General features: G+C 65.6%; 66 protein-coding genes (2 of these 66 only partly in view). 32 read left to right on the top strand and 34 right to left on the bottom strand.

The window, feature by feature from the left end:
* Nucleotides 1-153, top strand: the 3' portion of a protein-coding gene (locus ACJ8FR_RS13050; protein ID WP_407829068.1) for a phytoene desaturase family protein. Its footprint begins 1,431 nt before the window's first position; the window shows 153 of its 1,584 coding nt (coding positions 1,432-1,584); its start codon lies off the left edge, out of view; its stop codon occupies nt 151-153.
* Nucleotides 150-1,346, top strand: coding sequence for a CaiB/BaiF CoA transferase family protein (locus tag ACJ8FR_RS13045; protein WP_407829067.1), 1,197 nt, complete (start codon nt 150-152; stop codon nt 1,344-1,346). Before ACJ8FR_RS13050 ends, ACJ8FR_RS13045 begins: the two co-directional genes overlap by 4 nt.
* A 1-nt stretch (nt 1,347) precedes the next feature.
* On the opposite strand, the gene ACJ8FR_RS13040 is transcribed toward ACJ8FR_RS13045, so the two are convergent.
* The 5 genes from ACJ8FR_RS13040 to ACJ8FR_RS13020 form a co-directional block, all read right to left on the bottom strand.
* A complete protein-coding gene (locus ACJ8FR_RS13040; RefSeq protein WP_407829066.1) occupies nt 1,348-2,028 on the bottom strand; it encodes a hypothetical protein in 681 nt (226 codons plus the stop codon).
* A gap of 160 nt (nt 2,029-2,188) precedes the next feature.
* Nucleotides 2,189-4,099 carry a hypothetical protein gene (locus ACJ8FR_RS13035; RefSeq protein WP_407829065.1) on the bottom strand — a complete coding sequence of 637 codons (1,911 nt, stop codon included), beginning with the start codon at nt 4,097-4,099 and terminating at the stop codon, nt 2,189-2,191.
* Nucleotides 4,100-4,177: 78 nt separating this feature from the next.
* Nucleotides 4,178-4,930, bottom strand: a complete 753-nt coding sequence (locus tag ACJ8FR_RS13030; RefSeq protein ID WP_407829064.1) for a hypothetical protein — start codon at nt 4,928-4,930, stop codon at nt 4,178-4,180.
* On the bottom strand, nt 4,927-6,126 hold the full coding sequence (locus tag ACJ8FR_RS13025) for a toxic anion resistance protein (RefSeq protein ID WP_407829063.1): 1,200 nt from the start codon (nt 6,124-6,126) through the stop codon (nt 4,927-4,929). Before ACJ8FR_RS13025 ends, ACJ8FR_RS13030 begins: the two co-directional genes overlap by 4 nt.
* A 296-nt stretch (nt 6,127-6,422) precedes the next feature.
* Nucleotides 6,423-7,169, bottom strand: coding sequence for a hypothetical protein (locus ACJ8FR_RS13020; RefSeq protein ID WP_407829062.1), 747 nt, complete (start codon nt 7,167-7,169; stop codon nt 6,423-6,425).
* A gap of 213 nt (nt 7,170-7,382) precedes the next feature.
* Between ACJ8FR_RS13020 and ACJ8FR_RS13015 the strand changes: the two genes are divergently transcribed.
* Genes ACJ8FR_RS13015 through ACJ8FR_RS13005 form a run of 3 tightly spaced genes read left to right on the top strand, consistent with a single transcriptional unit; the run spans nt 7,383 to nt 9,762 of the window.
* The gene (locus ACJ8FR_RS13015) at nt 7,383-8,777 is read left to right on the top strand and encodes a pilus assembly protein TadG-related protein (RefSeq protein ID WP_407829061.1); all 1,395 of its coding nucleotides are present in this window, start codon (nt 7,383-7,385) and stop codon (nt 8,775-8,777) included.
* Complete coding sequence (locus ACJ8FR_RS13010; protein ID WP_407829060.1) at nt 8,774-9,313, top strand: TadE/TadG family type IV pilus assembly protein; 540 nt, start codon at nt 8,774-8,776, stop codon at nt 9,311-9,313. Before ACJ8FR_RS13015 ends, ACJ8FR_RS13010 begins: the two co-directional genes overlap by 4 nt.
* Before the next feature lie 2 nt (nt 9,314-9,315).
* Entirely contained in the window at nt 9,316-9,762 is a 447-nt protein-coding gene (locus ACJ8FR_RS13005) for a TadE/TadG family type IV pilus assembly protein (RefSeq protein WP_407829059.1), read from the top strand.
* Here ACJ8FR_RS13005 and ACJ8FR_RS13000 read toward each other — a convergent pair.
* Nucleotides 9,759-10,520: an enoyl-CoA hydratase-related protein gene (locus tag ACJ8FR_RS13000; protein WP_407829058.1), complete on the bottom strand. Its 762-nt coding sequence runs from the start codon at nt 10,518-10,520 to the stop codon at nt 9,759-9,761. The two genes, ACJ8FR_RS13005 and ACJ8FR_RS13000, sit on opposite strands and share 4 nt — an antisense overlap.
* 89 nt (nt 10,521-10,609) lie before the next feature.
* Here ACJ8FR_RS13000 and fsa point away from each other — a divergent pair, with 89 nt between their 5' ends.
* A complete protein-coding gene (gene fsa, locus ACJ8FR_RS12995; protein WP_407829057.1) occupies nt 10,610-11,263 on the top strand; it encodes a fructose-6-phosphate aldolase in 654 nt (217 codons plus the stop codon).
* Nucleotides 11,264-11,416: 153 nt separating this feature from the next.
* Nucleotides 11,417-11,584, top strand: a complete 168-nt coding sequence (locus tag ACJ8FR_RS12990; protein WP_407829056.1) for a Flp family type IVb pilin — start codon at nt 11,417-11,419, stop codon at nt 11,582-11,584.
* A gap of 72 nt (nt 11,585-11,656) precedes the next feature.
* Here the strand turns inward: ACJ8FR_RS12990 and ACJ8FR_RS12985 are convergent, their stop codons facing one another.
* Nucleotides 11,657-12,301, bottom strand: a complete 645-nt coding sequence (locus ACJ8FR_RS12985) for an energy transducer TonB (protein ID WP_407829055.1) — start codon at nt 12,299-12,301, stop codon at nt 11,657-11,659.
* Between the two features lie 92 nt (nt 12,302-12,393).
* Here ACJ8FR_RS12985 and ACJ8FR_RS12980 point away from each other — a divergent pair, with 92 nt between their 5' ends.
* Both ACJ8FR_RS12980 and ACJ8FR_RS12975 read left to right on the top strand, forming a co-directional pair.
* Nucleotides 12,394-12,963, top strand: coding sequence for a DUF484 family protein (locus tag ACJ8FR_RS12980; protein WP_407829054.1), 570 nt, complete (start codon nt 12,394-12,396; stop codon nt 12,961-12,963).
* A complete protein-coding gene (locus ACJ8FR_RS12975) occupies nt 12,939-13,868 on the top strand; it encodes a tyrosine recombinase XerC (protein ID WP_407829053.1) in 930 nt (309 codons plus the stop codon). The genes ACJ8FR_RS12980 and ACJ8FR_RS12975 overlap by 25 nt, the downstream gene beginning before the upstream one ends.
* Nucleotides 13,869-14,066: 198 nt before the next feature.
* Here the strand turns inward: ACJ8FR_RS12975 and gshB are convergent, their stop codons facing one another.
* The 3 genes from gshB to rsmI are packed head-to-tail and all read right to left on the bottom strand — an operon-like array spanning nt 14,067 to nt 16,232.
* Nucleotides 14,067-15,017, bottom strand: coding sequence for a glutathione synthase (gene gshB / locus ACJ8FR_RS12970; protein ID WP_407829052.1), 951 nt, complete (start codon nt 15,015-15,017; stop codon nt 14,067-14,069).
* A gap of 34 nt (nt 15,018-15,051) precedes the next feature.
* The gene (locus ACJ8FR_RS12965) at nt 15,052-15,402 is read right to left on the bottom strand and encodes a YraN family protein (RefSeq protein ID WP_407829051.1); all 351 of its coding nucleotides are present in this window, start codon (nt 15,400-15,402) and stop codon (nt 15,052-15,054) included.
* Nucleotides 15,399-16,232 carry a 16S rRNA (cytidine(1402)-2'-O)-methyltransferase gene (gene rsmI, locus ACJ8FR_RS12960; protein WP_407829050.1) on the bottom strand — a complete coding sequence of 278 codons (834 nt, stop codon included), beginning with the start codon at nt 16,230-16,232 and terminating at the stop codon, nt 15,399-15,401. The genes ACJ8FR_RS12965 and rsmI overlap by 4 nt, the downstream gene beginning before the upstream one ends.
* A 78-nt stretch (nt 16,233-16,310) precedes the next feature.
* On the opposite strand from rsmI, the gene ACJ8FR_RS12955 reads away from it, so the two are divergent.
* Nucleotides 16,311-16,715 (top strand): hypothetical protein, encoded by a 405-nt coding sequence (locus ACJ8FR_RS12955; RefSeq protein ID WP_407829049.1) that lies wholly within the window; start codon nt 16,311-16,313, stop codon nt 16,713-16,715.
* Here the strand turns inward: ACJ8FR_RS12955 and hemW are convergent.
* Genes hemW through rph form a run of 3 tightly spaced genes read right to left on the bottom strand, consistent with a single transcriptional unit; the run spans nt 16,693 to nt 19,180 of the window.
* Entirely contained in the window at nt 16,693-17,859 is a 1,167-nt protein-coding gene (gene hemW, locus ACJ8FR_RS12950; RefSeq protein WP_407829048.1) for a radical SAM family heme chaperone HemW, read from the bottom strand. The two genes, ACJ8FR_RS12955 and hemW, sit on opposite strands and share 23 nt — an antisense overlap.
* Nucleotides 17,856-18,467, bottom strand: coding sequence for an RdgB/HAM1 family non-canonical purine NTP pyrophosphatase (rdgB, locus tag ACJ8FR_RS12945; RefSeq protein ID WP_407829047.1), 612 nt, complete (start codon nt 18,465-18,467; stop codon nt 17,856-17,858). The genes hemW and rdgB overlap by 4 nt, the downstream gene beginning before the upstream one ends.
* The gene (gene rph, locus ACJ8FR_RS12940; RefSeq protein ID WP_407829046.1) at nt 18,464-19,180 is read right to left on the bottom strand and encodes a ribonuclease PH; all 717 of its coding nucleotides are present in this window, start codon (nt 19,178-19,180) and stop codon (nt 18,464-18,466) included. Before rph ends, rdgB begins: the two co-directional genes overlap by 4 nt.
* 73 nt (nt 19,181-19,253) lie before the next feature.
* Here rph and hrcA point away from each other — a divergent pair, with 73 nt between their 5' ends.
* Complete coding sequence (hrcA, locus tag ACJ8FR_RS12935) at nt 19,254-20,288, top strand: heat-inducible transcriptional repressor HrcA (RefSeq protein ID WP_407829045.1); 1,035 nt, start codon at nt 19,254-19,256, stop codon at nt 20,286-20,288.
* The gene (grpE, locus tag ACJ8FR_RS12930; RefSeq protein WP_407829044.1) at nt 20,285-20,836 is read left to right on the top strand and encodes a nucleotide exchange factor GrpE; all 552 of its coding nucleotides are present in this window, start codon (nt 20,285-20,287) and stop codon (nt 20,834-20,836) included. The genes hrcA and grpE overlap by 4 nt, the downstream gene beginning before the upstream one ends.
* On the opposite strand, the gene ACJ8FR_RS12925 is transcribed toward grpE, so the two are convergent.
* Together ACJ8FR_RS12925 and ACJ8FR_RS12920 are read right to left on the bottom strand one after the other, a co-directional pair.
* The gene (locus tag ACJ8FR_RS12925; protein ID WP_407829043.1) at nt 20,833-21,996 is read right to left on the bottom strand and encodes an FAD-dependent oxidoreductase; all 1,164 of its coding nucleotides are present in this window, start codon (nt 21,994-21,996) and stop codon (nt 20,833-20,835) included. The genes grpE and ACJ8FR_RS12925 overlap by 4 nt on opposite strands.
* A gap of 64 nt (nt 21,997-22,060) precedes the next feature.
* A complete protein-coding gene (locus ACJ8FR_RS12920) occupies nt 22,061-22,510 on the bottom strand; it encodes a vgr related protein (RefSeq protein WP_407829042.1) in 450 nt (149 codons plus the stop codon).
* 105 nt (nt 22,511-22,615) lie between these two features.
* On the opposite strand from ACJ8FR_RS12920, the gene ACJ8FR_RS12915 reads away from it, so the two are divergent.
* The 4 genes from ACJ8FR_RS12915 to ACJ8FR_RS12900 all read left to right on the top strand — a co-directional run bounded on the left by ACJ8FR_RS12915 (nt 22,616) and on the right by ACJ8FR_RS12900 (nt 25,531).
* Nucleotides 22,616-22,852 (top strand): acyl carrier protein, encoded by a 237-nt coding sequence (locus ACJ8FR_RS12915; RefSeq protein WP_187539954.1) that lies wholly within the window; start codon nt 22,616-22,618, stop codon nt 22,850-22,852.
* A gap of 134 nt (nt 22,853-22,986) precedes the next feature.
* The gene (gene fabF / locus ACJ8FR_RS12910; protein ID WP_407829041.1) at nt 22,987-24,246 is read left to right on the top strand and encodes a beta-ketoacyl-ACP synthase II; all 1,260 of its coding nucleotides are present in this window, start codon (nt 22,987-22,989) and stop codon (nt 24,244-24,246) included.
* Complete coding sequence (mltG, locus tag ACJ8FR_RS12905; protein WP_407829040.1) at nt 24,243-25,205, top strand: endolytic transglycosylase MltG; 963 nt, start codon at nt 24,243-24,245, stop codon at nt 25,203-25,205. The genes fabF and mltG overlap by 4 nt, the downstream gene beginning before the upstream one ends.
* Nucleotides 25,202-25,531: a hypothetical protein gene (locus tag ACJ8FR_RS12900; RefSeq protein ID WP_407829039.1), complete on the top strand. Its 330-nt coding sequence runs from the start codon at nt 25,202-25,204 to the stop codon at nt 25,529-25,531. Before mltG ends, ACJ8FR_RS12900 begins: the two co-directional genes overlap by 4 nt.
* Here the strand turns inward: ACJ8FR_RS12900 and ACJ8FR_RS12895 are convergent.
* The 4 genes from ACJ8FR_RS12895 to ACJ8FR_RS12880 form a co-directional block, all read right to left on the bottom strand.
* Nucleotides 25,528-25,740 (bottom strand): SH3 domain-containing protein, encoded by a 213-nt coding sequence (locus tag ACJ8FR_RS12895; protein ID WP_407829038.1) that lies wholly within the window; start codon nt 25,738-25,740, stop codon nt 25,528-25,530. The two genes, ACJ8FR_RS12900 and ACJ8FR_RS12895, sit on opposite strands and share 4 nt — an antisense overlap.
* A gap of 91 nt (nt 25,741-25,831) precedes the next feature.
* Nucleotides 25,832-26,185 carry a MarR family transcriptional regulator gene (locus tag ACJ8FR_RS12890; RefSeq protein WP_407829121.1) on the bottom strand — a complete coding sequence of 118 codons (354 nt, stop codon included), beginning with the start codon at nt 26,183-26,185 and terminating at the stop codon, nt 25,832-25,834.
* Between the two features lie 150 nt (nt 26,186-26,335).
* On the bottom strand, nt 26,336-27,730 hold the full coding sequence (locus ACJ8FR_RS12885; protein WP_407829037.1) for a leucyl aminopeptidase family protein: 1,395 nt from the start codon (nt 27,728-27,730) through the stop codon (nt 26,336-26,338).
* A 63-nt stretch (nt 27,731-27,793) separates the two neighbouring features.
* Complete coding sequence (locus ACJ8FR_RS12880; protein ID WP_407829036.1) at nt 27,794-28,351, bottom strand: hypothetical protein; 558 nt, start codon at nt 28,349-28,351, stop codon at nt 27,794-27,796.
* A gap of 290 nt (nt 28,352-28,641) precedes the next feature.
* On the opposite strand from ACJ8FR_RS12880, the gene ACJ8FR_RS12875 reads away from it, so the two are divergent.
* Together ACJ8FR_RS12875 and ACJ8FR_RS12870 are read left to right on the top strand one after the other, a co-directional pair.
* Entirely contained in the window at nt 28,642-29,952 is a 1,311-nt protein-coding gene (locus ACJ8FR_RS12875) for an epoxide hydrolase family protein (protein WP_407829035.1), read from the top strand.
* Between the two features lie 54 nt (nt 29,953-30,006).
* Nucleotides 30,007-30,489 (top strand): hypothetical protein, encoded by a 483-nt coding sequence (locus tag ACJ8FR_RS12870; RefSeq protein WP_407829034.1) that lies wholly within the window; start codon nt 30,007-30,009, stop codon nt 30,487-30,489.
* 96 nt (nt 30,490-30,585) lie between these two features.
* On the opposite strand, the gene ACJ8FR_RS12865 is transcribed toward ACJ8FR_RS12870, so the two are convergent.
* Entirely contained in the window at nt 30,586-31,164 is a 579-nt protein-coding gene (locus ACJ8FR_RS12865; RefSeq protein WP_407829033.1) for a hypothetical protein, read from the bottom strand.
* Between the two features lie 216 nt (nt 31,165-31,380).
* Between ACJ8FR_RS12865 and ACJ8FR_RS12860 the strand changes: the two genes are divergently transcribed.
* Entirely contained in the window at nt 31,381-31,890 is a 510-nt protein-coding gene (locus ACJ8FR_RS12860; protein WP_407829032.1) for a YybH family protein, read from the top strand.
* Between the two features lie 10 nt (nt 31,891-31,900).
* Here ACJ8FR_RS12860 and ACJ8FR_RS12855 read toward each other — a convergent pair whose 3' ends face one another.
* Nucleotides 31,901-32,179 (bottom strand): hypothetical protein, encoded by a 279-nt coding sequence (locus ACJ8FR_RS12855; RefSeq protein ID WP_407829123.1) that lies wholly within the window; start codon nt 32,177-32,179, stop codon nt 31,901-31,903.
* Here ACJ8FR_RS12855 and ACJ8FR_RS12850 point away from each other — a divergent pair.
* On the top strand, nt 32,132-32,305 hold the full coding sequence (locus ACJ8FR_RS12850; RefSeq protein WP_407829120.1) for a GlsB/YeaQ/YmgE family stress response membrane protein: 174 nt from the start codon (nt 32,132-32,134) through the stop codon (nt 32,303-32,305). The two genes, ACJ8FR_RS12855 and ACJ8FR_RS12850, sit on opposite strands and share 48 nt — an antisense overlap.
* A gap of 37 nt (nt 32,306-32,342) precedes the next feature.
* Here ACJ8FR_RS12850 and ACJ8FR_RS12845 read toward each other — a convergent pair whose 3' ends face one another.
* Nucleotides 32,343-33,047: an EI24 domain-containing protein gene (locus ACJ8FR_RS12845; RefSeq protein ID WP_407829031.1), complete on the bottom strand. Its 705-nt coding sequence runs from the start codon at nt 33,045-33,047 to the stop codon at nt 32,343-32,345.
* 287 nt (nt 33,048-33,334) lie between these two features.
* Between ACJ8FR_RS12845 and ACJ8FR_RS12840 the strand changes: the two genes are divergently transcribed.
* Nucleotides 33,335-35,104 (top strand): autotransporter domain-containing protein, encoded by a 1,770-nt coding sequence (locus ACJ8FR_RS12840; RefSeq protein WP_407829030.1) that lies wholly within the window; start codon nt 33,335-33,337, stop codon nt 35,102-35,104.
* A 21-nt stretch (nt 35,105-35,125) separates the two neighbouring features.
* On the opposite strand, the gene ACJ8FR_RS12835 is transcribed toward ACJ8FR_RS12840, so the two are convergent.
* From ACJ8FR_RS12835 to ACJ8FR_RS12825, 3 genes are all read right to left on the bottom strand, one after another.
* The gene (locus tag ACJ8FR_RS12835; protein ID WP_407829029.1) at nt 35,126-35,935 is read right to left on the bottom strand and encodes a L,D-transpeptidase family protein; all 810 of its coding nucleotides are present in this window, start codon (nt 35,933-35,935) and stop codon (nt 35,126-35,128) included.
* Nucleotides 35,936-36,041: 106 nt separating this feature from the next.
* The gene (gene rimO, locus ACJ8FR_RS12830; RefSeq protein WP_407829028.1) at nt 36,042-37,484 is read right to left on the bottom strand and encodes a 30S ribosomal protein S12 methylthiotransferase RimO; all 1,443 of its coding nucleotides are present in this window, start codon (nt 37,482-37,484) and stop codon (nt 36,042-36,044) included.
* A 46-nt stretch (nt 37,485-37,530) separates the two neighbouring features.
* Complete coding sequence (locus ACJ8FR_RS12825) at nt 37,531-38,103, bottom strand: cysteine hydrolase family protein (protein ID WP_407829027.1); 573 nt, start codon at nt 38,101-38,103, stop codon at nt 37,531-37,533.
* Between the two features lie 134 nt (nt 38,104-38,237).
* Here ACJ8FR_RS12825 and ACJ8FR_RS12820 point away from each other — a divergent pair, with 134 nt between their 5' ends.
* The 3 genes from ACJ8FR_RS12820 (at nt 38,238) to ACJ8FR_RS12810 (ending at nt 42,198) form a co-directional block, all read left to right on the top strand.
* Nucleotides 38,238-39,554, top strand: coding sequence for a UDP-glucose dehydrogenase family protein (locus ACJ8FR_RS12820; RefSeq protein ID WP_407829026.1), 1,317 nt, complete (start codon nt 38,238-38,240; stop codon nt 39,552-39,554).
* Nucleotides 39,555-39,623: 69 nt separating this feature from the next.
* Complete coding sequence (locus tag ACJ8FR_RS12815) at nt 39,624-40,892, top strand: nucleotide sugar dehydrogenase (protein ID WP_407829025.1); 1,269 nt, start codon at nt 39,624-39,626, stop codon at nt 40,890-40,892.
* A 34-nt stretch (nt 40,893-40,926) separates the two neighbouring features.
* Complete coding sequence (locus ACJ8FR_RS12810; protein WP_407829024.1) at nt 40,927-42,198, top strand: sugar transferase; 1,272 nt, start codon at nt 40,927-40,929, stop codon at nt 42,196-42,198.
* On the opposite strand, the gene ACJ8FR_RS12805 is transcribed toward ACJ8FR_RS12810, so the two are convergent.
* On the bottom strand, nt 42,195-42,797 hold the full coding sequence (locus ACJ8FR_RS12805; protein WP_407829023.1) for an acetate uptake transporter: 603 nt from the start codon (nt 42,795-42,797) through the stop codon (nt 42,195-42,197). The two genes, ACJ8FR_RS12810 and ACJ8FR_RS12805, sit on opposite strands and share 4 nt — an antisense overlap.
* Nucleotides 42,790-44,124, bottom strand: a complete 1,335-nt coding sequence (locus ACJ8FR_RS12800; RefSeq protein WP_407829022.1) for an MFS transporter — start codon at nt 44,122-44,124, stop codon at nt 42,790-42,792. Before ACJ8FR_RS12800 ends, ACJ8FR_RS12805 begins: the two co-directional genes overlap by 8 nt.
* Nucleotides 44,125-44,239: 115 nt before the next feature.
* Here ACJ8FR_RS12800 and ACJ8FR_RS12795 point away from each other — a divergent pair, with 115 nt between their 5' ends.
* Genes ACJ8FR_RS12795 through ACJ8FR_RS12780 form a run of 4 tightly spaced genes read left to right on the top strand, consistent with a single transcriptional unit; the run spans nt 44,240 to nt 44,857 of the window.
* Nucleotides 44,240-44,383, top strand: coding sequence for a hypothetical protein (locus ACJ8FR_RS12795; protein WP_407829021.1), 144 nt, complete (start codon nt 44,240-44,242; stop codon nt 44,381-44,383).
* The gene (locus tag ACJ8FR_RS12790) at nt 44,380-44,529 is read left to right on the top strand and encodes a hypothetical protein (protein WP_407829020.1); all 150 of its coding nucleotides are present in this window, start codon (nt 44,380-44,382) and stop codon (nt 44,527-44,529) included. The genes ACJ8FR_RS12795 and ACJ8FR_RS12790 overlap by 4 nt, the downstream gene beginning before the upstream one ends.
* Nucleotides 44,511-44,699, top strand: coding sequence for a hypothetical protein (locus ACJ8FR_RS12785; RefSeq protein ID WP_407829019.1), 189 nt, complete (start codon nt 44,511-44,513; stop codon nt 44,697-44,699). The genes ACJ8FR_RS12790 and ACJ8FR_RS12785 overlap by 19 nt, the downstream gene beginning before the upstream one ends.
* Entirely contained in the window at nt 44,696-44,857 is a 162-nt protein-coding gene (locus ACJ8FR_RS12780; protein WP_407829018.1) for a hypothetical protein, read from the top strand. Before ACJ8FR_RS12785 ends, ACJ8FR_RS12780 begins: the two co-directional genes overlap by 4 nt.
* Nucleotides 44,858-44,906: 49 nt before the next feature.
* On the opposite strand, the gene ACJ8FR_RS12775 is transcribed toward ACJ8FR_RS12780, so the two are convergent.
* Nucleotides 44,907-46,400 (bottom strand): PLP-dependent aminotransferase family protein, encoded by a 1,494-nt coding sequence (locus ACJ8FR_RS12775; protein ID WP_407829017.1) that lies wholly within the window; start codon nt 46,398-46,400, stop codon nt 44,907-44,909.
* A 123-nt stretch (nt 46,401-46,523) separates the two neighbouring features.
* On the opposite strand from ACJ8FR_RS12775, the gene ACJ8FR_RS12770 reads away from it, so the two are divergent.
* Entirely contained in the window at nt 46,524-47,069 is a 546-nt protein-coding gene (locus ACJ8FR_RS12770) for a hypothetical protein (protein WP_407829016.1), read from the top strand.
* A gap of 140 nt (nt 47,070-47,209) precedes the next feature.
* On the opposite strand, the gene ACJ8FR_RS12765 is transcribed toward ACJ8FR_RS12770, so the two are convergent.
* Nucleotides 47,210-47,512, bottom strand: coding sequence for a hypothetical protein (locus ACJ8FR_RS12765; protein WP_407829015.1), 303 nt, complete (start codon nt 47,510-47,512; stop codon nt 47,210-47,212).
* A 344-nt stretch (nt 47,513-47,856) separates the two neighbouring features.
* Here ACJ8FR_RS12765 and ACJ8FR_RS12760 point away from each other — a divergent pair, with 344 nt between their 5' ends.
* Nucleotides 47,857-48,111 carry a hypothetical protein gene (locus ACJ8FR_RS12760; protein ID WP_407829014.1) on the top strand — a complete coding sequence of 85 codons (255 nt, stop codon included), beginning with the start codon at nt 47,857-47,859 and terminating at the stop codon, nt 48,109-48,111.
* Nucleotides 48,108-48,332, top strand: a complete 225-nt coding sequence (locus tag ACJ8FR_RS12755) for a hypothetical protein (RefSeq protein ID WP_407829013.1) — start codon at nt 48,108-48,110, stop codon at nt 48,330-48,332. Before ACJ8FR_RS12760 ends, ACJ8FR_RS12755 begins: the two co-directional genes overlap by 4 nt.
* A gap of 60 nt (nt 48,333-48,392) precedes the next feature.
* On the opposite strand, the gene ACJ8FR_RS12750 is transcribed toward ACJ8FR_RS12755, so the two are convergent.
* Nucleotides 48,393-48,635 (bottom strand): hypothetical protein, encoded by a 243-nt coding sequence (locus ACJ8FR_RS12750; protein ID WP_407829012.1) that lies wholly within the window; start codon nt 48,633-48,635, stop codon nt 48,393-48,395.
* 139 nt (nt 48,636-48,774) lie between these two features.
* Here ACJ8FR_RS12750 and ACJ8FR_RS12745 point away from each other — a divergent pair, with 139 nt between their 5' ends.
* On the top strand, nt 48,775-49,503 hold the full coding sequence (locus ACJ8FR_RS12745; RefSeq protein ID WP_407829011.1) for a hypothetical protein: 729 nt from the start codon (nt 48,775-48,777) through the stop codon (nt 49,501-49,503).
* Here ACJ8FR_RS12745 and ACJ8FR_RS12740 read toward each other — a convergent pair.
* The 4 genes from ACJ8FR_RS12740 to ACJ8FR_RS12725 all read right to left on the bottom strand — a co-directional run.
* Nucleotides 49,500-50,414, bottom strand: a complete 915-nt coding sequence (locus ACJ8FR_RS12740; RefSeq protein ID WP_407829010.1) for a YncE family protein — start codon at nt 50,412-50,414, stop codon at nt 49,500-49,502. The two genes, ACJ8FR_RS12745 and ACJ8FR_RS12740, sit on opposite strands and share 4 nt — an antisense overlap.
* Before the next feature lie 113 nt (nt 50,415-50,527).
* On the bottom strand, nt 50,528-50,848 hold the full coding sequence (locus tag ACJ8FR_RS12735) for a hypothetical protein (RefSeq protein WP_407829009.1): 321 nt from the start codon (nt 50,846-50,848) through the stop codon (nt 50,528-50,530).
* 98 nt (nt 50,849-50,946) lie between these two features.
* On the bottom strand, nt 50,947-51,573 hold the full coding sequence (locus tag ACJ8FR_RS12730; RefSeq protein ID WP_407829008.1) for a hypothetical protein: 627 nt from the start codon (nt 51,571-51,573) through the stop codon (nt 50,947-50,949).
* Nucleotides 51,574-51,647: 74 nt separating this feature from the next.
* A protein-coding gene (locus ACJ8FR_RS12725) for a hypothetical protein (RefSeq protein ID WP_407829007.1) crosses the window boundary here: on the bottom strand, nt 51,648-51,684 show its 3' portion. Its footprint extends 290 nt past the window's final position; only the last 37 of its 327 coding nucleotides appear in the window; its start codon lies off the right edge, out of view; it ends in the stop codon at nt 51,648-51,650.

The raw sequence follows: 51,684 nt of genomic DNA, 5'->3' as shown, positions 1-51,684 counted from the left end.
ATGATCGGCGCGGCGGCCTACCGGATGCCGTTGAAGGGCCTCTATCTATGCGGTTCCGGCGCGCATCCGGGCGGCGGCGTCACCGGCGCGCCGGGACATAATGCGGCGCACGCGGTCCTTGCCGACCGCCGCTTCTGGAAGCGCCGACATTGAGGCCGCTACAAGGGATCAAGGTGCTCGACCTGAGCCGAGTCCTCGCGGGTCCGTGGTGTACGCAGTTGCTCGCCGACCTCGGCGCCGAGGTGATCAAGATCGAGCGCCCGGGCACGGGCGACGATACCCGCCACTGGGGCCCGCCGTGGCACGGCGAGGGCGACCGGCGGGTTGCGGCTTATTTCCTGAGCTGCAACCGGGGCAAGAAATCGGCCGCGATCGATTTCGCTAAGGCTGAGGGCGCCGCGCTGGTCCGCAAGCTTGCCGAACGAGCGGACGTCGTGGTCGAGAATTTCAAAGTCGGGGGCCTCGAAAAGTTCGCCCTCGACGCCGCGTCATTGCGCGCCGCCAATCCGCGGCTGGTTTATGCTTCGATCACCGGCTTCGGTCAGGACGGGCCATACGCCGACCGCGCCGGCTACGACTTCATCATCCAGGGCATGGGCGGGATGATGAGCGTCACCGGCCGGCCGGACGGTGTGCCGGGCGGCGGACCGATGCGTGCCGGCGTCGCTGTCGCCGACCTGTTCACCGGCATGTACACGTGCGTCGCGATCCTCGCCGCGCTCTACGGCCGCGAGAAGGGCGGCGAGGGCGCGCATATCGATATGGCGCTGCTCGACACCCAGCTGGCGATGCTCGCCAACCAGGCGGAAAATGCGTTGATCTCGGGCCGGGACCCGCCGCGGCAGGGGAACACGCACCCCAATATCGTGCCGTACCAGCCGTTCGACGCGGCCGATCAGCCGATCATCATCGCCGTCGGCAACGATCGCCAGTTCGCCAGGCTCGCCGATATCTGCGGCCATCCCGAATGGGTGAGCGACCAACGCTTCGCCACGAATGAAGCGCGCGTTGCCAACCGGGTTGAAATCGTTCGGCTGGTCAGCGAGACGATCCGCCAAGGAACCGCTGCCGTTTGGCTGGCTCAGCTGGAAGCGGCCGGCATTCCGGCGGGTCCGATCAATTCGGTCACTCAGGCATTGGGCGACGTCCAGGCGCAGCACCGGCAGATGGTCCGCACGATTGCCGGCGTGCCGCTCGTCGGCTCGCCCATCCGGGTCGACGGGCGCCGTGCGGACAGTGACATCCCACCGCCGGCGCTCGGCGAACATACGGCGGAGATACTCAACAGCCTTGGGCTCGACGCCGATGCCTTCGACCGCCTCAAAGCCGCAAGAATAGTCGGCTAATTTACTTTCCGGCCTTGCTCGCGCTCTCGACCAACAGGTCCAGTTGCTTCTGGCAGCCGTTCTCGATCAGCACCTGCGCCGCGCCAACCAGGTCCCCTGGGGTCCCGGGGACGGTGACGAAGTTGAGGCTGCTCTTCTCGCCCGTGTCCGGCCATTCGACCTGGTAGCTGGCGCCGGTCTTGACCGGCAGCGCGGCCGGCCAGGCGGTCAGCGAACTGCCGGCTGCCCAGCTCAGGTCCTGGCTCCTGCCGTCGTCCGAGCGGATCTGGACCGTCGCGGCGGTTTCGCTGTCGGGCCGCCACATCTTCAGCTTCGACGCGTCAGTGACGCAGATTTTCCCGCCCTGGCTGACGTCGATGTCCCAGATGCTCGGGTTGTGCGCGACCTCCGCCGCCCGAAGGGCACCGAAACGTCCGCGCTGTCCCGCAGCCGATGCCAAAGTGACCTGCTTGGCGTCGAAGCTGCCCGGACCGCGCAGGGTCTGGGCGCTCGCCGGTCCGAGCAAGGTCACAATGTCGCCGCCCTGAAGGCTGATCTTGGCGCTTTCAGGAAGCGTCTTACCCGGCGGATAGGATTTGGCTGACGGCCCTAGCGACTTGACGACGACGACATTGGCCAGTGCGGTCGTTGAACTCAGGGCGATCGCGATTGCTGCGCCCCACAGCATTGGCTTCGCATGCATCATCCAGCTCCTCGTTTGGCATTTGCCCCAAAAACCGAACTCCCGCAGCTCATCGAGCCAGCGGCCGAGTCGCACCTCAGTGTCGCTTTGAGACAGAATTATGCTCCCATTTGAACGGGGTCAATGAACGCAGTTCTAATCGCCCGGTCGGCGGGCCGGATCAGGCGGTCCGCGGACGCGGTCGCCCCGAGGCGACGGAAGCCCTCGACAAGAGCGATTCCAGCGCCTCGATGCGGCGGGCGTTATCGGCGATCAACTCGCCAACCTGGAGTTCGCGCGCCTCGCGCTTGATGACCGTGCGGATCGCGCGTGCGATCGACTCCTGCACTTCGGCGAGGGCCTTTTGTTCGTCTTTGCTGGGGATCGAGCCGTCCGGCCGGGGGCCCACGAGGAGGTAGCCGATCGGTTCTTCCTGATCGGAGCTCGGGACCAGCGGCACCCGGATCGGGAACAGCTTGTCGGTCGGTTCGCAAATGTCGCTTTTGTAGTCCTGGGCGAAGCGGCTGGTGCGCCAAGCCTCGACCTCGTCGACCGAGAGCCCGCGCGCGCGAAGCACGCAGCCGTTGACGATCGCCGAGCTGCGCACGGCGCGCACGCCGCGGTCGACGCGGGCGAGGATCTCGTCGAGCATTTCGCCGAGCGAGGCGGTCTCGCGCATGTCGCGCGCGACCTCGGGCAGATCGTCGCGCAACAGGAACAGGTTCTTCTGGAAGCGCCGTTCCGACCAGCGCTGCACGCGCTCCTGAATCGGATTGACGAGCACCGTCGATAGCGCGGCGGCGAAGATGATCGGCCCTTCGCTGCTGGTATTGCCGTAATAATTGTAGATGATCTGCTTGAGGCCGTCGGCGGTACCGGCAAACACCGCGGCGACGGCAAGCGTGATCAGCGCGACGTTGGCCGAGCGGCTGATCACGAACTCGGCGTCGTAGAGGCGGAAGCGGATGAGGGCGACCAGGAGCCCGACCTGCAGCACCAGCACCGCCAGGGCGAAGCTGATACCCGCGCCAATCTCAACCAGCAGCTGCTGTCCGAAACTGTGTGTCGACCATTTCAAATAATCGCCGATGATCGAGATGCAGCGAAGCACGGCATAGCCGGTGATCCCGAACAGCGCCCAATGGATCTGCTGCCGCTGCTCGGCCGACTCGGTCGACCGCAGGGTCCTCAGCAGCGACAGGACCGCAATGATCATGAAGCAGACGAAGAAGGTCTGGTAGAGCGTGCCCTGGAGCAACATCAGGACCGGAAGAGCCGCGATCAGCGCGACCCGCCGCCACGACAGGTTTCCGTGCGGGAAAAGCAGGATTCCGGTGAGCAGGAGCACGTTGCCAAGGTCGAACATCGCGACGTTGAGCCAGCGCGGGACCCCGACCGAGGCGAGGAACATCGACGCCGGCTGCTCGGCGGCGACGGTCAGCAGCACCGCCAGCGAAAGGATGGAGCTGACGGCATCGCGGGCGTTGCGGTGGTGGAGCAGCCACGCCGCCCACAGCAGGAACGGATAGGCGAGGACGTGCAGCAGGTCGATGAAGCTCAGCCACTTCGGCGAAATGCCGAGGGCACGGGCGCCATCGTCGATGTGGTTGTCACCGACGACGACAGTCACGTCGCGCACCCGCCCGTCCGGGTCGCGGACGGTGAGCGGAACCTCGGCGTTGTCGGTGCCGAACAGCAGATTGCCGAGCGCGATATAGGCCGGATCGTTGGCGTGTTCGGCCAGCGCCCGCTCGTTGACCGGCATGCTCGGCGGCAGCGCGAGGCCGTAGATGGCCGTAATATGATCGCCCGCGACGACGCCGGCGCGCTCCGCCTGCGGCCCGACGGTGAAGCGGACGATCGTCGCATCGCGCGGCGAAACGGCGAAGCCGGCGCGGCTGCCGAGCAGCAGCTGGCTGTTGTTGCCGCGCTCGTGATAGCGTTCGTAGAGCCCGGCAAGCGGCCCAACCAGCGCTAGAGCGAAAGCCACCATCCACAGCGCGGTGAACAAGCGATAGGTAAGCGTGTTGAACGGCGGCACGCACGGCGGCAGCCGCAACCCCCCTGTCGGCATCTGAGCAGCATTGGGCAAGGCAAGCTGCATCCCCGGTCAGCTCCAGCCGCAATTAATCCAGCATTATCATGGGCGGCGCTGGGCGCAGGCGCAAGCTTATGTGCTTGGCGCGTCCTCGCCGGCGACGCCTTGCTCGCCATAGCGCGACTGGATGAACCGTCCTTGCGTCTCGAGCGCGGCGACATCGGCGCGCGCAAGCTGCTCCGAGGTTTCGGCGAGCGCGGCGCGGCCGGCCGACAGCCCCTCGACCAGTCGCTGATCGACCGTCTTGCCTTCGCCGTCGCGCTCCCCGCGGTACGCCGGCGGGACCCGCTCGTAGCGCTCGATCAGCCCTGGCAAGTGGATCGACATCAGCCGGCGCGCATCCTGTGCCGCCGGGTCAAGCGTTTCGAGGCGCGACAGCGTCTGCTTGAGCGAGGGCAGGAGCTGGGCGATGGCATCGAGCTCGGCGCGTGCGGGCGCCGGCAGAGCCGCGCGCGTGCGATAGACATAGGAATCGAAGCGCTCGACCATCGCGCCGTTGGGCAGGTCCGCCGCGGGTGCCGGGGCCGAAACCGCCAAGCGGCCGCCGCTGGCGATCAGCACCGCCGCGACGACCCCGGTGACCAGCAACGCGGCAAGAAAGCCGAACATGCCGATCGGCATGACCAGGCCCAGGATGATCGTCGCGAGCCAGATCAGCGCCACCGCGACGGCGATGCGGACCACGGTGCGGCCGAGGCCGGCGTTCAGCCTCTGCCGTTCGCGCCGCGCGGCATCACGCGAGGGACTGTCGCGCTCGTCGATATTCCGGGCGACGCGCTCGAACCGGGCGATCGCCCGCTCGACCTTGTCGGTGACGTCGGTCATTTGCTCTCGATGGGGATGAGCGGCGACGTCGCGCCCTCGAGCTTGCCCTGGTTCACCCCCTCGGCACGCGCGATATAGCCCTTCGACTTCTCGACCTCGTTGCCAAGGGTGTCGACGGTCTGCTTCATGTTGGCGAGCGCCTGGAGCTTGAACTGGTCGATCTGGTCCATCGTGTCGTAGATGTTCTGGAAGGCGCGCTGCAGCGTCTCGAGCGGGATGGTCGAGCTCGCCGCCTGCTCGTGGATCGCGCCGGTCTGGGTGCGCAGCATCTCGCCGGTCGAATCGATCATCCCCGCCGTCGTCGTGTTGAGCGCGGTGATCTGCTCCAGCACCAGCTTCTGGTTGGTCATCGCCTGCGCGACGGTGACCGCGGTGCGCAGCGCGGAGACGGTCGTCGTCGAGGCGCGGTCGACGCCCTTCACCAGCTCGACATTGTTCTTCTTGACGAGGTCGAGCGCGAGATAGCCCTGAACCGTCACGGCCATTTGTGTCAGCAGGTCGGTCGTCCGCTGGCGCGTATAGAATAAAGCGGTCTCGCGGATCGCCTTGGCCTTGGCGGGTTCGGTCGCGTCGAGCTCGTTCGCCTTGTCCTCGAGCCGCTGGTCGAGCGTCTTCGAGATGTGGACCATCTGCTCAAGCTTGTGCATCGTCTTCCACAAGTTCGCCCGCTCGGTGTCGATCGCCGCATTGTCCATCAACAGCTCGTCCTTGCCGTCGCCGAGACTGCTGAGGATTTTCGAAATATGCGTTTGTGAGCTCCGGTATTTGTCGAAATAGCGGTCGACCCGGTTGCCGAACGGGATGATGCCCAGGATCTTGCGGGTCTTGGTGGCGCCTTTCGGATCCAGTGCTTCGACGGTGCGGCGGAGCTCGGTGAGGTCGGCGCCGATGCCGCTATCTTTGTCGATCGCCTTGACCGGGCGGTCGAGGAAGCGGTTCGAGGCACCGGCCGCCTCGGCGATCTCCTTGCGGCCCATCGCGGTCAGCTGGTCGACCTTCTTGCCGAACTCCGGACTGTTTGAATCGAGCTTGGCGAGCTCGTCGACGAACTGCCCGACGCGCTTGTCCAGTTCGGTCGTCTCCTCGGCCTTGAGCGGCACCAGGCCGGCGGCTTCGGCCGGCGGGACAGCCTGCAGTGCTTCCGGCGGATCAAGCTTGAGCTTGGTCGCGGTCTCCGTTCCCGGTTGGGTCGCCATCTTCCGTCCTTTCGAGTCTCTTGTGCGGCGCGGTGCCGGACCGGTCAACGCCACTATGATCGAACTGTATTATAGTTGTAAGACACGAGTGTTCAAGGCGACTTGGACGGCGCCGCAGCATTCCCGTCAGCGGGAAGCGGTTCCGGAAGTATCTTGGGGAGTTTGAGTATCGGTGGAACATGCGGAAGGTGCCGCACCTGATGCTCAACCGGCTGATGCACTCTTTCGCACGCTAGCCTTCTGCGGGTCGCCCGCTGACATTGCCTTAAGGAGGCGGTCGAAGCGTTCCTGCCAAGTCATACTGCCAGCCATGAGATCGGGCGCTCGTGAGGTGGCCAAACGTTGTCCACCTCTTCCCTATTTAGCATCAGGTTCGTCAAATGTCGCCGCACCGCCCCGTCCGGTGGCGGCAGATAATTCAGCGATGAGTCTTCATGGAGAAGCTGGGCGATCTTCAGGATTTTCTCGGGTATCGGGTCGAACCTGTATTGGCCCTGATCGGCCCACATGTGCAGCCCATTCAAAACGATGCCGCGCATGATTTCCATGCTAACCTCGTCCATATATGTCCTCCAAGCCGCGCCTCTCGGGGGCATTGGCCCTTTCTTTGCATAAATTCGCTTCGCCAGTTCATCCATAGGCATGTCTGGTCGCGGTGCTGGTTTCTGGGGCGGTTCCGGTTTGGCGGTTTCCCCGCCCAATCTCGCAGCGGCTGGCTTGATCGCTGCCTCTTCGATCTGCGGCATTGCTGATGTTTTTTGGACTTGTGGCAACGCTGATCGCCGAAGTCCGAGATACGCAACTGCGGTTAGCACGAACCAGGAGACGGGATGCGTTGCAACCGTTGTTAGACCTGTGGAGACATCAGGAAAGCTGTTCCACAACGGTTTCACAAGAAATCCCGCGAGGGCAAAAACAACCGCCAACACGCCAAAGGCGACTCTGCGCCAGCCCTCGGCCTTTATGCAGTCAAGCAGGGCGACCAACGCCGCCGCCCAAAAGAGGCCAGCAACTGTGAGTTGCTGTGAGGTCATCGCCGCCATTGGCTAATCCTGCCCTTTCAAAGCTCCGCTGTGGAGTCCTTGAACTGGCGGAATCCCTAGCGAACATCGTTACATGTCCCAACGGGATAAGCGCTCGTTCAAGGCGAAGGGGGAAGGGGGGATTGGTTATCGGCCCTTAACCATAGCGTTGAACGCTTCGCTTACCCCGCTGACGCTACACCCCCATCCAAAGCGCATCAGGGATAAGCACGGATGATCGGCTTCATCACGAGACTATTGAAGAATCGTCGCGGGAATGTGCTGGCGATCGCAGCCGCTGCTTTGCCTCTCGTGGTTGGAGCGGCGGGCCTCGCCACCGACACGATCCAATGGACCTTGTGGAGACGTCAGCTGCAGCGCGCCGCAGACTCGGCCGCGTTCGCCGGCGTCTATGACCGGGCGGGCGCGAACGGCCTAACGACCAACACGCCGACCGCCGTTTGCAATGATTTGGGCGTCAATCTGCACACGTGGATGAACCTGGCCGGGACGTCGCCGTGCACGGGAGCCCGTGGCAGTTACACGACGCTCACTTATCCCGTGGACGCACCATTCGTAACCAATCAGGTCAGGGTGACGTTGAGAGTTCAGCAGTCGCTTCCGTTCAGCTCGCTGTTCATGTCCGCGGCTCCGGTGATCACGGCATCTGCAACCGCGGGAAGCGTCGGAGCTGGCGGACCCCCGTGCATGCTGGCGCTCAATTCGAGCGGCACCGCGATCAACAATAGCGGCAACACGACGGTCAGTGCGCCGACGTGCATCTTTTATTCCGATTCAGGCAACGCGAACTCGGCTGCCGCCGGCGGTTCCTCGCTCGTCACGGCCAAGGCGATCGCCGGGGTCGGCGGCATCGCGAGCTCCAACAACTGGGTCGTGGACCAGTATCTTCCCTATTCGCCGCCCTTGCCGGACCCGTTCGCGCCGCCTTCTCCAACCGCGGTCACTCCCGATCCGGCCGACATGCATTGCGCGGGACACTGGACCGCGGCCCATGGTTCGAACCCGGCAACCTGGGTCTACGATGACCTGACCGATAGCACGGACATGGCCGCCGCGACCTATATCGACTCTTCCAACAATCTTCAGACCGGCGCCAATTGCTGGAAGTCAGTGTCGGTCGGCTCGAACCGGTCGCTAACCCTTCCGGCCAACTTCGGGCCACTCTACGTCAATGGCGGGAATGTCGATCTTCAAGGCGCGTTCAGCTGCGTCCATTGCGCAATCGTCCTGACGAACAAAGACCCGGCAAGCACTACGATCGGCACTTTCTCGTCGAACGCCCAGGCGACCAACAACATCACGGCGCCGACATCAGGCATCTTCAACGGCATCGCGGTTTACCAGGACCGCCGCGCGGTGGGCGGGAACGTCGACAAGATCAACGGCGGATCGGGCAACATCCTTTCCGGCGTCGTCTATTTCCCGAAAGACACGCTGTGGCTCAACGGGACCGGATCATCGGCGTCGCTCTGCTCGATGTTCGTTGCGAACAATCTCGTGTTCAACGGCAACGGCCAGATCGCCATCAGCAGCCTCCTGGACACCCCCTGCACGGGCACCGGCCCGTCGGGACTTAGGGGCATCACGGTAGTGAGGCTGGTCGCATGAACGCGAAAGGCTTCAGGAGACTGCTCCAGAACGAGCGCGGTGCCGCGGTGATCGAGATGGCGCTGGTCGCGCCGGTGCTTGCGCTGACCGTGATCGGCATTGTCGACATGAGCAACGCCTACAGCCGCAAGCTGGCGCTCGAGCAGGGCGCGCAACGCGCGATCGAAAAGATCATGAACACAACGGAAGACACGACCGTCGAATCGACGCTGGCGACCGAGGCCGTTTGCCAGGTGAACGGCGTCAACCCCAACGGCACCTGCAAGACCAGCCCGATCTCAGCGGGCGACGTCACGGTGACGTGGCGCCTGGATTGCACCGTAGGGTCAACCACGACCAGTCAATCGAGCACCGACTCGGTCGCTTATGACGGGTACATCCTCGCATGCACGAACGCGGGGGGCACCAAGGTCGGTTACGTGCAGGTCAGGGTGGCGGACAAATACGCGCCGTTGTTCCCGGTTCACTTCGCCGCCTTCAACACCAGCGATTCGACCTACCATCTTTCCGCCACCGCGGGCACGAGGACGCTGTGAGGATGCGGGCTCGCCTTGCCGGCGACGAACGCGGCGCCGCTGCCGTCGAAATGGCGTTCGCCCTTCCGGTCCTGATCGTCATGCTCTGGGCCTTTGTCCAGCTTGCCCAGGTCTATCGCGCCGTGGCCGGTATTCAGATGGCGCTGGGTGAGGGCGCGCGTTACGCGACCTTGTGCCTGACCCAGAGCGCAACCGGCTGCACCGCGCCGGACGCCGGAACCGGCACTTCGCCGGCCGCCGGGTCCATCAAGGCGAAGATCTTCTCCACCATCTACGGCCTCGGCCCCGGCAGATTCGACGTTGACGATCCGGTGTTGGGCAGATCAGGCACGGCGAGATATTATGACTTGACCGTAAGATACTCGCAGCCGACCGACCTGCTGCTGTTCCCCGGTCCAACGATGACCGTTAGCCGTTCGAAGCGGGTCTGGATCGCGACCAGCGCCTAAGCCGGCTTCGAGCTTCTTTTCGCAAAGAAGGCGCTGATCGCCTCCTTGACCTCGGCTGAGCCGAGCCGCTCCGCGAACATCGTGCTCTCGAGCTTCATCCGCTGAAGGATTTCGTCCTGGGCAGCGGTGCGGAGCAGCTTCTGGGTCAGGCGAAGCGCTTCGGGCGGCTTGGCCAGCAGCGCCGCCACGATTTCATCGAGTTTCGAATCGAGGGCCCCTGGCGCGGCGCGGTGGCTGACCAGGCCAATCGATTGCGCCTCGTCGGGACCGAACGGCTCGGCCAGGAGCAGGTAGCGCGCGGCGCGGCGGCGGCCGGCGAGACGCGGGAACAGCAGCGAGCTCGCCGCTTCCGGCACCAGGCCGAGGTCGACGAACGGCATCGAGAAGCGCGCGCTGTCGTCGGCGATCACGAGGTCGCAGTGGAGCAGCATGGTCGTGCCGATGCCGACGCAATTGCCGTGGACCGCGGCGACGATCGGCACCTCGCATTCGGCGAGCGCGCGGAGCAGCCGCCACACGGGGATTTCCTCGTCGCGCGGCACCGCCTCGAGGAAATCCGCGAGATCGTTGCCGGCGGCGAAGTCCTGGCCTTCGCCGCGGATGGTGATCAGCCGGGTCTCACCATCCTCGAATGCGCCGGCAATCGCGTCGGCGAGCGCGGCATACATAGCGACGGTGATCGCGTTGCGCCGCTCCGGCCGGGCGAGCGTGATCGCCAGTAGACCGCCGCTCTTCTCCACCCGCACATGATCGCTCATCGCCAAAGCCTCCCGAATCGGATGACGCGCTTCGCCGCAACGGCTATTGCCCCGCCCATCGACCAAAGCCGGAGCGCACGCAAATCGTCATGAAATTCTTCGCCGACACTGCCGAAATCTCCGAAATCCGCGAGCTTGCCGAAAGCGGGCTGCTCGACGGGGTGACGACCAATCCCTCGCTGATCCACAAGTCGGGGCGCGATTTCCTCGAGGTGGTGCGCGAGATCGCCGGGGCCGTCGAGGGCCCGGTCTCGGCCGAGGTCGTGGCGCTCGACTATGACGGGATGATGCGCGAGGCCGAAGTGCTGCGCGGGATTGCCGACAATATCGCGATCAAGGTGCCGCTCACGCCCGCGGGGCTCAAAGCCTGCAAGGCGCTCACCGGCGAGGGCACGATGGTCAACGTCACCCTGTGCTTCTCGGCCGCGCAGGCGCTGCTCGCGGCGAAGGCCGGCGCGACGTTCATCTCGCCCTTTGTCGGCAGGCACGACGATGTCGGGTTCGACGGAATGGCGCTGGTCGCGGACATCCGGCTGATCTACGACAATTACGATTTCGGCACCCAGATCCTGGTCGCCAGCGTGCGCCACCCGATCCACGTCGTCGAAGCCGCGAAAATCGGCGCCGACGTGATGACCGCGCCGCCCAAGATCATCTGGCAATTGTTCAAGCATCCGCTGACCGACGCGGGGATCACGTCTTTCCTCAAGGATTGGGAATCGACGGGACAAAAAATCGCCTGAACGCAAGGTCTTACGCTCAGCGCGTTAAGCTTTGCGCAACCTTCCCGAGTAACACTTTCTCAACCGGTCGAGCCGTAAGTTGCGAGGCACCTGCGATGGACCTGCAGGACGGGGCGCATGCGCCACGTGACTTGGAACCAAGGAGCGAAGACCATGAGCAAGTTTCTCAAGCTGATTCGTAACGAAGAGGGCGCGACCGCCATTGAGTACGGCCTGATTGCCGCTCTCATTGCCGTTGCGGCGATTGGCGCGATGCAGGGCATCGGCAACCGTCTGAACACCACGTTCAACAACGTGTCGAGCCACCTGCCGTCGAGCTAAGATTAGCTCCCACGCGGGAATTAGGAGGCGGCGGTGCCGGAAGGCGCCGCCGCCTTTCTTTTATCGTCTAGCTCAGTGGCTCTTCATGAAGCGGACCGAGACTGTCTGAACCGACCGCACGGGTTTGCCCGATAGATCCACGGGAGGCACAACCGGATAATCGGTCATCACTTTCTGACAGGCGATCGCGACAAGTTCGGGAAAATGCTTCTTCGACCGCATGGCGTCGGCCGGGTGCTCGGCGCAAATAGCACCACGGCCATTGGCATACGCCCCGATTTCTACATCGAAAACAGCGATCGAACCGGCACCTTTCGGCAGCTGATTCACGGCAAGATCGATATCCGGCTCGGCTGACTTCAGCATCTCCGTTTCAGTCGGAGTCCCATCACTGATCCGCCAACTCACCGGCGCCCGGATGACGCCGTACACGGGGGTGCCATCAATCCACTTGGCAGGCTGAAATGTGGCTCGCTTTACGATCAAGCCGCAAGTGTACGCATCGAGCCGAGCGTCTCCGCTGCTCTCTTCAGTGACGCAGCTTTCAATGCTGCCATCGGGACGTACCGTTGTTCTCGTGTGAACAGTCCTGCTTACCCCTTCCATCTGGAGGTATGCGGGGAAATCATCCGGAGAGAAGAGTGCACGCACATCAGGTAGACGCACCCCCGCGGGCACCGGGGCGCTGAGTTGGGCAGCGAGCGCGATCCAGAACATGCGGCAATTTGTTGCAGGCGATCAGCAGCTTGTCGACCCGACGCGCGGGCTGGTAGGAAATTAACCGCCGCGGGCGTATTCTCCCGCCCGCGATGGCGACGGTGATCCCCTTCGAAGAGCGGGCGGTGGCGCACCTGCGCCAGCGGCTCGGCGCCGTCGAGGAGGCGAACCAGGACCTGATCGCCTTCGCGCGTGGTCACTCGGGCGCGGTCACTTCGATCCATGAGGCGGTGCTCGCGGCGATCGACGCCGACAGCATCGAATCCTTGCTCCACGTCGTCACCCAGGAATGGCCGCTGATCCTCGGCATCGACGCGGTCGCTTTGTCGCTGATCGTAGGCACGCAAGGCTTCCGCGCCGACGGCGGCGGCGTTCAGCACGTCGACCCGGCGATCCTGCGCCGGGCGATCGAGCGGGTTCAGGGGGTCGAGATGCGGACCGTCAAGCGCGGCCATCCGCTGTTCGGACCCGCCTGCGACCTGATCCGGGCGGAAGCGCTGATCCGCATCGATTGCGAGCCGCCCTTGCCCTGTGGCCTGCTGGCGCTCGGGCAGCGCGCGGAGCTCAGCCTCGACGCCCGCCACGGATCGGAGCTGTTGCTGTTCCTTGGCAAGAGCCTTGCGGCTATGATCCGCAAGTGGCTGACCATTCCACATCCCTAGACCATCCGGCGCGCGAGCTCGCTGCGCGCTGGTCCTCCTATCTCGAGCATGATCGCCGCCGCTCGGCGCACACGGTCCGCGCTTACGCGGCGACCGCGCACCGCTTTATCGCTTTCCTCGGCCGTTATCGCGGCGAGGCGATCAGCGCGGCCGGGCTGACCGCGGTTGCCGCGGCGGATCTGCGCGCGTTCCTCGCCGACCGCCGTGGCGGCGGGCTCGGCGCGGCGTCGTCGGCGCGCGAGCTTTCGGGCGTTCGCGCGTTCCTCAGATATGCCGCCGAGCAGCAGGGCACGACGGCACAGCTGCCGCGGACTCGCGCGCCGAAGCGGCCCCGGACGCTGCCGCGGCCGGCGTCACCCGACGACGCCATGAACCTGGCGGAAAACGCAGCCGAGGCGGCAAGTGCGCCGTGGATCGGCGCGCGCGACCTCGCCATCCTCCTGCTGCTCTATGGTGCCGGCCTGCGAGTGGCGGAGGCCCTTTCGCTGCCGGCGAACGTGGTGCCGTTCGGCTCGACGATCCGAGTCACCGGCAAGCGGTCGAAGACACGCGTGGTGCCGATCGTGCCGGCTGTGCGCGAAGCGATCGAGGAATATGTGCGCCAGTGCCCTTATCCGCTGCGCGGAGATGTTCGGCTGTTCGTCGGCGCGAGGGGCGGCCCGCTCAACCCGGACCTGGTCCGGCGCGCGGTCGCCGCGGCCCGGCGCCGACTTGGCCTGCCCGATACGCTCACTCCGCACGCGTTGCGCCACAGCTTTGCGACGCATTTGCTCGCCGGCGGCGCGGATCTGCGGGCGCTGCAGGAATTGCTCGGCCATGCGAGCCTGTCCTCGACCCAGATCTACACGGCAGTGGACGCGGCGCGACTTCTCGACGTCTATCGCCACGCCCACCCGCGCGCCTGAGAGATACAGCTCAGGAGGCTGCAGAAACGCGCAGCCATTCTCCAGGACCGAAGGATTTGTCGCGGCGCGCGATTAGTGGGCAACCGACGAGCCGCGACAAGGACCGGGTTAAACGCGACCGGTAAAGCGATCGCTAAATAACCGTTTTGGATGAATGATTTGCGCGCCCGTCGGAGACGAACAAGCGCCATTTCGGCGCTAGTTTTTCAGTTGGCGCTCGATCGCTTGCCAGATCAGCCCAGGCGTGTCGGTGCCGTTGAAGCGATCGACCGCCACGATGCCGGTTGGAGAAGTGACGTTGATCTCGGTCAGCCAGCGGCCGCCGATCACGTCGATCCCGACGAACAGCAGCCGGCGGCGTTTGAGCTCCGGCGCCAGCGCGGCGCAGATCTCCAGCTCGGTCGGGGTGAGCTCGGTCGCTTCCGCCGTTCCTCCCGCCGCGAGGTTGGAACGGATCTCGCCCCTCCGGGGCCGGCGGTTGATCGCACCGGTCACCTCGCCGTCGATGAGAATGATCCGTTTGTCGCCTTCCGCGACCTCGGGAAGGAAGGCCTGGAGGACGTGCGGCTCACGATAGGTGGCGTTGAACAGCTCCATCAGCGCATCGAGGTTGGCGCCGTCGCGGCCGATCTTGAACACCGCCTTGCCGGCGTTGCCGTGGAGCGGCTTCAGGACGCAATCGCCGTGCTGGGCGAGGAAGTGCCGCGCGGCGCCGAGCGAGCGCGTCACCATCGTCGGCGGCATGAAGCGCGCGAAGTCGAGCACCCAGACCTTCTCGGGCGCGTTCCTGACGGCGGCGGGATCGTTGACCACTAGCGTCTCGCTTTGGATCCGCTCGAGCAGGTGGGTCGCGGTGATATAGCCGAGATCGAATGGTGGATCCTGCCGCATCAGAACGACGTCGACGTCCTTGCCGAGGTCGAGGATGGCGAACTCGCCGAGGCTGAAGTGATTCCCGGCGACCGCTTGCACGCTGACCTCGCGCGCCCCGGCATAGAGCCGGCCGTCCTGATAGGTCAGGTCGTCGGCCAGATAGTGATAGAGCTTGTGACCGAGCTCCTGCGCCTTGAGCATGATGGCGAAGGTCGAATCGCCGGAGATGTTGATGGTCTCCAGCGGGTCCATCTGTACGGCGACGTGCAGGCTCATGTCGCAGCGGCTCTAGTCAGGCGAATAACAGCTGTCACCCTTGCCAGACATTTGTGAGGTGGCGCGGCCACCGCCGGGGGACAATGAACAAAGCGTCGATCCGGACGTCGTCGCCGTCGCGCAAGTAGCGCGGCGCAAGCCGTTCCGCCGCTACCACGACGCGGCGCAGCCGCCACTCGTCGAGCGCGAGAGCGGCGGCATCCACGCTCGCCCGTGCCTTGACCTCGACAAAAGCCAGCATGCGTCCGCGCCGGGCGACGATGTCGACTTCCCCGCCGGGCACGCGGGCGCGACGGGCGAGAATCCGCCAGCCGTGCAGTCGCAAGTACCAGCAGGCGAGCGTCTCGGCGCCGCGGCCGCGCTTTTCCGCAGCCTCGCGGCTCACCTGGCGCGCTCGAGGGCCCGAGCGTAGGCGCGCTTGCGCGGCACCTTCAGCCGCTCGGCGACCTCGGCCGCGGCGCGCGACGGCGATAGCCGGGCGAGCGCTTCGTCGAGCGCCGCGTCAAGCTCATCATCGCCCGCCTGTGCTGCGTCGGCGGGAGGGCCGACCACAACCACGATTTCCCCTTTGGGCACGGCGCCCGCATAGCGCTCGGCAAGGTCCGCGAGCGTCCCGGTCACGCATTCCTCGTGAAGCTTGCTGATCTCGCGCGCCACCGCGGCGCGGCGACTTCCAAGCCGATCCGTCAGCGCCGCGAGCGTGTCGCCGAGCCTGGGGCCGCTTTCGTACAGGACGAGCGTCGCGCGGACGCCGGCGACTTCGGCGATTGCGTCAGCGCGCGCCTTGGCCTTCGCCGGAAGGAATCCGAGGAACAGGAAGCGGTCCGTCGGCAGCCCGGCCAGCGTCAGCGCCGCGATCGCCGCCGAGGGTCCCGGAACCGTATGGACCTGGTGGCCCGCCGCGCGCGCGGCCCGAACCAGCTTGAACCCCGGATCGGAGATCATTGGCGTGCCTGCGTCGCTGACCAGGGCGACAGCCTTGTCGCCGAGCTGGCCGACGATGCGCTCGCGGTCGGCATCGCTGCTGTGATCGTCATAGCGCGTCATCGGGACCTTCGCGCCGATGTGCGCGAGCAGCTTGGCCGTGACGCGTGTGTCCTCGACCAGGATCCGGTCTGCGTTCAGCAAGGTCTGCGCAGCGCGCGGAGCCAGGTCGCCGAGGTTGCCGATCGGCGTTGCGACGATATGCAATCCGGGCGGCAGCGGCTTTTCCATCATCCGTCGATTAAACTCTTCCAATGCAAGCAGAAAAGAGTCATCCTGCGCACGTTCATTGTCCTTGGGAGAGAGGCGATGATTGCATTCGTTGTTGCTTCGGCGATCAATCTAACCGCGCTTCAAGCGTCGATCAGCGGTCCCACCGCCGCGTTTCGCGGATGCCTGCGCGAAGCCGCCGGCAAAGCCAAGAGCGAGAAAGTCTCGGGCGATGCGATCGAAGCGTACTTGCGCAATGCCTGCACGGCCCAAATGGGCACGCTCAAGGGAGCGTTGATCGCCTTCCGCCTTAAGAACGGCATGACGCGCAAATCCGCAGCTTCGGACGCCGATATGACCGTCGACGATTATGTCTCGACGCCCGCCGACAATTACAAATATCTGGCCAATATGGACACCCAGCACTCGGCACCTGCGCCGGCTTCCACCGTGAGGCCGGCACCCACGCCCGCGGCCGCGCCTAGCCAACCGCCAAAGCCCTAGGCTCGAACACCAGCGCAATTTCACCGAGGATGTGATCCAGCAGCAGGCGGCCGCGCGCGGTCAATGCGATGCGCGTGTGATCGCGAGTCAGGTGCCCCGATGCAACGAGGCGATCGACGCGGCTCCAGTCGACGATGCCCGGCAATCCGAAGCGATCGGCTGTCGCCTGCGCGTCGATGCCCTCGCGCAGCCGCAACCCCATCACCAGCGCTTCGTCCGCCGCCTGCACGGCATCCAGCGGAGCTTCCTCGGCAATGCCGTGGCCGTCGCGAATGCCCGCGGCGAGGAAATTCTCCGGCTTCCGATGCCGAACGGTGCGGCGCCCCAGCCGCCGGCCGTGCGCGCCTGGACCTATCCCGGCATAGTCGCCGTAACGCCAGTAAGTGAGATTGTGGCGGCTTTCCTGACCGCGGCGGGCATGGTTGCTGATCTCGTAGGCGGGCATGCCGGCGGCGGACGTCATGGCGTCGGTCAGCTCGTAGAGCGCCGCGGCCGCGTCGCTGTCGAGGGGTTCGAATTCGCCGCGCGCCGCCATGGTCGCGAACCGCGTCCCAGGCTCGATCGTAAGCTGGTAGAGGGAGAGATGCCTGGTGCCGAGCGAGAGCGCCTGGGCAAGCATCGCGGACCAGCGATCCTCAGTGTCGCCAGGAAGCGCGTAGATCAGGTCGAAGCTAACTCGTCGGAAGTGCCGTTGCGCAGTCTCCAGCGCGGCAAAGCCTTCGAGGGCGGAATGGGCCCGTTCGAGGAAGGCGAGCGCCTGGTCGTCGAAGCTCTGCAACCCGAGCGAGACCCGGTTGACGCCGGCTTTTGCGAGGTCGGCGAAGCGGGCGGCCTCGACCGAGTTCGGGTTGGCCTCGAGCGTGATTTCGATATCGTCGGTCGCGGGCCAATGCGTTGTCGCTGCCGCGATCAGCGCTTCCACGGTGGCGGGGTTCATCAGCGAGGGCGTGCCGCCGCCGAAGAAGATCGACGTCAGCCTGCGTCCCGGCAACAGCTGGGCTTCGTGCGCGAGATCGGCGAGCAGGGCGTTGCGCCACGCTTCCTGGTCGATGGCGTCGCGGACATGGCTGTTGAAGTCGCAATAGGGGCATTTGCTGACGCAGAACGGCCAGTGGACGTAGAGGGCCAGCGAATCCGCGCTCATTCGTTCAGCGCCGCCACGAGCTTGCGGAACGCCTCCGCGCGGTGGCTCATCTTGTGCTTGGACAGTGGCTCCATCTCGCCGAACGTCTCGTCAAAGCCCACGGGCACGAACATCGGGTCGTAGCCGAAACCCTTATCGCCCCGCGGCGGCCAGACCAAAGTGCCGTCGACGCGGCCATCGAACGTCTCGGTCTGGCCATCATTGGGCCAGGCGATCGCCAACGCGCAAACGAAATGGGCGGCTGGAGGAGCGTCGGGCTCGGTCGCCTGCGCCTCGCGCCACACGCGCTCCATCGCGCGCAGCCAGTCGCGGTTGCCGTCCTTGTCCTCGGCCCAGCGCGCCGAGAATATGCCGGGGCGGCCGTGGAGCGCGTCGACGCAAAGGCCGCTGTCGTCGGCTAGCGCGGGAAGGCCGCTGAGGTCCGCCGCTTCCCGCGCCTTGAGGTCGGCATTGTCGGCGAACGTGTTCCCGATTTCCTCGGGCTCGGGCAGGCCGAGCTCCTCGGCGCCAACGCACGATATTCCGAGGGGCGCGACCAGCGCCGCGATCTCGCGCAGCTTGCCGGCATTGTGCGTGGCGATCACGAGCTTGTCGCCGATCGGCCTCATCGACCCGTCGCCTTGAGTTGTGCAGCGAAGATCTCGGAGCAACCGATGCGGGCGAGCCGCAGGAGCCGCAAAAGTCCTTCTTCGTCGAAGGTTTCCCCTTCGGCGGTGAGCTGCGCCTCGACGATCGCGCTATCGGCCGTGAGCACAAAATTGCCGTCGCTACCGGCGGTGGAGTCTTCCTCATAGTCGAGGTCCAGAACCGCGGTTGCGTTATGGATTCCGCAGCTGACCGCCGCGACCTGGGTCCGGATCGGGTCGGCCGTGAGCGCCTTCGACTGGAGCAGCCTGTCGATCGCGATCCTCAGCGCGACCCAGCCGCCCGAGATCGCCGCCGTGCGCGTCCCGCCGTCGGCCTGGATGACGTCGCAGTCGACGATCACCTGCCGCTCACCCAAGGCGCGGAGGTCGACCACCGCGCGCAGCGAGCGCCCGATCAGGCGCTGGATTTCCTGAGTGCGGCCCGACTGCTTGCCTCTGGCGGCCTCGCGATTGCCGCGGGTGTGGGTGGCGCGCGGAAGCATGCCATATTCGGCCGTCACCCAGCCTTGGGCCTTGCCGCGCAGGAACGGCGGCACCTTGTCCTCGACGCTCGCGGTGCAGAGCACGCGGGTGTCGCCGAAACTGACCAGGCACGATCCCTCGGCGTGGCGGGTGAAGCCCGGTTCGAAGGTCAATTCGCGCATTTGGTCGGGGGCGCGTCCGGAAGGGCGCATAAAGGCGTGTCTCCTGATACTGGTGTGGCCGCGTCCCTAGACCGGGGAACAGCGCAATCCTAGATGGAGCGGCATGCCCCAGCCCATCACCGAGCTGACCGACCGCATGCGCGACATTTTCGGGCTGGTCGTCGAAGCCTATCTCGAGCGCGGACTGCCGATCGGGTCGAAGGCGCTTGCCGGCGCCATGAGCCTGTCGCCAGCCTCGATCCGCGGCGTGATGCAGGAGCTGGAAGAGCGCGGGCTGCTTACCCATCCGCATACGTCGGCGGGGCGAATCCCGACCGAGAGCGGGCTTCGTCTGTTCGTCGACGGAATCATGCAGGCGGCGGCCCCGGATCCCCGCGAGCGGCGCGAGATCGAGCGGCAGATCGCCCGCGACCAGCCGATCGAGGATGCGCTGGCGGCGGCGTCGGCGGCATTGTCGGGCCTCAGCCAGGCCGCGGGCGTGGTGCTTGCGCCGAAGCGCGAGCTCATCCTTAGGCAGCTCTCTTTCGTGCCGTTGAGCAGCACCCGCGCTCTGGCGGTGCTGGTCGGCACGGACGGCAGCGTCGAGAACCGGATCGTCGCGCTCGACGGCGCGGCCGGCGCCGCGGCGCTCAACGAGGTCAGCAACTTCGTCAACGCGCGGCTCGCGGGTCTCACGCTCGCCGAGGCCGAGGCACGGCTGCGGGCCGAGATCCGCGAGCGCAAGGAAGCGATCGACGCGGCCGCGGCCGAGCTGGTTGCCTCGGGCCTCGCCGCCTGGAGCCAGGACCACGCCCGGCGGCCGGTGCTCATCGTCCGCGGACATGCGCATTTGATCGACGCCAGCGCCGCCGAAGACCTCGACCGGGTGCGCAGCCTCCTCGACGAGCTCGAGGAAGCGCAGGAGATCGCCCAGCTGCTCGAAAGCGCGCGCGACGCGCCCGGCTGCCGGATCTTCATCGGATCGGAGAACCGCATGTTCGCGCTGTCCGGCTCCTCGGTGATTGCCGCGCCCTATCGCGGGAGCCAGGGCGAGGTGGTCGGCGTTGTCGGCGTGATCGGGCCGACGCGGTTGAACTATGCGCGCGTGGTGCCCATGGTGGATTTCACCGCGAAAGCCCTAACGAGATTGATGGCATGACCGAAGACGAGAAGCTGCGTGAAGAAGCGGAGGAAATCCGCAAGGAAACCGCCGAGGGTGCACCGGAAGTCGCCGAACACGACCGGGTGGCGGAGCTTGAACGGCAGCTCGAGGAAGCCAAATCGAAGGCGCTTTATGCGGCGGCCGAAGCGCAGAACGTGCGCCGCCGGCTCGAGGCGGACAAGGAGCAGGCGTCGAGCTATGCCGCGGCGGGCTTCGCGCGCGACATGCTGGCGATCAAGGATCATCTCGACCGCGCTCTTGCGGCGGTCAGTGACGAACTTCGCGCCGACAAGACCGCCACCCAGTTCCTCGCCGGCATCGAAGCCACGGCGCGCGAGCTCGACGCCGCGTTCCAGCGCAACGGCGTCGTTCGGATCAAGTCCGTCGGCGAGCCCCTCGACCCGCACAAACACCAGGCGATGATGGAAATCCCGACCGGCGACGCCGAGCCCGGCACGATCGTCGAGGAAATGCAGCCTGGCTATATGATGAAGGATCGGCTGCTTAGGCCGGCCCTCGTCGCGGTGGCGAAGGCGCCTGGCTAATGCACCTCCCGGTGGTGGGTTTCACCCTTGCTGACGAGGCTGAAGCGCGGCTCCGGCTTGCCTGAACCGAACAAGCGCCCAGCGGCATAGCGGCCGACCTCGGGTCCGTGCTTGAACCCGTGTCCCGATCCGCCGCCGAGCAGCAGCACGTTGGACCAGGCGGGGTGGAGGTCGATCAGGAAATCGCCGTTCGAGCTGTTCTCATATTGGCAGACGCGCGCTTCCGTCAGCGGCGCGCCTTTGAGCAGCGGGAAGCGGCGGTTGCGGAAGGCGACGATTTCCACCAGTGCCGCGTCACTGGGCAGGCGGCTCTGCGTATCGGGATCGACTTCGACCCCATGCGCGTCATGGGCGAATTTGACTCCGCGGCTTTCGATGTCCGGAAAGCCGTAGAACATGTCGCCGCCGTTGAAGTCGGCCCAGCCGGGCATCGCCCCGGGGAGGAAACGCGGATCGCCCGCGGGCGGCGCGAAAAAGAATACTTCCTGCCGTGTCGGCAGGATCCTCGGCCCAATGACGTCGGGAAACAGCTTCGGCAGCCACGGGCCCGCAGCGAATACGAACCGGTCGGCCTGCACCCGTTCGCCAGACGATAATCGCAGCTCGGATAGTTTCGCACCGTCGCGAACGGGCGGCTGGACGAGGCCCTTCATGCAGGTCCCGCCGGCTTTGGCGAACCGGTCGACCAGCGTCAGCACCGATCGCCTGGCCATCAGTGCACCGAAGCTCGGCTCGTAGAGGCCGATCTTGATCCCATCGAAATCGATCATCGGGAAGCGGCGCGCCATTTCGGCATTGTTCAAGACTTCAGTCGGGAGGCCGAGGTCGCGGTGCGCGTCAATGCTGTCGTGGACGTACGGCTCCTCGGTCGGGAAGAAGAACAGGATCCCGCAATCAATGAAGATCGGCTGGCCCGAGATCGCACTCAGCGCTTTCCACTGCGCAAGCGAATCCATCGCCATGCGGCTGTAGATCGCGTCCTTGCCGTAGGCGGCGCGGGTGAGGCGCGATTCGCCGCCCGAGGAGGCGCGGCTGTGTGCCGGCCCCCAGGCATCGATCAGCGTGACCTTGTGTCCAGCCTGCTGGAGGTGATGCGCGGTCCAGGCGCCGAACACGCCGGCCCCGACGATCGCGATATGCTCTCCGGCTTTTCTATCCATCGGTTTGGCCAGTAACCGAGAAACGCCGCCGCCGCCTGAAGGACTTTTGCTACCGGACCGCAACCTACGGTTCGAACGGCAGCAGCTCGGGCGGCGGAAGCACCGGGACCGGCGCGCCGCGGTCGGCGAGGAAACGGTGCCGGACGATTTCTGCTTGCTGCTCAATGCCGTATCGGTCGAACGGCTTGCCGGGCATCAGATGATAGTCGTACCGGCAGAACGGGTGCCGTGTGAGGAGTAGATAGAGGCGTCCGCCCTTCTGCGCCTGCCACACGTGCGTCATCTCATGGATGAAATAGGCTTGGTCGGAGAGCGGCTCGGCGGCGAAATCTTCGCTCCAGCCGCCACCGTCGGGATGGAACCAGATGTGCCCCATCGGCGCCATGGCCGATCGGCGCGGCTGAAGCGGCCACCATTTGCCTTCGATCAGCCGCACGCGGCCCGGATCGATCGCGCCGCCGAACATCGAGCGGACCAGCTCGATCTCTCCGGAGGTGAGGCCGCGCGCCTTCATATTGGTCAGTTAGGCGGCGGGCCGCGGGGTGCAAAGCCCGCGCACTTGCGAGGTGCCGGGTGCGCCGCTAGGGCTGCCGCAAAGCATAAACGGAGGAAGCCCCACATGAGCGAGACTGCCGATCGGGTGAAGAAGATCGTCGTCGAACATCTTGGCGTCGAGGCCGACAAGGTCACCGAGGACGCGAGCTTCATCGACGATCTCGGCGCGGACAGCCTCGACATCGTCGAGCTGGTCATGGCCTTCGAGGAAGAGTTTGGGGTCGAGATTCCGGACGATGCCGCGGAGAAGATCACCACCGTTCGCGACGCGATCGAATATATCGACCAGAACAAGGGGTAATTTCCCACAGCCGTTCGCCCTGAGCTTGTCGAAGGGCTGCCCTTTTTCTTCCTTGCTGCGTTCTAAGAAATTACAGGGCTTCGACAGGCTCAGCCCGAACGGGTTTGGGCCTGTTGATGTTTTTGGAGATCTGAATGCGCCGAGTAGTTGTCACCGGTCTTGGCCTCGTCACGCCGCTCGGGGGAGACGTTGAAACCAGCTGGAAGAACATCATCGCCGCGAGAAGCGGCGCCGGCCCGATCACCAGGTTCGATGCCAGCGACCAGAAGTGCCGCATCGCGTGCGAAGTGAAGCCCGCCGACCACGAATATGGCTTCGACCCGGCCAAGCGCGTCGACCACAAGATCCAGCGCCAGGTCGACCGTTTCATCATCTATGGAATCGACGCGGCGGGGCAGGCCGTCGAGGATGCGGGCCTTACCGACATGGACGATGCGACCCGGCTGCGCGCCGGTGTCTCGATCGGCTCGGGTATCGGCGGTCTTCCGGGCATCGAGAGTGAAAGCCTGGTGCTGCACGAGAAAGGACCCGGGCGGGTCAGCCCGCACTTCGTGCACGGGCGCCTGATCAACCTCATCTCCGGGCAGGTTTCGATCAAATACGGGCTGATGGGCCCGAACCATGCGGTGGTCACCGCTTGCTCGACCGGAGCGCATTCGATCGGCGACGCGGCCCGGATGATTAAGGACGACGACGCCGACATCATGCTCGCCGGAGGCGCCGAGGCGACGATCTGCCCGATCGGAATCGCCGGCTTCGCCCAGGCACGGGCACTCAGCACCAACTTCAACGACCAGCCGGAAAAGGCCAGCCGCCCCTATGACAGGGACCGCGACGGCTTCGTCATGGGCGAAGGGGCGGGCGTCGTGGTGCTCGAGGAATATGAGCACGCCAAGGCGCGCGGCGCGAAGATTTACGCAGAGCTGGTCGGCTACGGGCTGTCCGGGGACGCCTATCACGTGACCGCGCCGCACCCCGAAGGCTCGGGCGGCTTCCGGGCGATGGAGATGGCGCTGCGCAAGGCCGGGCTGCAGCCCTCCGACATCGATTATATCAATGCCCACGGCACCTCGACGCCGCTCGGCGACGAGCTCGAGCTCGGTGCGGTCCGGCGGCTGTTCGGCAACGCCATCGCCAACGTCTCGATGAGCTCGACCAAGTCGGCGATCGGCCATTTGCTCGGCGGCGCCGGCGCGGTTGAAAGCATCTTCTGCATCCTCGCCATGCGCGATCAGATCGTCCCGCCGACGCTCAACCTCGACAATCCGAGCGAAGGGACGACCGGCGTCGATCTCGTGCCGCACAAGGCCAAGGAACGGCCGGTTCGCGCGGTGCTGAACAACAGCTTCGGCTTCGGCGGCACCAACGCGTCGCTGATCATGAAGGCCGTGTGAGGCGCTTGGCTTTGGCGGCAGGGGCGATCGCCCTCGCCGCGCTGATCGGCCTCTATGTGCTGTGGTGGGGTCCGGGGCCCAGGCCCGGCCCGCACACGATCATCGTCCAGGAAGGCTCGAGCCTTGGCTCGGTCGCGCGGCGCCTCGAGAAGCAAGGCGCGATCCCCGGCACTGCCAAGACCTATTATGTGATGGCTCGGCTGCTCGGTTCGCATGACCCGGTGCAGGCCGGGGAGTTCGCGATCCCGAAGGGCATGGGCGGCGCGGCGATCCTCGACCTGCTGCAGCACGGCCGGCCCGTGCAGCGGCTGATCACGGTCACCGAGGGGATGCCGGCGATCATCGTCAGCGAGAAACTGGCCGCCAATCCCTATCTAACCGGCGCGGCGCGCCCGATCGCCGAGGGCTCGGTGCTGCCGGATAGCTACGGCTACCAGCGCGGCGAAACCCGCGCGGCGCTGGTCGAACGAATGCAAAAGGCGATGGCCAGGACGATCGCCGACCTATGGCCCAAGCGGAGCACCGACTGTCCGATCGCGACTCCCGAACAGGCGGTCACGATGGCCTCGATCGTCGAGAAGGAAACCGGCAAGGCGATCGAACGGCCGACGATCGCCGGCGTCTATTGCAACCGGTTGCGGATCGGCATGAAGCTCGATGCCGACCCGACGGTCATCTACCCCGTGACCAAGGGCAAACCGCTCGGCCGGCGAATACTGCGCTCGGAGCTCAACGCCGACAACGGCTACAACACCTACCGCCGCGCGGGCCTGCCCGAAGGTCCGATCGCCAATCCCGGCAAGGCGAGCATCGAGGCGGTGCTCCATCCGGCGAGGACCAGGGCGCTCTACTTCGTCGCCGACGGTAGCGGCGGCCATGCGTTCGCGGAGACGCTGGCCGAGCAGAACGCCAACGTCGCCAAATGGTATGCGCTCCGCCGCCAGCGGGGACAGATGTGAGCAACCGCGGAATCGGGCGCGCACGGATGTTCATGGGCGGGCTGCTGCTGTTCGCGACAGTCATTCTCTGGATGCTCGGCCTGTGGATGAGTCCGCACGGCGAGTCCGTCGCGGTGGGAACCGAGCATGTCCGGCCGGTGATTGTCCGGTATATCCGCAACAACGCCATCGGCACGCTGGTCCTGTGCGCGCTCTCAGGATGGCTACTGTTCCCGGCGCGGCGCCCGAAATGGCCGGCGCGCGACTGGGCGATCGTCGGCCTGATCGCGCTGATGGTCGCGACTAGCCTCTACCAGCTGATCTGGCTGCGCGGCGTCACCGGCTAATCGCCGACGGCGCCGCTTCGCACATAGCCGACACGCCGCTCGTCGCCAGCATAGCCCCACGCCCAGCCGAGGCTGTCGTCGAGCATGTCGAACGGTTCGCCCGCCGCAAGCTCACGGATGACGCCGCTATCCGCCGAGGGACCATTGCGCAGCGAGGTCGGCGAAGCGATCCTGCAGGCCAGCGGCTCGGCATAATGCGACGCGATCACGCGGCCGGCGAGGGCGATGTCGGCGAGGTCCTTGCGATAGGCGTGGAAGTCGGGGTCGGGGAGGTGGGACGGGCCGGTGAGCGCGAATTGTTCAGCGCTGGTGGGCGTAGGCCGGGGCTTGGCCGATGATCGGCCGGTGGGCCGCGGAGCCGGATTCGCCCTCGCGGATGTTGCGCTTGAACCCTTCAAGGAAATCTGCCCCGTTGCTGGTGCGGACCACGAACACGTTGCGGCGGTCGTCCTGGTCCCGTTCGCGGCGCAGATAGCCGAGCGCGCCGAGCGTATTCAAGGCGCGAGTGACGACCGGCTTGGACACCCCGAGGATGCGGGCGAGCCCGCGCACGGTATGCGGGCCGGGGGTCAGATAGACCAGCATCAACAGCGCCATTTGGCGGTTGGTGAGGTCCGGCTCGCCCGAGCGGACGTAAGCGATGAGCGCTTTCATCCAGCCGGTAAGCGAGACCTCGCCCATTGCTGCGCTACTCCATACAATTTGCCGCGGGTTCGTTCCTAAACCGGCAAGGGCGCGAAATGTTGCAGCGAAGAGACAGGAAGTGCGGGAAAAATGCCGCGTCGCCGAACCCCGGCCGTTTTTTCACCCGCCCGCGTAGCGCCGCTGGAGCAACGCGAAAATGGCCCTGAGGCCGAGCGCTTCGCCGCCCTTGGGACGCCCCGGCGAAGCTGCATCGCGCCACGCGTAAGTGTCGAGATGCGCCCAGGCGATCCCGTCGGGCACGAAGCGCTTGAGGAACAAGGCCGCGGTGATGCACCCGGCCATCGGCGCGCCGCCGGAATTGGCGACGTCGGCGATATCGCTCTTGAGCATCTCGCCATAAGGCTCCCACAGCGGCATCCGCCATAACGGGTCGTCGACGTCCCGCGAGGCGGCCTCGGCATCCGCGGCGAGCGCGTCATCGCTGGCGAAGAGCGCCGGCAGCTCCGGACCCAAAGCGATGCGCGCCGCGCCGGTCAGCGTCGCGAAATCCACCATCAATTCGGGCTTGTCCTCGGCCGCGCGGGTGAGCGCATCGGCGAGGATCAGCCGCCCTTCCGCGTCGGTATTGTCGATCTCGACGAATGTCCCGGCGCGGGACTTGACGATGTCGCCCGGGCGGTAGGCGCCGCCCGACACCGCATTCTCGACCGCCGGGATGAGCAGGTGCAGCCGGACCGGCAGTTTCTCGGCGATGACCAGCCGGGCCAGCGCCAGGGCATGCGCCGCGCCGCCCATGTCCTTCTTCATCAGCCGCATGCCGCCTGCGCTCTTGAGATCGAGCCCGCCGCTGTCGAAGCATACGCCCTTGCCGATGACCGCGAGGCGCGGATCGCTCGGCTTGCCCCACTCGAGCTCGATCAGGCGCGGCGCGCGCGCCTCAGATGCCGCTCCGCCGACGGCGGCGATCAGCGGATAGCCGGTGTCGAGATCCTTGCCCGCCGTGATGCGAACCTGCGCCCCAAGTTCGGTGCCCGCCTGCCGGACGGCCTGCTCGAGCTCGGCGGGTCCGAGGCTTCCCGCGGGCGTGTTGACAAGGTCGCGCACCAAAGCGGTGGCCTCGGCCAGCCGCACCATCCGCTCAATCTGCGCGGCCTCGGCCGTCAGCAGCGCGCGCGGCCCGCGCTCGGGCTGTTCCTTCGAGCGGTAGGCATCGAAGCGGTGCTGTCCGAGCAGCCAGCCGAGCGCCGCCGCGCCGGGCTTGCCGGAGGCCAGCTTATACGTGCCTTCGGGCAGGCTTTCCGCCAGCTTTGCCAGGCACCAGGGCGAGAGGGCGTCGACCGCCTTGACCGCGCTCACGACCTCGAACTCGCCGCCCCGTGGAAGCAGCGCGAACGCGTCCGGCTTCTTGCCGTCGAAACGGTGGGCATCGAGCAGCGCGCGATCCTCGGCCGGCCGCGTCTTGAGCCAGGCTTCGACGTTTTGCTTGTCGACGAGATGGATGAGGCGGGCTTTCTGCCCGGTGTCGGGAGCGAGGAGCGAAGCGAAGTCGGTCATGGGCGTGGCTCTAGGGACGGGTCGGCTCCATCGCAATCGGCACCGAAGCTGACAAACTTGACACTATGGTTCGCGCGCGAGTTCCGGGTTCGCGCCGCCCGGCAGGTCGGACTCGTCGACGAGGTCGCCGAGCTGCCAGTCGAGGTCGCCGATCGCCTGGTCCGGGTCGATCTCGCCGCTGCAGCCGGGCGGAATTTCGGGCATGATCACCGGCAGCCGGTCGAGGTGAGCGCCGTAGCGGTGCGGCCGGCGGTAGCGCAGCAGGAACATCGTCAGGCGCTCATCGAAATGGCGGTATTCGCCAACCTGCTCGCCCTTGTAGAAGACCGGGCGCGGCACCCCGTGGATCGAGCGCGAGAACGCCCCTTCATCGACACGGTTGATCGAGCAGTCGAGCGCCGCCTCGACTGCTCGGCGGAACGCCCATGCGGCCGGGCGGTCGTGGAGATCGTAGAAGGATTGGCGGCTCATGCCGACCGCGCGGCAGGCGTGGCTGATGCAGCCGCAGGAGGAGAGCGCCTTCAGGAAGGTTTCCTGGCGATCGGCGGTCCAGCCGTCGCGGCGCGGCGCGCGGGCGGGGAGGTTGGGTGTTGGTTCTGGTGAATCACTGCTCTGTTCCATGAACCATATTGGAACATAGAAGAAGGGCTGTAGGAAAGTCTTTTCGACTCAGGGCCAAATTCCGCTTTCGACCCATTGCGGACATTCGGCAGCTTTGCTTAGCGTAGCTTATCAGGGCCTCTTAAGGCTGTTAAGGCCGAGCGTCTGCGCGACCGAGTCGAAGTCATTCGACGGACCGAGTACAGCCCGCCTTTCGGCCCTCTTACGAGACAGCAGCGCCGACCCTGACGGTCGGCCTCTCTTGTCGTCCGGAGGCAGGTCACAAGCGCCCTCCGACGAGGAGGACAACGATGACGCAAACCACGCTTCCCCCGCAGCCCGAGGTCACTACCGCCAACCCCTCAGTGGTGCCCGTCCAACCTATGCCAACGTCCAAGGCGAGCGAGGACCTAGGCGAGACGTTCATCCTCGCCCCGACCGACGACCCGTTGATCCGACCTTTCGCTTTTCATGCTTCCGACGAGCAGCTTGCTGATCTCAAGTTCCGCATCAAATCCACGCGATGGCCAGAACGTGAGCTGGTCGATGACGGCACCCAGGGCGTGCAATTGGCGCTCATGCAGGAGCTCGCGGCCTATTGGGCAACAGACTACGACTGGCGGCGCTGCGAAGCTCGGCTGAACGCACTGCCGAACTTCATCACTGAGATCGATGGCCTGGACATCCATTTCATCCATGTCCGGTCAAAGCATGAAAATGCATTGCCAGTGATCGTAACGCACGGCTGGCCTGGCTCGCCCATCGAGCAGCTGAAGATCATCGATCCGCTGACGAACCCCACGGCTTACGGTGGCAGTGCGTCGGATGCATTCGACGTGGTGATCCCGTCAGGCGCTGGGTATGGGTTTTCCGGCAAGCCCGTCAGGACCGGCTGGGATCCCGCTCGAATGGCGCGTGCCTGGACCGTTCTGATGAAGCGCCTCGGATACGACCGTTTCGTCGCGCAAGGGGGCGATTGGGGTGCGTTCGTCACGAATGAGATGGCCCAACAGGCTCCTCCCGAGCTGATCGGCATCCATGTGAACTTCCCGGGTAGCGTGCCGTCTGAGGTCACGAAGGCGCTTCAATCGGGCGGCCCGGCGCCAGCAAGCCTTTCGGGCGAGGAGCAGCGTGCGTACGACCAGCTCGCGTTCGCATTCCAGAACCTACCTACGCAGTTCATGATGATCTCACATCCGCAAACCCTGTACGGCTTGGCGGACTCACCGATCGCCCTTGCTGCCTGGATGATCGACCACGACGTGGCTAGCTACGGGCACATCGCTAAACTCTTCGTCGATGGTGAGCCCTACGGCGATCTTACGCGGGACGACATCCTCGACAACATCACGCTGTCCTGGTTGACGAATACCGGAGTCTCTTCGGCTCGGCTCTACACGGAATTCAAGGGCGGCTTCTTCCACGACCTGAGCATCTCCGTCCCGGCTGCCGTCAGCGTGTTCCCCGAGGAGATCTACCAAGGTCCGCGGAGTTGGTCCGAGCGCGCCTATCACAATCTCCTGCATTTCAATGTCCTTCCCAAAGGCGGGCACTTTGCGGCGTGGGAGCAGCCGCAACTCTTATCGGAAGAGCTTCGCGCTGGCTTCCGGTCACTGCGTTAGCTTGTTCGCGTGGGACGGCACTTTGGTGCCGTCCTGCCCGCAACGGAGGCGGTGATGAGCGACGACCATGACGAACATCTGTCCAATCGGCTGGCTGCGGAAACATTCATGCCGATCATGGTGGAGGCGTTCCATGACGGCTTGCACGAGGTTGCGAGCCTCTCGCGCTGGCTTCTCGCAACTTTGGTGGTCATCAATGGCGCGGCGATAATATCCGTGCTCCCTCTCAACATGGCCCCAGAGGCCAAACTGGGTGGAGCTCTGGCGTTCCTTCTTCGCATCTTGGCCGCGTTAGGCGCCGGGCTATGGTCGCTGTACGCCTTCAAGCGCGTAAGCATCGCGGCGAATACAATGATGGGTTACTGGTTGACGGTCGCGGGGGACGGCCAGCGCCTAGCCGCTTTAGAGGCAACGATGAAAAGACATATGGATCAGGCCATTGGGTCGCGTGCGACACACCTGTTCGTATTTGCCAGCGTGGCGGCATTCCTCGGAGGCTGCGCTTTCACAGGCTGGGGTTTGTTGTCGCGGGGATAGTTCCAATGAAAGCGCGAGGGCCGCGACGTTAGGTCCGCTTTCGACCCATTGCGGACGTTGGGCTGACCCGCCGAACGATTGGCAGCTTAGGAGGGGCTAAATCTCGAAGTTGACCACATTGAACAGGCGCAGCACCCCCGACACCAGATAGGCCAATTGTCCGACCGCGATGACCGCCTGGACTGCGCCGCGCCGCGAGATCATCCCGACGACACTGGAAAGTGCCAGCGCGACGTTGAAGATCATTGCCGTGGCGCCGAGCGCAGCGAAATAGTCGGGGCCTTTGATCCAGGTGTCGATCGTATCGATCACCGACCACCCAATCAGCAATCCGAAAAACCAGCCGCGCCGGGCCAGGAAATAATCCTTGTACCCGTCATATCCCTCCAGATCTCGGGGGAAGAGCATCGCGCAGATCAGATACAAATAGAAAGCGTAGAAAACCACGAAGAGATAGATGGAAAAGGTCCACGTCTTGATGTGCTGAAGCTGAAATTCCCACCACCACCAAAAAACGATCGAGAGAAACATGTAGGCGACCCAGACCAAATGCACCCACCAGACGCGCGCACGCGTGGGATGCTGGATCAGCCCCGCGATCCGCTGCATCAAATGCGTCAGCGCCAGCCCGATCACGATCGAAATCAGAACGATGACATATTCGAACATCTGCATGACCGGCCTCCGCGCGCGGCACGCTATCGTGCATCGATTCGTTACACCACCGCAGTCGGAGCGTCCGGTTTTCCACCGAGCGCCTCGCGTCGGAAATGCACGTACCGGGCGAGTGGGCCATTTAGGTTGCAAGGGCATCGGATCGGCCTATCGCACTCCCGGAGCCGTTACGGATGCGTTCCGCACAAACCCAATCGCTCCGCTGGAGGATGGCCGATGCAACAGTCTCTCAGGACGCTCTCGCTGCCGTTGGCGTTGGGCGCCATGTTCGCGATCACTGCCTGCGACCGTGATCGGGATGACGGTGACAAGCATCATCAACACTCCGCCACAAAGATCAGCGAGGCCGACGCAGCAAAGGTCACCGATGCGACGGTGGCCGCCTGGCAATCGGGGGATGCAGCCAAGATCGACGCGCTCTATGCGCCCGACGTCGTCGGCTTCGACGTTTCGGAGGCGCCTTTGTCGACCGATCGCGCAAATTGGACAAAGCTGCAGCAAGGCTTTGCCGCAATGAAGTTCGATCATGCGGCGATCACGCAAAGCAAGACTCAAATCCTCGACGGCGAGGACTTCATTTTCTCGTCGATCGCCAACCTCACCAGCACCGCGGGGAGCGTCAAGGCACTGTCGATCCGCTGCACCGACGTGTTCCGCAAGCAGGCCGACGACAAGTTCCTGATCGTCAACGAACATTGTTCCAAGGTGCCGGTCGCCAAAGCCTAGAGCGACGAACTCACGTCCAGCGCGTCGCGCCGCGGCCGAGGAACTGTGGTGATATGGAAACGTTGCCGATGGGCACGATCAAGCCAGTTAGATGGTGTCCCTGATCAAGAGGTGACCAATGCATCTGTCGAACGAAAGCCTGTTGGTCATATTGCTCGTCGGCGTCGTTGCGGGCTGGTTGGCCGGCAAAATCGTTCGGGGTACGGGGTTCGGAATTATCGGCGACCTGCTGGTCGGGATCGTGGGTGCCTTTATCGGGAATTGGTTGTTGCCGCGGCTCGGTATCCATCTGGGGACTGGAGTCGTCAGCGCGATCGTCAACGCGACCATAGGTGCGATATTGCTCCTGCTCGTCGTGCGACTGCTTGGAGGAGCCGGCGGAAGCAGATGGGGTGGCCCGGGGCGGCGGTGGTAACGCACTCCGCCCAAAGCAGGCGCTCGGCGGTACCCGGTTAGCGCGAGGTTTCGATCGAACGGTCGAACAGGTGGATGGCCATGGCTGTTCCAATGATCGGCGCGACCAGGTTGACGAACGGCACCAGGAACATGACGCTTACCATCGTTCCCATCAAATTCTGCTCGCCTCGCATCCTTTTCAGCTGAGCTCGGCGCGATTGCCGGTCACCGTGACGGGCCGCGGCGAGCGCCCCAAGGTCGCGTCCGAACGCCAATCCGTTGACGATCACGAACAGCACGAACGGGCCGACGCCGGTCACCAGAAGCAGCACGTAAAAAGGCGCGGCAAGCAGGTTGAACAGCAATAGCCGGAAGGCCGAACGAAGGCCCATGCCGATGCCTCTTGCAACGCCCACCGGCCGGGCGCTGGCTGCTGCATCGGGATAGTGGCGCAACTCGACGGCGGCCGCGATGCGATCGGCAAAGCAGGTGACGACCCCGATCGCCACGCCGGGGAACAGCAGCCACGCCCCGACGACAGTCAGCGCGACTGCGCTGACACCACCCGCCACGCGGCCGAGCGGGCATGACTGGGCGCCCACCCACGCGCACGGATCCATCCCCGCCAGCAACCACATCAGCAGCGCGCCAAGCAGCAAGAAGATGATCGCTGTGATGACGAGCGCCTGGAACAGGATGGCAAGGATGCGCCGGTCGGAAAGATCGCCGAGTGCCAGGATGAACGCCCGTATCACCGGCATCCAACGGCCGACCCGCGGCAAATGTCCGCACTGGCCCGTGGGCGACTGGAGCGGTCAAATCGTGCACGAGCGCAAGTGCTGCGGGCGAGGCGGCAGCTCGGCACCCGTGACTGTTGCCGAATTGCTTCACTGAAACGACCGTAAGCATCCGTCCGGCAGCCGCTACTTGCACGCTTGTCGATAATGGCCACGATAGCCTCGAGCCCGCCGCGTCGCGCCGGGTTCGAAGAAGATGGGGAGGGTTTATGTATCGCCGCCGTTTGTCGCGGGCTTTTGCTTGCGCGTCGTTGATTTCGATCGCCGCGCTGTCGACGCCAGCCGCGGCCCAGCAGGTCGACCGGATCATCGTGTTCGGCGATTCCTATGCCGACATCGGCAACGCTTTGCGGCTTGCCGGGATCAGCCCGGCGTCGACGGGTGTCTACACGACCGGCCGGTTCTCCGGCGGCACGAACTATATCGATACGCTCAGCACCCTGCTGCAGGTGCCGCAGTACAATTTCGCCATCGGCGGGGCGCGGACCAACAACGGCAACCAGTCAGCCGGCCTGCCCGGCTTGACGTTCGAGGTGCAGGAGTTCCTTGCGGGAGGCGGCACGCTTGGGTTCCCGGCCGTCAGCACGGCCCTCGACCGCAGCGATCTCGTCGCGGTGTCGATCGGCGGGAATGACGCACGCGCCTACCAGCAAGGCAGCGGAACGCTTGCCGGTGCGCCGGCAGCCGCGGCGACGGCGGTGACGAACTTCCAGCAAAACTTCGACCTGGTGATGCAGCGCGGCACCCCGACCATCAGCTTTCTTGCCGGAGATACAGGCAGGCTGCCCGAGATCGCAGGCGATCCCGCCGGCGCGGCGGTGCGCACGGCCTATTCGACCGCGTTCAACGGCGGCGTCCAGAATGTGCTCGGCGGCTATGCGGCGCGCGGCTCGATCGTCCATTACCTCGACCTCAGCAAGGTCCTCGACCAGATCAGCGCCAATCCCACGGCTTACGGGATCACCAATGGCCTGGTCTGCCCGCTGTTCCCGAACACGACCTGCGCGGCCAACGCCGCTGGCTATCTGTTTTACGGCGACGCGCTTCACCTCACATCGAACGGCTTCGCCATCGTCGGTCGATATGTCGCGAGGCAGCTGGCCGCTCCATTGACGTTGCAGGGACCCTCCGACCTCGGCATCGATACCGCGCGGCAATGGGGACGGACGCTTTCGGGCCGGAGCGACCTTTATGGCCGCGACGCCAGCGCGGGCGGTTTGCGGCTGTACATCGTCGGCGACGGCCTGTCGCACGATCTGCCGAACAGCGCCCAGACGTCGGCCGCACAGATCCGCAGCGGCGGCGGGACTGTCGGCGCGGAATACGGCCTGCCGGGCGGAATCATCGGAATCGCCGCGAATTACAGCCGCCCGCGGCTGCGCTTCAACGACGACAGCTCACGCATCAAGGCCCGCAGCTGGCAGCTCGGCGCCTATGGCAGCTTCGGCGCCGAGGGCTTCTTCGGCCAGGGCTATGCCGGCTTTGGCGAGGATCGTGACCGCATCGCCCGCATGGGCGTGGTCGCCGGCATGACCGCGCAGCCCCACGGCAGCCACATCCTTGGCGGCGTCAAGGGCGGCTATCTGATGAGCTTCGGCGGGATCCAGGCAGGGCCGGTCGTCGCGCTCGATTATGCCCGCGCCAAGGTCGACGCCTACACCGAGAGCGGAGATCCGGCCCTTACGCTCAACGTCGGGAGCCAGAGCCTGAACGACCTGAGCGGCCAGGCCGGCGTCGAAGTGCGCGGCACGCTCGCCGGCTTCCATCCCTTCGTCGACCTGACCGCCGAGCATAATTTTGCAAGCAACGGTCGCCTGATCAGCTTCGCGCAGACCAGCGCACCGGTAATCGTCAACCACTGGGCGACGAGCCGTGCGAAGGACACCTATGGCCGGATTTCCGGCGGCGCGAGCGCATTTCTCAACGACGCCATCAGCTTCGACCTTGCGATGTCCACGACGGTTGGCCGCGATGGCGGCGCGAAGACCAGCGCGCAGCTCGGCTTGAAAGCCCGGTTCTAGGCCTAAGGCTGCCGCGAACCTTTATTGCAGCGCTGCGAGCTGCGTCTGGCTGCGCTGATCGAGGTAGCTGATCGTGATCGGCACCGGCCGGGGCAGGAGGATGTTCTCCTCGGGGACCGAGGCCGCGGGCGGGTCCTTGCCCAGCAGCCACCGCGCCAGCCGCTGCGCGTCCTCGAGGCGGACACAGCCATGGCTGAGGTTGCGCGCGTCCTGGGCGAAGAGCTCTTTCTTGGGCGTATCGTGAAGATAGATCCCGTCGCCGTTAGGAAGGTCGAACTTGAAGTGGCCCAGGGAATTGGCGGGGCCGGGCCGTTGCCGAACGAAGATCCTGGCCGTGCCGGCGGCGACCGCTTTCCAGTCGACGCTGTCGGCAGGAAGCACGGGCGCATCGGGTGAGAAGGCGGCGACAACCTCATAGCCGTGCTCGGTGAGATATGACGGGCCATCCTTCAGCACGCGGGCAGCGACAAGCGTCTGGGTGAGATCGGCAGGCACGTGCCAATACGGGTTCAGAGTCTCATAATTGAGGACGCTCTTCAGCTCCGGGGTCGGGGTTGCGGGCTTTCCGACGATCACCCGCATCGTATCCTGAACGCGGCCGTTCTCGATCATGTACAGCCGTGCGGAAGCGGCATCGACCAGCACGTAGCGGCCTTGCAGCGGGATTTGCGCGCCAGCCACGGCATCGACGTACAGCTGCGGAGCGATGGTCCCGACGATCGGTCCCAGCGCCGGGTAATAGCTGGCAAATCCATAAGCGCCCGCGCCTACGGCAAGGATCGCTGCGCCCGCGATCAGGAACCTGCGCTCGTGAGAGGGAATCGGCGTCATCGCTCGTCCTCCGCGCCGCAACTATCATGAACCGTGCCGGGTCGACAACAATCGGCGATTCCGGCGACACACTGTCCGCTTTCCACCGATTTCGGGCAGCCGGGCGCTAGGCGGCGATGGTTTCCAGCGGCACTCCGTAAAGGTCGTGCTCGTCTGAATCCTCGACGCGGACGCTGACGATGTCGCCGGGCTTGAGCCCGCCGGCGTCGCGCAGGTGGACCTCGCCGTCGATCTCGGGAGCGTCGGCCTTGGAACGGCCGGTTGCGCCGACGGCTCGATGATGGTCGGGATGGGGAGCATCGGAGTGGGCGACAGGGGCCCCTCCACCGCCTTCGGCGGTCCCCCTCCCCTCGAAATCGAGGGGAGGATGTTCGTCGACGCGGTCGATCAGGACGTCGATGGTCGAGCCGACCTTGGCGGCGAGCTTTTCGGCCGAGATGCGCGCGGACAGCGTCATCACTGCTTCATAGCGTTCCTGCTTCAAGTCCTCGGGGACCTGGTCGTCCATCGAGGTCGCGGGCGCGCCCTCGACCGCCTCGAACTTGAACGCGCCGACGCGATCGAGCTGCGCCTGCTCGAGCCACGCGAGGAGATAGACAAAATCCTCCTCGGTCTCGCCAGGGAAGCCGACGACGAACGACGAGCGGATCGCGAGGTCGGGCACCTGCGCGCGCCACGTCCGGATGCGTTCAAGTACTTTGGCGTCGTTTGCCGGACGGCGCATCGCGCGCAGGACCTTGGGGCTCGCATGCTGGAACGGGATGTCGAGGTAGGGCAGGACCAGTCCTTCGGCCATCAGCGGCATGACATTGTCGACGTGCGGGTAGGGGTAGACGTAGTGCAGCCGGACCCACGCGCCCAATTTACCCAGCTCGCGCGAAAGGTCGGTCATGTGCGCGCGGACTTCGCCGCCTTTCCACGGCCACGCCTTGTGGCGGATGTCGACGCCGTAGGCCGACGTGTCCTGGCTGATGACCAGCAGCTCCCGGGTCCCGGCCGCGACGAGCTTCTCGGCCTCGCGCAGGATGGCGTCGGGGCGACGGCTGACGAGGTCGCCGCGGATGCTCGGGATGATGCAGAAGGCGCAGCGGTGGTTGCAGCCCTCGGAGATCTTCAAATAGCTGTAGTGGCGCGGCGTGAGCTTGAGCCCCGCCTCGGGGACCAGGTCGATGAACGCGTTCGGGATTGGCGGCGCCGCCTCGTGGACCGCCGCGACGACTTCCTCATATTGCTGCGGGCCGGTGACGGCGAGCACTTGCGGAAAGCGCGCGCGGATGACGTCGGCTTCCTTGCCCATGCAACCGGTGACCACGACGCGGCCGTTCTCGGCAATCGCCTCGCCGATCGCTTCGAGGCTTTCTTCCTTTGCGCTGTCGAGGAAGCCGCAGGTGTTGACCAGCACCACGTCGGCGCCGGCATAATCGGGCGACATGTCGTAGCCGTCGGCGCGCAGCTTGGTCATGATCCGCTCGCTGTCGACCAGGGCCTTGGGACAGCCGAGCGAGACCAGCCCGACGCGCGGGGGCTTGGGGAGAGTGGTGACGTTCATCGGAAGGGCCGCGCCAATATAGGAATTTGGCGCCGAAAACTAGGCGCTAGGCCGCCTGGCGTTGTCCGATTAGTTCCGCGGTCGAATAGCCGCGGCAGAATTCAAAGAGGAGCGTGGCGACGTGCGCCGCGTGGATCTGCTCGGCTGGGATCGTCCCGCCCTGGCCATCCGGAAGATCGAAACAATCGCAAGCATTTGGGACAAGGATCATGTCCCACCCCATGTTGGCGCCGGTGCGAATCGTAGTCGAAACGCATTGATCGGTCGAAATGCCGAAGACGATCACGTGCTTCGCACCGACGCGTTTCAGCCGCAAATCGAGGTCGGTGCCGATGAAGGCCGAATTGACGCTTTTTGGAATGAGGGGCTCTTCGCCGCGCGGGCCAAAGCCAGGGCGGAAGTCATTACCCGGCGTTCCCGGAGTCAACGATGAGCCAGGCTCGATCGAGTCATGGCGCGCGTGCATGATCAGGCGCTCCCTCGCTCGCCACTCGTCGATCAGGGCGAGGCCATTGGCCTCCATCCCCTGCTTGTTCCAGCGGCGCGGCCAGTAAGCGGCATCGAAGCCCTTTTGCACGTCTATGGGGAGCAGAACGGCGCGGTCGAGATCAATGTCCATGCCGCGGAGCTTATCGGGGCCGGTTCGGGCTGGCTCACAAAAAGACTTGGGCAGGTCATAAGCACAGCTTGATGCGATGCTTGTTCATTGGCGGCCCCGGCGGCTAAGGGCGCTGGCCAGCCTCAGGAGTAACCATGCGCATTGCGATGATCGGCACCGGCTATGTCGGGCTCGTGTCCGGGGCCTGTTTTGCCGATTTCGGCCACCGCGTCTGCTGCGTCGACAAGGACGCCGCCAAGATCGACGGGCTCAACGCCGGCGAGATGCCGATCTGGGAACCCGGGCTCGAGGCCCTGGTCAAGGCCAACGCCGAGCGCGGCCGGCTGACGTTCACGACCGACGTTGCTGCCGCAGTGCGAGACGCCGAAGCGGTGTTCATCGCGGTCGGGACGCCGGCGAGGCGGGGCGACGGGCACGCCGACCTGACCTTCGTGTTCGAGGCCGTGCGCGAGCTCGCCAAGATGATCCGGCCGGGCACCGTGGTGGTGACCAAGTCGACCGTGCCCGTGGGCACCGGTGACCGGATCGACGCGATCCTACGCGAGGAGGGCGTCACCGACGTGTCGGTCGCCTCGAACCCCGAGTTCCTGCGCGAAGGCGCCGCGATCGCCGACTTCAAGCACCCCGACCGGATCGTCGTCGGCGCCGAAGACGACCGCGCGCAGGACGTGGTGCGGGAAATCTACCGGCCGTTGTTCCTCAACCGCGCGCCGATCCTGATCACCGGCAGGCGCACCGCCGAGCTCACCAAATATGCCGCGAACGCCTTCCTCGCGGTCAAGATCAGCTTCATCAACGAGATCGCCGATTTGTGCGAAGCGGTCGATGCCGACGTCCAAGACGTCGCCCGCGGGATCGGGCTCGACAATCGCATCGGCGCCAAGTTCCTGCACGCGGGGCCGGGATATGGCGGAAGCTGCTTTCCCAAGGATACGGTCGCGCTGCTGCAGACCGCCGAGCAGGCGGGGGTCGAGCAGCGGATCGTCCGCACCACCGTCGAGGTCAACGACCGGCGCAAGGCGCAGATGGTCGAGCGTGTGGAGCGGGCATTCGGTGGGCAGCTGTCCGGCAAGCGCGTCGCCGTGCTCGGCCTCGCGTTCAAGCCGAATACGGACGATATGCGCGAAGCCCCGTCGATCCCGATCGTCAAAGGGCTGCTCGAACGCGGCGCATCGGTCGCGGCCTACGACCCGGTCGCCCGGCTGCAGGCGGAGCAGATCCTGCCCGGCGTCGATTTCGCGGAGGACGCTTACGGCGCCGCGGAGGGCGCCGACGCGCTGGTGATCGTCACCGAGTGGGATGAGTTCCGTGCGCTCGACCTCGACCGCATCGCCGCGTCGCTCAAGGGCAAGATCCTGATCGACCTGCGCAATGTCTACGACCGCAGCGATGCCGAAGCCGCCGGGCTGACCTATTACGGGATCGGCCGCGGACGACCGGAAAAGGGCTAGTCCGGGTTTAATATATCCGTTTCGGTGGAGGTGTGTTCGAAACGGTTTATCTCGGTATAGTCGCGCGCAATGCCGGCTCATCCGCGTATCGTCGTCATCGGTCTTGGCTATGTGGGGCTTCCGCTCGCCGTTGCGCTCGCGCGCAAGTTCAAGGTCGTCGGCTTCGACATCGACGAAGCGCGGATCGCCGAGCTTCGCGGAGGCCACGACCGGACTCACGAGGTCGAGGGCGACGCGCTGCGGGCCACTTCCCTCGGCATCACCAACGACCCCCGCGAATGTGCGGGCGCCGACGTCTACATCGTCACCGTGCCGACGCCGGTCGACCAGGCCAATCGCCCCGACCTCGGCGCGGTCATGGCCGCGACGCGGATGGTCGCGGCCGCGATCGATCCCGCGCGACGGCCGACCATCGTCTACGAAAGCACCGTCTATCCCGGCGTTACCGAAGAACTTTGCGGGCCCGAGATCGATCAGGCCGCAGGACTGAAGCGCGGCCGCGACTTTCGTCTCGGTTACAGTCCGGAGCGGATCAATCCCGGCGACCGCGAGCACAGCATCGACCGGATCACCAAGATCATCGCCGGCGAGGATGCCGAGGTCGTCGAACAACTTGCGACGATCTACGGCGCCATCACCAGCGGCGGGGTGTTCCGCGCCGCCTCGATCAAGGCGGCCGAGGCCGCAAAGGCGATCGAGAATGCGCAGCGCGACATCAACATCGCCTTCATCAACGAAGTCACCCAGATCTTCTCGCGCATTGGCGTATCGGTGTGGGACGTGCTCGACGCGGCGCGGACCAAGTGGAATTTCCTCGGGTTCGAGCCAGGGCTGGTCGGCGGCCACTGCATCGGGGTCGATCCTTACTACCTCAGCCACCTTGCCCAGCAGGTTGGCCACGACCCGCAGGTGATCCTCGCCGGGCGGCAGACCAACGACGGCATGGGCGGCTGGATCGCCGACGCACTCCACGACCGGCGCCGCAAGGCAGGAAGCGCGCTGATCCTCGGGCTCACCTTCAAGGAGAATGTGCCCGATCTGCGCAACAGCCGCAGCTTCGACCTCGTGCGGCGGCTGCTGTGGCTCGGGCACGACGTCGAGGTCGCCGACCCGGTCGCCGCGGCCGAAGAGATCGAGAGCGAGCATGGTCTCAAGGTCACCGAGCCTGACGGCCGGCGCTACGATCTGGTGGTCGGGGCGGTCGCTCACCGCGCCTATCGCGATCTCCCCGACGAAAGCCTGGCGGCGCTGGTCGCGCCGGGGGGCACGCTCGCCGACCTCAAGGGCATGTGGCGTGGCCGTGAGCTCGATCCGGGGCTCGACCGGTGGACGCTGTGAAGGGCGTTCGACAAGCTCAGGGCGCAGCCTGACGATGCGGCACGACCAGGTCCGCGAGACGCCTTCGCTCCTCGTGCGCAGGCGATTCCAGTTCGCCGGAGCGCTTGTCGTCGGCGCACTGCCGTCATGGTTCCTGCGCGGGCCGCTGCTCCCCGGCACGATGATCGAGGCGGCGAGCCTCAATACGCTGGTGGGCAATGCGGTCGCGGTGATCATCGCCTTCTGGACCCGGCTGTCGATCGAGACCTATCCGGGAATCCGCAGGAGCTCGGTGATCCTGCCCGCCGCGCTCACTGGGCATGGCATCGTCGTCGTGTGGTTCGTCCTGACGCGTTTCCCCTACGACCGCGTCGGGCTCGCCGCCGGCTTCCTGCTCCACGTCGCCTGGCTCTATATCCTCTACATCCGGGCCGAGCGGAGGGTGCGGCGGCGCATCGCGGTGGTCCCGTTCGGCGCCACGGACCGGCTGGTCGAAATCGAGGGCGTCGACTGGCACCCGCTCAAGCGAGCGCAGCTGCGCGACGCCCGTTCGTGCAACGCGATCGTCGCCGATTTCAGCGCCGAGCTGCCCGACGAATGGGAGGCGTTCCTCGCCGACGCAGCGATTGCCGGGCGGATCGTCTACCAAGTCAAGCAGCTCGCGGAATCGCTAACCGGGCGCGTCGAGCTCGAGCATCTGTCCGAAAACAGCTTCGGTTCGCTGCTACCCGCGCGGGGTTATTTCTACTTGAAGGGCCTGGTCGATTTCGCCTTTGCGCTTCTGCTGCTGCCCGTGGTGCTGCCGCTGATGGCGGCCGTCTCGCTCGCGATCCGGCTCGACAGCAGCGGCCCGGCGCTTTTCCGGCAGAAGCGCGTCGGTCACGCCGGGCGCCCGATCATCGTCTACAAGTTCCGGACCATGCGCCGGGTCGAGGATGTCGACGATCGGACCTCGGCAATGACTCTGGATAATGACGATCGGATCACGCGGCTCGGCCATTGGCTTCGCAAACTCCGCATCGACGAGCTGCCGCAGATCATCAACATCCTCAATTGGGAGATGAGCTGGATCGGGCCGCGGCCGGAGGCGGAGGTGCTGTCGGTGTGGTACACCAGCGAAATCCCATTCTACCGCTATCGCCACGTGGTGAAGCCCGGAATATCGGGCTGGGCCCAGGTCAACCAGGGCCACGTCGCCGAGGTCAACGAGGTCCACCGCAAGCTGCAGTACGACTTCTACTACATCAAATATTTCTCGCCCTGGCTCGACGTGCTGATTTTCTTCCGGACGATCAAGACGATGCTGACCGGCTGGGGCGCGCGCTAGGCGCCGAGCACAGGCCGCTCGCCGACCGGCACCAACGCGCGGCCAAACACGGAATTGGTGACGATCGCGAAGCTGCCGTAGATCGCGAGCGAACCGCAGACGAGCCCGAGCCAGCCGCCGGCATGGCTCAGCGCCGGGTTGGCCTGGATGGCGCCGAGGCCGAGCAAACCGAACGTCACCCACAGGGTCAGGAAAATCAGAAACAGGATCTTGGGAAGGCGGAACGTGCTGATCCACAAATAGAGGGTCAGCACGCCCCACAGCAGCAGGGCGACGCCGACTGTCGGGCCGGCCTGCGAGATGTCGATCCAGTGGTTGTGGGCGAACAGCAGCAGGAAAGCGAACCACCACCAGAAGGCGCCATAGCTGAAGAAGGCGGTCATCCCGAAGGTGTTGCCGAGGCGGAACTCGAAGGCGCCGGCGAAAATCTGCATCAGGCCGCCGAATGCCAGCGCCAGCGGGATCACCACGGGCTCTCCGCCCGCCGGAAGCACGCCGGCGTTGACCAGGCTGAGCAGCACCGTGGTCAGCCCGAACGCTACCAGCCCCAGCGCGGCCGGATTGGCCGCCGGAACCACGATCACCTCGTCATCAACCATGTCGATTCCCCTCTTTGCCCGACGAGTTTTCCTGCGCATCGCCGCGCAATGTCAACGCCGGCGCCGTTTCGCTGAGGCGCAGGAAGACGGGCAGCACGCACAGCGCGACCAGCGCGATCATGATCCCCGGCGCGGTGCCCCAGCCGGTGCGCTCGACCAGCAGCTGCGCCGCGAACGGGGTGAGGCCGCCGAACACCGCGGTGGCCATGGTCGCGCCGAGCGCGAGGCCGGTGATCCGCCCTTCGCCGGGAAATTGCTCGGCGGTGGCGACCGCGCCGACCGCGCTTACCGCCCCGGCGAGCATGGCCAGGACAACGGCGCCGACCAGCGCCTCGGTTCGGGCGGAGCTGGCCATCAGCGAGAACATGGTGACAGGAAGCGCGGCGCTGCCGAGACACAGGGCGATCAGCACCGGTTTGCGGCCGATCCGGTCGGTGAGCGCGCCGGTCAGCGGAGTGACCAGGATCACCGCGACCGCGGCCACGGTCGACAGCCACAGCGCGTCGCGCTCGCTCAGCGACCCCGCCGAGGTCAGGAACGAAGGGACGTAAGTGATCCCGACATAATAAGTGATCGAGCCGAGCGCCGAGATGGCGAACGAGCGGGCGATGGCGAGCCGGTGGTTGGTGAGGGCGTGGCGCAGCGGCAGCTCGGGCACCGTGCCCGCGTCCTGTTGGCGGCGGAACTCGGGGCTCTCGTGCATGGTCGAACGCGCGACCCAGACGGAGGCGGCGAGCGCGGCGCCGACGAAGAAGGGGATGCGCCAGCCCCAGGCGTCGAGCGCGGCCTGCGGCAACTGGCTGACGGTCAGCGCCGACACCCCGACCGCGAGCAGCGCGCCGACCTCGCTCGCCGCCGAGGCCGAGGAGGTGACCAGCCCGCGGCGCCGCACCGGCGCGCCTTCGAGCAGATAGGCGACCACCCCGGTATATTCGCCGCCGACCGAGAACCCCATCACGCAGCGTAAGGCCAGCAGCAGCCAGCCGGCTGCGGGGCCGATGGCGGCGCGGGTCGGGAGCAGCGCCGTCGCTAGCATCGCCGCGGTCATTAGCGCGACCGACATCAGCATCATGCGCCGCCGCCCGTATTTGTCCCCGATATGGCTGAAGGCCACCGCACCGAGCGGCCGCATCAGATAGGCGATGGCGAACCCGCCGAGCGTCAGCAGCAGCGAGCCGCTGCCGCCGCCGTAGAACACCCGGGCGAGGATCGTCGCGACATAGAGGTAGAGCGTGAAATCATACCATTCGACGATGGTCGAGAACGCCGCGACGGCGAGCGAGCGGGGTGGAAGGACAGCGGTTTCGCGGAGATCGGTCGGCGCCATTCCGAGCGCCCTAGCATGACCGCGCTGGATCACGCCTGTTTCCATTTCGTCAACCAATCCGGAGCTAAACCGAAGGCGGCGTGGCGGGTGGGCCCGAAAGGGGGGCTTTCCGCTGATGAAACTGTTCAAGGCCAACCAGGCAGCCCAGTCCGAGGAGGACCGGGCACGCGACCTGCGGTTGACGTCGATCGCCAGCCGCTATCGCGTGCGGCCCGAAGCCACTCCGCCACCGGAGCAGGGTCAGGAACCGGGCCAGTGAGGCGGCACGCCGCGCTCGACCGGTTGAGCGACATTACGAAGCGGAGGGTGATCCGCAGGGCCGTGCTCGTCCCGCTCCCGATTCCGGGGATCGAGGACGGCGACCCGACGCGCAAGACGAAGGTCGAATGGCCAGTTCCCGACTGAGCCTGTTGGCCGCCGCAATACTGGCGTTCGGGACCGCGGCGTGCGATCGTTTGCCGCACTGGGGCTCGATGCGCGCCGGACAGAGCTCGGTCACGGTCAAGCTGCCGCCGCCGCGGCCGGCGGCGCCGGCACCGGGGTTCGCGTTCGCGCCGGAAGGAGTGCGGCCATGAAATGGTTGTTCGGTTTCGCGGTGTTCTTCTGGACCAGTTGCGGGCTGCTCGGCGCGTGGTGGCTCGACGACCATCGGTTCAAGACCATCGCCAAAGGCCCGATCAGCCTCGCCAAGGCCTATAACGAGAACCCGCCCAACTATCCCGGGCCGAGCTAAGTCCGTCGAGCCGGGCTTCATCCGGCAGCCGCCTCGGCTGCAGGAACGTTCAATTCGCGAGTTCCGCAACTTCCTCGGCTAGCGCGTCGACGGCGAGCCTGAGTTGATGGCTGTCGGCCGCGGCATAGGCGATGACGAAGCCGATTTGTCCGGGCGGGCCGACGAAGAAGCGGTCGAGTGAGTGGATGATGATCCCGCGCCGGGAAAGCGCTTGGCTGACCGCCTCACATTCGATCCTCGTCCGGGCCAGGGCAGCAATGTGCATTCCGTAGAAGGAGGGCACGACCGTCAGGTACTGGCCAAGGCGTTGATCGAGCAGATTGAGCAGAAGCCCCCGCCGGTCGCGATAGATCCGGCGGACGCGGCGGATGTGACGCGCGAGATGCCCATCGAGAATGAACCTCGCCACGGCGGCTTGAACGGGGACCGAGCAATGCCAGTCGGTGGAATTCTTGGCCGCCACGAGCGCCGGCAACGCCCATCTGGGAGGAACGAGAAACCCCAGCCTGAGCGACGGAAACATGCATTTGGAGAAGGAGCCGACATAGCAGACGTGGCCGGAGGACGCGCTGCTACGAAGCGCTTCGATCGGGCTTCCGTCATAGCGGAACTCGCCATCGTAATCGTCCTCGACAATCACCGCCCCCGTCTGCTCGGCAAAGCGGAGGAGGGCTTGCCGCCGTCGCGGCGACATCGGCATGCCGAGCGGGAATTGATGCGACGGGCATACGCATATGACCTTTGCGCCCGCCGGGATTTCGTCGATCACGATCCCTTCCGAATCGACGCGGACCGGAGCGATCCGTGCCCCTGCCAACGCAAATGGCGCCCTTATCGGCGGATATCCGGGGTCTTCGACCGCCACGATCGTTTCGCCCGAGGTCACAAGCGTTCGAGCCAGAAGGTCGAAGCCCTGTTGCGCGCCGGAGGTTACCAGGACGTCGTCCGCGCCGCAGGCCAGTGCGCGGGTTAGGCTGACATGCTCGGCAATCGCTCGCCGAAGCTGGCCATTCCCCTGATTGCCCTGCGGACTTTTCGAGGGCGACGGGGTCATCTCGAGCTTCCGCAATGCACGGGCCATGACCTGGCGGAACGCGGCATGCGGAAAGAGCCGCTGGTCGACGAGCGCGGGCCGCAGGTCGGCGACGATTTGGTTTCCGGGAGCGGACTCATGGCTTTCCTGCCAAAAACCGATCCAGGAACCGATCTCGGAACGCTCCCAAAAGGAATTGACGCGCCCTTGCACCGACGTCGCCCGTGGCGAAGCCGGTGCGGCGAGCTTCGGGCGCGTGTCGCTGACATAGGTGCCCGATCCATGCCTGGCCCCGACCAGGCCTTCTTGCGCCAGCCGGTCGTAGACGTCCTGAACCGTGTTCCGGGATGCGCCGAATACATCGGGTGCGGCGCGCGTCGACGGCAAGCGGGAGCCGGGGAGCAGACGCCCGTCCAGGATCGCCGACCTGAGCTGGCGAAAAAGGTGGCTGGCGATTTCCCGCGAGCCTTTCGCCGCCGCGGTGATCTCGAGCTCGAAAAGTGTACCCATCGGTTCATTGGGCCACTTGGCGGCGGCCTGCCAAGGTTTTTCCGTAAACTGGCGCTCCACAGGCGCGATCTCACGAGCTTAAGTGACGGCGCTCTCGGACGGATCAACGATGGAGGTGTCGACGTGCGTTTCGTTTCTGCTCTTGTGATCGCGCTGGCATCGGCAAGCCCGGCGAGCGCCCAGCATGCGCCCGATGTGCGCGACGGATCTCACGACATGGACTTCTCGATCGGCAATTGGACGACCGAGGTCACGATCGTCAAAGATCCCTTCAACAAGCCCGACGAGCAGATCCACATGAAGGGGAGCAAAGTGGCGCGCCCGGTGTGGAACGGCAAAGCGGTGCTCGAGGAGATCGAGGCCGGGAGTGGCGGCGACCATTGGCAGGGCGCGACCTTCTTCCTGTACGACCCGAAGACCGGCCAGTGGAGCCAGAACTTTGCCGACAGCTCGGCGGGCCGGATGGATGCCACGCCCAGTTTCGGCGGCTACCGCGACGGCAATCTGGAATTCTATTCGCAGGAATTCGTCGGCGACCGGGCGATGCTCGTGCGGGGAACCTGGAAAGTTCGTTCGGCCGACCTGCATACCTACGAGATCGACCGTTCGATCGACGGGGGGCGGTCCTGGCACCTGTCCTTCCTCGCGAGCGTGAGCCGGCGAAAATGAGTCGTTCGGCCTAGGGTTTGGCTTTCACGCGTCAGTCGCGTCGAACGAACGACGCTGCACTTACGGTAGCGCGGCGCTGCGCCGGCTGCCTTTGAACGTGCTTTCGATCGGTGAATAGCTTTGCGGATGAACCGGGCGGTTCAGGGATATGATGCGGGCCGGTCGTACAGGGCGGAAAGCGCCCGGCCGCGGGTCGGGGTGTTACTCCGGACGAAGGCTTCGGCTTCGCGCATGGTCGCGAACGAGTGGCTGAGCGGCTCACCGCGCGGACGCGTCAGGACCGCCTGATAAGGCAAAGCCGCCAGGCGGTTGTGAATGATCTGCTCCGAGTTGAAAATCATGTCGCCGCCTTCATTGCCGCGAGCCGCGTCCGGGCGAATTTCCGGTGCAAGGGGCGCGGGCGCGGAAGGCTGATCCTGTCCATTGGGCGTGTCACTCGGCATGAATGGTCCTCCGCTCGACAAGTAACGCATCGGCTGGCTCCTTTTTGGCCGCCTGCCGGAATCACGCCCCGCCGGCGAGGAGACCATAAGGATCGAAGAACGAGCAGCTTAGCGCCAAAGTCCGTCGATTGCGACTGGTAGCATGAAATAAATAGGAATGAAGCAATCCGATCACAAGAGCGCGAAAAACAAAAATATAACTCAATGCAGATTACTTTATTCCGACATGGACGTAGTGGATTTATTATTGAAATGCTGTAGAGTATTCCTGACGCTACGTTTCGACCCGCAAGCAATTAGTGATCGAGAACGAAAGTCCTCCGCTTGCCAGCAGGTGCATTGCCATGAGCGGACTGAATCCTATTCCCCTCGAAGCCAGGGCTTCGGCGAAGACGCCGAAGCACAAGGACACTGCGGGCACGTGCCGCGAGCGCGCGACCGCGGACCTTCTGAAGTCGGTCACCATGATCACCGCCAACGAGCGGCTGACGCTCGAACGCAGTGCCGCGAGCTGGCAGGTGCGCGCCAACCTCCTCGACCGGCTGGAAGATACCGCACGGGCGCGCGGGCTATCCGCTTCGCAGGGGTTGAGCGCATGAGCCGGGCCATCCTGCTGTCGCTCGACGAAGGCGCCGTGATCGCGCACTGCCTCAAGGCCAAGGTCAGCGTGTCGGCGATCGAGGGCCTGGTCGGCGGCGGAGTGCGCCTGGTGTGCCGGAGCAGCGTCGGCGCAGAGCTCATCCGCACCACGCTCAAGAAGCATGTGATCGAGGGCGCCGCGATCCGCGAGCCGTATCGGCCGAAGACGCCGATGTGGTGAACCCGGAGACGGCCGTTCCCCTGCCGCCCGCGGGCTGCAGGGGATAAGCAGGCCGCTCGGTTACTTGGTCGTCGAGGTCGTGACCTTCGCCTTGATGTGGGTCACGTGCTTGTGGCGGACGACCTTGTGCCGGCGATGATGCCGCATCGGCTTGTGATGGCGCACGACGTGGGTCGTGGTGGTCGTGGTCGCCGGCACCGTCGTCGTCTCGGTAGTGGTCGTGTTGGTCGTCGGCGGCGTTGTCTGGGCGACGCCCGGCGACGCGATCGCCACAGCGGCAATCGATGCAATGATGAATCTCATGATTTCCTCCTGTCTTGCGGCCAGCACCTGCAACTATGCTTTCGCGGCACTAAGGTTGCATCTGGGGTGAGGGGCGTATCGCGGTCCATTTCCGTCAGGACCGCTGGCGCGCGGCCGCCGGGGCGGCCATAATTCACGCATGACGCTTGTTTTCCGGGTTGCCGCGCTTGCGTTCGCCGGCGCGGCGGCTCCCGCGCTCGCGGGCCCGCCCTATCTCACCGACGACCCGATCCCGACCGATACCGGCCATTGGGAGCTTTACGCGTTCACGGCCGGAGAAGGCCATGGATCGACCTTCGACGGCAGCGCGGGTTTCGACCTCAACTACGGCCCGGTCGAAGGCGTCCAGCTGACGGCGACGCTTCCGCTGAGCTTCAGCCACGCGCCGATCGAGGGTTGGAAGAGCGGCAGCGGCGACGTCGAGCTCGGCGTCAAATATCGCTTCTTCCACGACGACAAGAAGGGAATCTCGGCGGCGATCTTTCCACGCGCGATCCTTCCGACCGCCGCGCACAGCCCAAGCGAACGGATGCGCATCCTGCTGCCGCTGTGGGTCGGCAAGGATTTCGCCGGAGGCACGAGCCTGTTCGGCGGCGGCGGCTACACGGTCAATCCCGGGCCCTCGAACCGCGACTTCTGGCAGGCGGGGATCGCCGCGACGCACGACCTCAGCAAGACCGTCTCGGTCGGCGCCGAAATCACTCGGCAGGGCCCCGATACGCTCGGCGGCACGCCGCAAACCCGCGCGGGGATCGGCACCATCGTCCAGCTGTCCCACCATTATGCCTTGCTCTTCTCCGGCGGGCCGACCTGGGCCGACGGGCGGACGAGCTACCGTTTCTATGCGGCGCTCGGCCTCAACCTCTAGGGCGCGACGACGAGCACGCGGAAGGTCCCCGGGACCGGCTTGGGGCGCTCATTGCCGACCGGCGGCGCGAGCTTTGCCGACGGGAGATAGGCGCGCCCGGTCACCGGATCGAGGGCAATGGTCCGCGCGCTGACCGCGGTCGCGACCTGGCCGACGACCTTGGGCACGGGCTGGAGCCGGATCAGGGTCAGATTGCCGTCGCGGCCGGCGGGAACCAGCGCGATGTGCCGCCTGGCGTCGAACGCCGCGCCGTCCGCGCCCTTGCCGATCGGCAGCCGCGCGACCTCGCGCCCGTCGGGCGCGGAGACGATCGCGACCCCGTTGGCGCAGGCCGAAAGCACTTCATTCGAGGCCGGGTCGTAGGCAATGCCAGTCGGACCGTCGCAGCCCTGCAGCGGAAAGCGCGCCTCGACCCGCCGCGTACGGGTATTGATCACGGCGACTTCATTCTTGTCCTCGACGTTCACATAGAGCCGGCCGGATCCGGTCGCGGCGCCGAGCTCGAGCGAACCGCCGACGGGGACGGTGGCCAGCACCTTGGCCGAGGACGGGTCGACCACCGTGATGTCCCCGCTGCCCGCATTCATGATCCAGACCGTGCGCGTCGCCGGGTCGTAGGCCGCGGCGTCGGGCTTGGTCCCGGTCGCGATGGTCGCGCGGACGCGCCCGGTGCGGCCGTCGAACAGGGTCGCGGTGTTGGTCTCGCCGTTGGTTGCGATCACCTCGTGCGTGCCGGGGATGGCGAGCGCGGCGTGGACCCGCTGCCCGGGCACGATCCTGTCGGTCGCCTGGCCGGTCCGAAGGTCGATCGCGGTGACGCCGTCGCCATGCGCGACGTAGAGCCGCTGGTCGGCCGGGTCGACGCTGAGCAGGTCCCAGCCGCCATCGCCGGCGGGGAGTTGGGCGACCATTCTATATTGGGGTCCGGCTGCCGGAGCCGGGGGGGCGGCCCCGGTGAGCAAGGCCAAAGCAAACAACGCGCGCATGAAAAATCCTCCAGTCGGGAAATAAGCTATTCTAGCGATCAGGGGCAGCTGATCTTAACCGTCACCTTCCGTTTCGGCAGTGCTTCCCACATGCTCTCAACTTGCAGCCGCGCGCCTTTGCTGAACAGGATATTCGTCCTCTGAACGCCGCTCGACCCAGCGTCGCCCCCGGTGACCAGGCCGGACAGGGGCGTCTGTCCCGCCGGGCATCGGAAATCCCCATCCAGCAGGAAGCGCAGCGATCGGTAAAACTCGGCAGCCTGGCGCTGGTTGAGGTGCACCGGCTCGTAGCCGACGGCGAGCGCGGCGCTGCCCATGAACAGCAGCGGGAGAGCGGCGAACGCCAATCCTGTCTTCATCATTGGGCTCCAACTCGAGGCCGCCGCGTAGCCCGGCCTGGCCGATTAAAGGCGGGAAGCTGAACATCGTCTGCTAAAATCACGCAAAGAGATGCTGCTCAATCTCCCAGCATGTGATCGGCGAGGCTGTAGCAGTGGCTGGCCTGATAGGCGTTGCGGCCGCGGTTCATGTGGGTGAGGTTGAAGTTGCGGATGGCGCGCAGCGCGCGCGGGGTCGCGAGGAATTTGCGGATCGAGGCGGCGCCGCGGACCTTGACGCCGAACGTGTCGGCTTTCCACAGGAAGTGGCTGACGTCTCCGGGCTGCATCACGCAGCTTTCGAGAAAGGCGGTGTCGAGATGGCCGGGCTCGGGCGATCCGTCGGTGGTGAAGTCCGATAGATGCAGGATGAACCGCGCGCGGAGGGAGTCGCTGTCCGGCAAGAGCGTGAACAGCTCCATCCAGCTCGCATTGACGCGGACGAGCGGCTTGTCGGAGGTCGAGGGCAGGCAGGACACCGACCAGTAGGTGCGCTCGGTGGTGCGCGGGATGGGGATGCAGGTTGCGTCGTAGAGGCGGAGGATTTCGAGGACGTCTTGCGCCTGCGGGCGGCGGAGCAGCTTTTCGAAGCGGGCGGTGTATTTGAAGCGCTGTTCGAGGGATTCCGAGCGTTCGTCGGTGTCGGGCGGCGTGGCTTCGCCCTCCAGCCAGGCGCGCTGCTGCTGCGGGTCGAGAAATTGGCGCAAGCCTTTGGGGCAAGCTGAGTCGGCGCGGCGCATAACGTCGGCGTAGCAAAGCTCGCTGGCGCTCGCACCCACCCCTAGCCCCTCTCTGCCAGGAGGGGAGAAAGGCGCGAA

It is taken from the genome of Sphingomonas sp., assembly GCF_045810705.1.
Lineage (GTDB): Bacteria > Pseudomonadota > Alphaproteobacteria > Sphingomonadales > Sphingomonadaceae > Sphingomicrobium.
The sequence above is the reverse complement of the archived record's forward strand: the minus strand, read 5'-3'. Positions and strand labels throughout refer to the sequence as shown.

What these genes read in the sequence shown, in the direction of transcription:
- ACJ8FR_RS12735 (WP_407829009.1), bottom strand. Translation starts at nt 50,848, where the DNA reads ATGAAGACAGGATTGGCGTTCGCCGCTCTCCCGCTGCTGTTCATGGGC.
- ACJ8FR_RS12835 (WP_407829029.1), bottom strand. Translation starts at nt 35,935, where the DNA reads ATGACGCCGATTCCCTCTCACGAGCGCAGGTTCCTGATCGCGGGCGCA.
- ACJ8FR_RS13025 (WP_407829063.1), bottom strand. Translation starts at nt 6,126, where the DNA reads ATGGCGACCCAACCGGGAACGGAGACCGCGACCAAGCTCAAGCTTGAT.
- ACJ8FR_RS12855 (WP_407829123.1), bottom strand. Translation starts at nt 32,179, where the DNA reads ATGGATACCGAGCCGCGGCAACAACCAATTCCCGATAAAGGCACCCAC.
- ACJ8FR_RS12820 (WP_407829026.1), top strand. Translation starts at nt 38,238, where the DNA reads ATGCGCATTGCGATGATCGGCACCGGCTATGTCGGGCTCGTGTCCGGG.
- ACJ8FR_RS13030 (WP_407829064.1), bottom strand. Translation starts at nt 4,930, where the DNA reads ATGACCGACGTCACCGACAAGGTCGAGCGGGCGATCGCCCGGTTCGAG.
- ACJ8FR_RS12745 (WP_407829011.1), top strand. Translation starts at nt 48,775, where the DNA reads ATGACGCTTGTTTTCCGGGTTGCCGCGCTTGCGTTCGCCGGCGCGGCG.
- ACJ8FR_RS12760 (WP_407829014.1), top strand. Translation starts at nt 47,857, where the DNA reads ATGAGCGGACTGAATCCTATTCCCCTCGAAGCCAGGGCTTCGGCGAAG.
- ACJ8FR_RS12925 (WP_407829043.1), bottom strand. Translation starts at nt 21,996, where the DNA reads ATGGATAGAAAAGCCGGAGAGCATATCGCGATCGTCGGGGCCGGCGTG.
- ACJ8FR_RS12740 (WP_407829010.1), bottom strand. Translation starts at nt 50,414, where the DNA reads ATGGTCGCCCAACTCCCCGCCGGCGATGGCGGCTGGGACCTGCTCAGC.
- ACJ8FR_RS12815 (WP_407829025.1), top strand. Translation starts at nt 39,624, where the DNA reads ATGCCGGCTCATCCGCGTATCGTCGTCATCGGTCTTGGCTATGTGGGG.
- ACJ8FR_RS12980 (WP_407829054.1), top strand. Translation starts at nt 12,394, where the DNA reads ATGGCGACGGTGATCCCCTTCGAAGAGCGGGCGGTGGCGCACCTGCGC.
- ACJ8FR_RS12880 (WP_407829036.1), bottom strand. Translation starts at nt 28,351, where the DNA reads ATGGAACAGAGCAGTGATTCACCAGAACCAACACCCAACCTCCCCGCC.
- ACJ8FR_RS12795 (WP_407829021.1), top strand. Translation starts at nt 44,240, where the DNA reads ATGAAACTGTTCAAGGCCAACCAGGCAGCCCAGTCCGAGGAGGACCGG.
- fabF (WP_407829041.1), top strand. Translation starts at nt 22,987, where the DNA reads ATGCGCCGAGTAGTTGTCACCGGTCTTGGCCTCGTCACGCCGCTCGGG.
- ACJ8FR_RS13000 (WP_407829058.1), bottom strand. Translation starts at nt 10,520, where the DNA reads ATGAGCGATCATGTGCGGGTGGAGAAGAGCGGCGGTCTACTGGCGATC.
- ACJ8FR_RS12990 (WP_407829056.1), top strand. Translation starts at nt 11,417, where the DNA reads ATGAGCAAGTTTCTCAAGCTGATTCGTAACGAAGAGGGCGCGACCGCC.
- ACJ8FR_RS12870 (WP_407829034.1), top strand. Translation starts at nt 30,007, where the DNA reads ATGAGCGACGACCATGACGAACATCTGTCCAATCGGCTGGCTGCGGAA.
- hemW (WP_407829048.1), bottom strand. Translation starts at nt 17,859, where the DNA reads ATGAGCGCGGATTCGCTGGCCCTCTACGTCCACTGGCCGTTCTGCGTC.
- rdgB (WP_407829047.1), bottom strand. Translation starts at nt 18,467, where the DNA reads ATGAGGCCGATCGGCGACAAGCTCGTGATCGCCACGCACAATGCCGGC.
- ACJ8FR_RS12845 (WP_407829031.1), bottom strand. Translation starts at nt 33,047, where the DNA reads ATGCCGGTGATACGGGCGTTCATCCTGGCACTCGGCGATCTTTCCGAC.
- ACJ8FR_RS12805 (WP_407829023.1), bottom strand. Translation starts at nt 42,797, where the DNA reads ATGGTTGATGACGAGGTGATCGTGGTTCCGGCGGCCAATCCGGCCGCG.
- ACJ8FR_RS13020 (WP_407829062.1), bottom strand. Translation starts at nt 7,169, where the DNA reads ATGGCGGCGATGACCTCACAGCAACTCACAGTTGCTGGCCTCTTTTGG.
- ACJ8FR_RS13040 (WP_407829066.1), bottom strand. Translation starts at nt 2,028, where the DNA reads ATGCATGCGAAGCCAATGCTGTGGGGCGCAGCAATCGCGATCGCCCTG.
- ACJ8FR_RS12955 (WP_407829049.1), top strand. Translation starts at nt 16,311, where the DNA reads ATGATTGCATTCGTTGTTGCTTCGGCGATCAATCTAACCGCGCTTCAA.
- ACJ8FR_RS12775 (WP_407829017.1), bottom strand. Translation starts at nt 46,400, where the DNA reads ATGGGTACACTTTTCGAGCTCGAGATCACCGCGGCGGCGAAAGGCTCG.
- grpE (WP_407829044.1), top strand. Translation starts at nt 20,285, where the DNA reads ATGACCGAAGACGAGAAGCTGCGTGAAGAAGCGGAGGAAATCCGCAAG.
- ACJ8FR_RS12750 (WP_407829012.1), bottom strand. Translation starts at nt 48,635, where the DNA reads ATGAGATTCATCATTGCATCGATTGCCGCTGTGGCGATCGCGTCGCCG.
- ACJ8FR_RS12875 (WP_407829035.1), top strand. Translation starts at nt 28,642, where the DNA reads ATGACGCAAACCACGCTTCCCCCGCAGCCCGAGGTCACTACCGCCAAC.
- ACJ8FR_RS12825 (WP_407829027.1), bottom strand. Translation starts at nt 38,103, where the DNA reads ATGGACATTGATCTCGACCGCGCCGTTCTGCTCCCCATAGACGTGCAA.
- ACJ8FR_RS12865 (WP_407829033.1), bottom strand. Translation starts at nt 31,164, where the DNA reads ATGCAGATGTTCGAATATGTCATCGTTCTGATTTCGATCGTGATCGGG.
- ACJ8FR_RS12915 (WP_187539954.1), top strand. Translation starts at nt 22,616, where the DNA reads ATGAGCGAGACTGCCGATCGGGTGAAGAAGATCGTCGTCGAACATCTT.
- ACJ8FR_RS12780 (WP_407829018.1), top strand. Translation starts at nt 44,696, where the DNA reads ATGAAATGGTTGTTCGGTTTCGCGGTGTTCTTCTGGACCAGTTGCGGG.
- ACJ8FR_RS13010 (WP_407829060.1), top strand. Translation starts at nt 8,774, where the DNA reads ATGAACGCGAAAGGCTTCAGGAGACTGCTCCAGAACGAGCGCGGTGCC.
- ACJ8FR_RS12985 (WP_407829055.1), bottom strand. Translation starts at nt 12,301, where the DNA reads ATGTTCTGGATCGCGCTCGCTGCCCAACTCAGCGCCCCGGTGCCCGCG.
- ACJ8FR_RS12890 (WP_407829121.1), bottom strand. Translation starts at nt 26,185, where the DNA reads ATGAAAGCGCTCATCGCTTACGTCCGCTCGGGCGAGCCGGACCTCACC.
- ACJ8FR_RS12765 (WP_407829015.1), bottom strand. Translation starts at nt 47,512, where the DNA reads ATGCCGAGTGACACGCCCAATGGACAGGATCAGCCTTCCGCGCCCGCG.
- rsmI (WP_407829050.1), bottom strand. Translation starts at nt 16,232, where the DNA reads ATGGAAAAGCCGCTGCCGCCCGGATTGCATATCGTCGCAACGCCGATC.
- ACJ8FR_RS12885 (WP_407829037.1), bottom strand. Translation starts at nt 27,730, where the DNA reads ATGACCGACTTCGCTTCGCTCCTCGCTCCCGACACCGGGCAGAAAGCC.
- ACJ8FR_RS13015 (WP_407829061.1), top strand. Translation starts at nt 7,383, where the DNA reads ATGATCGGCTTCATCACGAGACTATTGAAGAATCGTCGCGGGAATGTG.
- gshB (WP_407829052.1), bottom strand. Translation starts at nt 15,017, where the DNA reads ATGAGCCTGCACGTCGCCGTACAGATGGACCCGCTGGAGACCATCAAC.
- ACJ8FR_RS12860 (WP_407829032.1), top strand. Translation starts at nt 31,381, where the DNA reads ATGCAACAGTCTCTCAGGACGCTCTCGCTGCCGTTGGCGTTGGGCGCC.
- ACJ8FR_RS12810 (WP_407829024.1), top strand. Translation starts at nt 40,927, where the DNA reads ATGCGGCACGACCAGGTCCGCGAGACGCCTTCGCTCCTCGTGCGCAGG.
- fsa (WP_407829057.1), top strand. Translation starts at nt 10,610, where the DNA reads ATGAAATTCTTCGCCGACACTGCCGAAATCTCCGAAATCCGCGAGCTT.
- ACJ8FR_RS12755 (WP_407829013.1), top strand. Translation starts at nt 48,108, where the DNA reads ATGAGCCGGGCCATCCTGCTGTCGCTCGACGAAGGCGCCGTGATCGCG.
- ACJ8FR_RS12920 (WP_407829042.1), bottom strand. Translation starts at nt 22,510, where the DNA reads ATGAAGGCGCGCGGCCTCACCTCCGGAGAGATCGAGCTGGTCCGCTCG.
- ACJ8FR_RS12800 (WP_407829022.1), bottom strand. Translation starts at nt 44,124, where the DNA reads ATGGCGCCGACCGATCTCCGCGAAACCGCTGTCCTTCCACCCCGCTCG.
- ACJ8FR_RS12785 (WP_407829019.1), top strand. Translation starts at nt 44,511, where the DNA reads ATGGCCAGTTCCCGACTGAGCCTGTTGGCCGCCGCAATACTGGCGTTC.
- hrcA (WP_407829045.1), top strand. Translation starts at nt 19,254, where the DNA reads ATGCCCCAGCCCATCACCGAGCTGACCGACCGCATGCGCGACATTTTC.
- rimO (WP_407829028.1), bottom strand. Translation starts at nt 37,484, where the DNA reads ATGAACGTCACCACTCTCCCCAAGCCCCCGCGCGTCGGGCTGGTCTCG.
- ACJ8FR_RS13005 (WP_407829059.1), top strand. Translation starts at nt 9,316, where the DNA reads ATGCGGGCTCGCCTTGCCGGCGACGAACGCGGCGCCGCTGCCGTCGAA.
- rph (WP_407829046.1), bottom strand. Translation starts at nt 19,180, where the DNA reads ATGCGCCCTTCCGGACGCGCCCCCGACCAAATGCGCGAATTGACCTTC.